Origin of the sequence: Desulfosporosinus sp. Sb-LF (assembly GCF_004766055.1) — a bacterium.
Classification (GTDB): Bacteria; Bacillota; Desulfitobacteriia; order Desulfitobacteriales; family Desulfitobacteriaceae; genus Desulfosporosinus.
The window spans coordinates 1-57,671 of sequence record NZ_SPQR01000016.1 but is presented as its reverse complement, the minus strand read 5'-3'; the positions used below and the strand labels follow the sequence as shown (position 1 = coordinate 57,671).

Here is a 57,671-nt window from a genome sequence, read left to right as displayed (position 1 = left end):
GCCTAAAGTTTGTCCTGTCTTTGTCGGCATTCGAAGACTTGCTTCAATTATGATTTCAATAATGATTAACATTAGAAAAGCTTCCCAAAATGGTGTAAAAGGCATTTTGCTTCTAGATTCTAATAACACAAATAACACCTGCAGAGGGAACATTTGGTAATGATGTGTGTTTATCGATACATAGAGCGGTATCATAGTAATCGAAAGAACAAAGCTTATATATCGAATCCAACGCAAAAAACTTCCAACAAGCCAACGATGGATGTAATCGTCGGGAGAGATAAAGAGATCGAAAAATGTGATTGGCGCAATTAAGACAAACGGGGTATTGCCAACTAAAATCGTAAGTTTTCCTGCCCCCAAAGCATAAACACATAAGTCTGGACGGTCTGTCTGTTGGAATTGAGGGAAGATGCTATGCACGTTATCTTCCATAAACGCGGCAACTTGGGATGAATCTAAAAATATATCATAATCAATCGTGTGAATTTTATCTTTCGCAATCGAAACCAATTCGGGATTCGTTAAGCCTTCAATATACATGAGGATAATGGGTGTTTTCGTTAGGGAACCAACTGTGAACATCTCCGTCTTAAGTGAAGTCAACGGTAGACGCCTTCGAATCAATGTAATATTTTGTTCTATTTGCTCGCTAAAGCTGTCTTTTGGTCCATATAAAATAGTTTCTATTTCAGAGGATTCAATGGAACGGCTTAATGGATTTTCAAGTTTAATGGCAAACCATTGATCCTCACTACAATCATGAAGAAGTATCGATCCCCCCATCAATTGCTTTTGTGCCTCATCTAAAACACTGACTTCGGATACTTTACAAACGCTAATCCATTCATTAATGGAGGCAGGAGAATGATGAATCAACGGTTCAATAATAGCCTCATTTAAACGTTCTTGGTTAATTAACGTTCTTATATACAGAAGTGTAACCCGTTTTTTGGGATTAATTTGATGCTCAATAATTTCTACATCATCCATGTTCGCCACTAATTTTTTGAGGGCATCTAGTGTTACAGCTTTATTTTGAACCTCATTGTAAGGTTTATGTTGTTCATGGTCGCTTCGACTCTTCACTTTTCTCCAAAACAAATGCAACCACCACCTTATATAGTAATTAAGGTAAATTCAGTAAGCCTTTGGCCAGTGGTATTTATAATAGTTTTACATTGATTCAATCAAACGAGTGGTTTTAATAAATCGTTCATCCTCGTTTTGATAAATAGCACATGTATTCCGTAAATTTAATCTCCTGAATTGTACCCTGACAACTGATTCCGTACACTTGTTACAATCTAACAAGGCCTCCTTTCCAATCTAATTTATAATAACCTAACAATACTTCATTTATCCGCAATGGAAGCAACAGGTCTTCCAGTAGTGAATCCCTGCTGTTTATCGTTTCAAGGAGTTTTACAATCGGACATGTGCATCCCTCTCTTAATCTACAATCCTATGTTGTGGTATGCCCAGGCTGGCACTATCCATCCCCCAAGGATTAGACGTGAGCCAAATAGGAAAAACCCGAAACAAACACCATAGTAAATCAACGTAAGCGAGAGGAAAACGGACTTTCGCACTTTGTATTAAAACACGCTAAATGAGCCAGAAAAGCAGAAAATGAAAACGGGTCAAATTGGCTGTCAGAGAGGAATTTGGACTAAAACGGAGAATGTTGTTTTGATAAACTTTACGAAATGTGAGTTATAGGACTCAAAGAGTAAAATAAAGGTAAATATTACATTGTTGGCGAATGGTTTCGATGTGCTTAAAATAGCCGCAAAGGCCACGCCGTCTTTGCGCGGATGTTTAACGCTATATAGAACGTAATATTTAGGAGAAATAATGATGAACGAATTATATAAATTGTTAAAGAACAAAGAAATTATATCTATTCTTGACGGGGATAAAACTTTTGGACAAATCAATGATGTTCAAATTTCAATGCCATACTTAAGCGGGCCTGATTTATGCGCTCTTTCAACTACTTTTGGATTGCCGGTAGAGTATGGTTGGAATGGTGGGGCGCTAAGTCGTTGGATGTATTTAGATAATTTGCTAGAATATTGCATTAATAATAACAAAATGCAGCAACTTCTAAGTTGCTTATTTGCGAAAAATAAATTCATTGATAAACTAAAAAATCTAACTACAGAAGAAATTGAGGAAACATACGCTGAAACAGTAAATACTCTTATTAAACAAATTAGTGGGATATTGTATTTTAGTGGGAATGAATTTACTCTAGTTAATAAACAGTTCATTGTGAAACCGATAAATGCCATTGTTGAAGTTGAAGCACCCACAATTAAAGTGATTGACAGCGCTTATATTAAAGGATTGTCAGAAAGAGCATTAGTGGACATTGATAATTCAAATTACGATAGTGCTATTACTAAATGTAGGACCTTATTAGAAGAAGTATTTTGCTATGTAATAGAATTAAAGAATGAGAAACCATCTGAAAATGGTGACATTGGATCGTTGTATAAACAAGTAAAGGATTTATACGATATGCATCAGTCGAAAGATATTGATAAAAGAATTAACATGCTACTATCAGGTCTTGAGAAAATATTAACAGCAATATCACAAATGAGAAATAATGATAGCGATGCACATGGTGTTGGAAGTAAAAGAATTAGGATTCAAGATCATCACGCAAGATTATTTCTTAATGCATCGATTATGATGTCAGATTTTATTTTGGCAGTAGCATATAGGAAGGATTAATGAAAAGTTTTAAAATTTCCAGCGATCTTGAAGAAGGATATTAGTAGATCGAGGTGCGGCCAAATTACTTAACACTTCATTCCCATATTTGAGAGGGTATGAATGAGTAACCAGACTTCGGGAACTACGCGGACGTTTGCAATTAAGAGGTGAACTTATGGCTATAGCTGATAAAGTAAGAAAAATGTTATGGGGTCGTTCGGGAAACCTTTGTGCTATCTGTAGACATGTATTGGTAATTGAGGCGCCCCCATTTGATGTAGATTCGGTTGTGGGTGAGGAATGTCATATTATTTCTAGACAAGAACATGGGCCAAGGAGTGATCCGACATTTGACAAGAACCTTATTGACTCATACGATAATTTGTTATTACTTTGTTCTGTTCACCATAAAATGATTGATGACCAGTGGGAAACTAATACGGTTGATGTTCTGCGCAAAATCAAAATTAATCATGAAAAGTGGGTCTCAGAAAAACTTGGTGACAAACCAATGAAAGCCAAAATTAAAAGAATGGATGAAAGTATTCCAGAATACCTCGTAAGGGTCGAATTAGGTAAAGAACTTTTTAAAATCTTATATGAAGCGCATTCATATGGGTTCGATAACGATGAGCTAAACACTGAGGATGAAGTAGAATTTGTAGGTAGTTTCTTTCAAACTTTACAGAACTATGGGGAGCTCAGTTCAGACTTTGAATCTTATGATAGAGTTAGAGTATGTTTTGAACTGACAAGTGAGATTAATAAGCTTGAACATATGGGCTTTTGGGTGTTTGGTGGTATAGAAATTCAAGAGTTGAGAGGCGGAACTTATGAACCGTCAAATTGGAAAGCAGCAATTGTCATAGTATTAAGGGCAACAAATAAGTCAATTTTAAAGAAACAAGTTTAAGCTTTCTTTTGCCAGCACGTCGTACAACTTCATATTCCCAAAAACTCAGAAGAATATTGTTGCAGTAGCAGACCTCGGGAATCCTCACGGGACGTCCTAGAAAAAACCACCTCTTTTGGGGTAACTTTCACTTCACTACCTCCTCTACCCTCATCCCACTCTTCAACTCAAAAACAAAATGCGTTGGCGTGAGAATTTCTATCTTCTCAACCAACGCATTAAATATTTCTTCGTCGAACTCTTCAAGTAGTGAATCCCTGCCGTTTATGGTCTCTAGGATTTCGTCAAACCTTTGTTTCAACCCATCCTTTGATTCTATTACCTTATCTTGCTCCAACCTTTTCTTTCGTACTTCCTCCAGTTCTTCAGATATGCTTTTGTACTCCTCGTTATAAACCTCAGCATCGACGCCATTATTCACCTGAAACCGAATGAGCCTCTTCAACTCATTTTTCAATTCCTCAATCCGATTATCCAAGGCTTCAGTCTCTCTACTATCTGGCCTTTGCAAAATAATTGTTTCAATATTCTCAGTCAACGTCTTTATAAAGCTCTGCTTGTTTTCATAGATTCCGTTGAACATCCTTACAAAGGCATTCTTTAAAACAATCTCGTCAACGGCCTTGGCTCCACAGGCATCCTTACCGTCCATTATGTAAGTTTTGCACTGCCAAACAACTTTCTTCGATGTATTTGTGCTGTTCCACTGTCGTCTTTTAAAAATGTTCCCGCAGTTCCCACAAAAAACTATAGCACTGAAAGGATATTTGCTACTATATTTATGCCTGTCACCAACCAAATTTCCCCTTAATAAGGCTCTTCGTTCCTTCTCATCCTGAACCTTATCAAATATCTCTTTAGGTATGATCGGCGGGTGGTTATCATCGACCATAAATTTCTGCGCCTGGCCCTTATTGGCCTTGCGTTTATGATTAAGGAAATTAACGGTTATAGTCTTTTGCAAAAGAGCTGCCCCATAATACTTCTCATTTTCCAACATCCCGCTTATGGTTGAATCCCACCATTTTTCGTTTCCAGTCACAGTTTTTATTTTATCCTTTGTTAACCCTTTGGCGATTGCATTGTAGCTTTTCCCTTCAAGGTATTCCCTGAATACCCTGCGTACCAGATCCGCTTGTTCCTCATTTATTACAAGTTCCCCATTGTCATTTTTATCATAGCCCAGAAACCTTGTGGTATTGACTAGCACTCTGCCACTTTCAAACTGTCTTAGAATCCCCCATTTCGTAACATCTGACTGATTTCTGCTACTATCTTGTGCCATTCCGCTAAGAATGGTAAGCAAGAGTTCACCACCAGAACCAAGGGTGTCGATATTTTCTGTTTCAAAATAAACGGCTATTCCTTTGTCCTTGAGCTTCCTTACAAAGTGTAGGCAGTCCTCGGTATTGCGAGCAAACCGACTGATTGATTTTGTAACAATCATATCTATTTTTCCAGCCATGCAATCATTAATCATTCTTAGAAACTCGGTTCTCTTGGTTGTTGTCGTTCCCGAGATCCCTTCATCTGCATAAATATCGATCAAATCCCAATCCATTCTATTACTAATGGTATCCGTATAGTGCTGAACCTGTGATTCGAAGCTCGTTTCCTGCTCTTTCAAATCTGTGCTTACCCTGCAATACGCGGCTACCCGTTTCTTTGCCCCTAGTGCGAACCCTTTAACCACCTCAACAGGTTTTACAGGAATGACCGTAACAACCTTCTTGACCGCTGAATTTGAAGCCATAATGTCCCCTCTCCCTTTTCCTTTATATTCCTTTTATGGTGACATGTTATAATTGCTGGGGACACTAATCAAGTCAAAAAGGACTTCTTATTTTCTTTATCTATGGCCTTAAATTCTTGATCGGTTATCAGATTCTTAGATTTAAGCAAGTGCAATATATGCAAACTCAACAGATAATTAATCACTTAATTTCTCCTCCCAAAAATGAAGGGCTCGCCTCTTCGGCAAGCCCATTAATTAGACACTCTTTAATAGAAGGAAACTTAGTTAAAAACTAAAAAAGGCCTCTTGGTCTATTATCCACACTTGGACCAATCTCCGGTTATACATTCCGTACAACCTCCAACCCGGATGAGTTTATTCTGGCAAACTGGGCATTTGTTGTTCTCAATTAACCACGCTTCACACGGTTCCATGCAATAAGACTCTCGATTGCATTCAACACATACATTTTTTATATCTTTCATCTTAGCTTGCAACCTCCGTTGAAGGAGCGGCAACATTCACAGAAATGCTCAACTTGCCTAACTCTTGCTGAATCAAACTTACAATAGTATCCACTGGGACGTTCGACGCAACCTTACCCAATTCGTCTTTAACCAAATTAACAATATCATCTTGAGTAATAGCTGCCTCCGTTAGAGGTTGTAATTCTGCCTTAACCTTCTTATAAGCACTCTCCAGTAAGGTCTCCCATTGGGAGTCGGTGAAATTAATCCCGGCCTCAGAAGCCAGTTCTTTGGCTTTCGTAAGTGCGGAGTTATATTTAGCCAAGTCTTCAGTTATGCCGAGCTTCTTGGCTGCTTGTACGGCGAAGTTTACCGCCTCTGTGGCAATTCCAGTCGCTGTTCTAATTTGGGTAACGGAGAAATGCTGTTTAATATAAGCCACCATAAAAGCAAAAAACACTCCGATTAGTGCCACTACAATGTCCTGTAGGCCGTTAAAAATAGCTGTTTGCATGTTAAATTACCTCTTTCTTTAATTGAAGTTTAATGAGTATAACGAGAATGTCATTGTTGCAGTTTAACGAGGCGAAAGTCCACACAGTGTGGACTTGTTTCAAGCTATAGTTTTCACGAACAAAGCCTAATCTCGACGGGTTCCACACGAATTGCCAAGGCATATGTCTATGCCCTGAAAAATCAAAAGCCGCACACAAGGCGTCGTGGGGCCACACGTGCGGTCCCCATTTAGCGATTTCAGGCAAAAAATAGCCCTTCAGTTAATTACCCTAAATACTTCGCCACAGCAGCAGCTGTCGCATATTTGTCATTACCACTCAACAACACTTCGTTTGGATGCTTGGTTGTGGGTCCCCCGACAACAATTAATTGCTTAGCGCTCATGGCCTCAGCAGGAACGGAATGATCTGACGACCTTACAAAAATGGCACAGTTACCATTCTTGCCAGCTACATCAGTTCCCGCCCAATAGTCGTCCTTCGTGAATAATAAAACTGCAACGTTTAACACGTCGTTTCCCCCTTGCAAATCATCAAATAATCGCTCCCAAGGGAACCCTGTTCCCGGGCAGTTAGCCTTATTAATAGAGTCAATTCTATAATGACCAATGATATTGTCGCGGGTCACAGGAATACTTAGTGTCTCAATTAACCACCGATGTAAGGCCAGGGTGGCTTGGTACTGCGCCTCCGGCATTACATCCCAACTATTTCCTTCATGCTCAATACTGGCCGTATAATAATTGGGGTTAACCCCCGGAATAAGCAGGGTCCAACTCGGGTTATTCACTCCTCCGTTGGCCCACGCAGGGTTTTCCAGATTGACATATTGATGGATTTCTCCGTTCTTACCTACACCAAAGTGAGAGCTTACTTTACTTGCTGGATTGGCAAACCAAGAATCTGTCCCCGCCAGTGTCCCACTCATAATGTGATCGACAATCGCTAGGATTTTATATCCCTTGGGACTGCTGAAATTCGGCGACCCTTTCCAAATAATCGTTGGTTTTTCCACATAAGCACTCCTTTCTACTTAAACATTGCTACTGCCAGTCCCACGACTGTTCCTGACATAACGGGTAAAACAATAAGCAGCCACCCTGGCACTTGGCCTATAGTCGCTGCTTAGTCATCTATGGTTTTATCAAGGAGTTCAAAGTCCCTCCTAACTAACGTGCAACCAAATAAATAACAAGCCCTGTGGCAATTGTCATAAGCCCTGAAATCGTAAGCGCAACCAGCCACGTTGGGCGGTTTCGGGTAGCCTCTAATACATAATCCAGCTTGGCCTCAAGGCGGTCGAACTTTTTTCCAACTTCTATCTCTAACGAATTTAGTCGATACTCTTGTGCTTCGTTTTTGGTCTCTAATTTGGTCTGTAAAACTGCCAATTGAGTCTTGAGTTCAGTTTCCTGTGATTCTGTCATACCTGTCCACCCCTCTCTAACAAGATATGCGGACAGGTTATTTGATGTCCCTCCTTAGTGGTACGTAACTAAATAAACCATAAGACCCGTGGTAATCGTCATTAATCCTGAAATCGTAAGTGCAACCACCCACGATGGACGACTACGTGCAGCCTGTAGTACCAGATCCAGCTTCGCCTCAAGGCGGTCAAACTTCTTTCCAACATCAATTTCTAATGAGTTAAGCCGACACTCTTGGGCTTCGTTTTTGGTCTCTAAAACGGCCACTCTCGTCTTGAGTTCTTCTTGTTCGCCCATATTACCCAACCCTTTCCTTCCTATTAATAGGCATTAAAATAACCGCTCTAGGCGGTTTCTTCTTTTGGGTTAGCAAGTTGTGTTTGGAGATCTTCGATTTGTATTTCACGGACCGCGACAGCAGCCGCTAGTTCCCCGATCTGTGCCTTTAATTTGTCGATCATCCTATTGGCATCAATTGTTGCGCTCAAATGAACACCTCCTACGGTACTAATGCAACGCTGGTACCGTTTGCTTTGTAAAAATATAAGCTGCTGCCCGAAATATACAAGTAAGCTCCCGCCCCATTAGCAAGCCGCAGAATACCATCGCTTGTGTTGTTGAAGTTGCAGCCATAATCTCCGACATAAATCCTTGTCCCTGTTCGGGGGGATAGGTTGTTGGTATTAACTGCCCCGTTGACCGTCACGTCGTAGGAGAACGTCGCGGCTGCATATACGTCAAACCAGCCACCGCGCACTTCAATTTGACAATCTCCAGACCCCTTCAATTCGAGGAACGTACTTCCGTCGCCAGCGAGTCCCTGGTAATACTTCATGGTCGCCGGGATAGCGTAGTTGTATATTGAGGAACCGAACTGAATACCGTAGGTCGAGGTGTTTCCGTTCCAGATATTCGAGGCCACCTTGAGGTAGTTCTTCGCCTCAACCGTAGCGCCCGTGAGGTAGAATCCGTCCAAGGTCCCTACGGCGATCCGGTTCGCAGCGACTAATCCTGTGACAACATAATTCTGCCCCAGCACAGTTGTTAATTGGGAGTTGGTGAGGTAGTTGACCAGGGATGATGTCTGTGCGTAGCTCGTTAATGTAGAGCTTAAAGAGCTGCTGGTAACATAGGCCGTTAAATCCGGGGACCATCCTACGGGCAGCGCCCCTACTTGGCCCGCTGTTGGAGGGTTCGCGCCTCCGGTTCCCCAGGTAATCGTGCCGCCGTTAATCTTAACACCCGTCAGCTCGACGTACCCGGTATCATTCACCTTGAATACGGGCGATCCATTCCGGTCAATTTCGAGCTTGTCACTGTTAAAGGTCGCCGTGGAAACCCCGTCTGACCTTGCAATTTTTAATCCGTTCGCCCTGCCGATCGTCACTCCGTAGTAAGGTATATCCGGCTGCAAGGTCTTACCTAATTGGCTATTGACGAACTGTTTCAAGCTGCCCTTGTAGTCTGTCTCGCTACGCTGCGGAGAGTAGGACGGGGCCGTGATCGTGGCCTTGAGGCCGCCCTTGTAGGAGGACTTGTTGGTAAGTATCACAGAATTAAACGTCGTCCCATCCCGCTGCGTCACGGTTATCGGGGCTCCTACGTTGAGCGTCGGATTGCCCTTCCAATTCATTGTAAATGGTATATACGAGTACCCGTTGAAGGAGGCGAACACAGTATTCAGCATGGCCTGGGTCATATAAGGGTTGTAAATATTCAGCGTATGGTCGTCATCCCCGGTCCCGGCCGTTAGCGTTTCTCCGTCCGTGTTGTAAGTCAGGCATATTGCCGTATAGGTTTTCAGAGGGTTTGTCTGCTGCTCCGTGAAATAATCCGAGGCCAGGATCGGGGTCCGAGTCCCTCCTGGTGTGAACTTGACAAACGTGATCTGCTCCGTGTCCTTGGTTAGTCTTACGCTGGCCCCATGGGCCGAGGCAATATAGCCCAGCATATCGTGCATGGAAATGTCCAGGTCCTCGTAAAGTATCATATACGCCGGGTTTATAACGACACTTGAATCTGAGGTCAGACCTAGTTGCCCACAAAGCTCCGCGAACACCGCTGTCATCGTAGCTGGGTAGCTGAGCGATGAAACGTAGGTCTGCTGTGATAGGATGGTCTTGTCGTAGCAAGTGAACGTCCAGACGTTGTTTTGGTATCCCCTAGAGTCGATATAATACTTCCCGAGCGCGACCCAATCCGAGACTCCTTCGGGGCCCTTCAGCCGCACTGATGGAGTAACTGTGGCGTTGGACAGTATCGTGTCGCTCGTTCGGAGTGAGAGCGTCAGCTTGGATGAAATCACGGAGCCCAAGACGAAATCTTCCGAAGGTATGAGGCTGTCCTCAATGTCGAACGATATAACCATTGTCTTGTCGTAGGTTGTGCCATTTATAACCGCCTGGACCTCAAATTCTCGGTCTGGTCTGGCTAGAAAAAAGGGTAGTAATTTTACGACAAGTTCCAGGTTGACCTTCGTGGCTGGGGCCACGGCGGGATGGACACTTATGGCCACTTGCGAGACATCCGACGGGCTAATCTGCACCCCGACGCTGGAGGGTATAACGTACCGTGGGGCCGCCGCTCCTAGTTGTACTGCTGTGACGGGTTCGATCGACATACCAAGGTTTGTCGGGACCAAGATCGGGTAAAACACATTTTCCGCTTTGGAATAGCCGACCAGCGTGAAGCTGATCGAGCTATTGTCTGCGGGCTTTACGTGCTTCGTTAGGTCGCTCTTTGGTAGGTGTACGACTATCCCTTTTTGGATCGACAGTGCCACATTCGATGTGGTATCCGCTATGCTGATCGGGGTGAAGCTGACATAGGAATTAACCGCCAGCCCGACGCTTGTGGGCACAGTGATGGGCCCTTGGATGCTGCCCAGCTCTACCGTGTAGACGTTGTTGAGCGTCAACCCAACCGAGGCCGGGAGGATCGTCATGGCGGCCTGGGTCCTTAGTTCTACGGGAACCGCTGGTTCCGCAACGACGGAGAGCCCGACGCTGGCCCCCTGGGCGAGTGAAGCGTGCACTTCGACCTCTATCAGATAATCTGTAAGGGCGAAGTTGATCGAGTTATGGTCTAACGGCGCGGCATGGAGTTCTAGTGGCGTGGGTTGTAAGTTGATTACATGAACCAGCGCCAGCTCCAGACCGACGTTTGACTTTGACTTAATATTGGGCAGCGCGTACCACTCGGGTTTAATATCTACGGTCATTTGGGATCGGCCTGCGGCGGACTCTCCGCCGATCTCCATCGGCAGCTTGCTCAATGACAACCCGTAATAATCAACGTAGCGATAGGCTTTATCCCCGCCCCCGGCTCCGTCATTAAGTTGTCCGAACGAACCCGTGGCTATTAACAGGCCAGGCGGCGGGTCCGGTGGTGTGTCGGGATCACGCACAATTATCTCAAGTCCGTATTTGTTACAAAATGCTACATAGTCGTCATATGAGGCCGTGAAAACACCCGACCCGCTATCGCCCTCGTCTGTGAAGTTCATTTTCAGATTCATTCCATTAATTTGCCGGGTTGACCAGTTGGAATATTGAAAAGGAACTTCTGGGTCATCGCTTACATATTGGTCGGTGAATACCATAGGGTAGGTCATAAACGTATCCATGACTGTGGATGAGAAGGGGCCTAGTTCATTGTCCGAGGCCGAGTAGTGAATATTCCAGTTGTAGGATGGCTGATTAACTATGCCGTAGGTAGTCCCCGTGGTTCTTCCGGTTTTCATCACGACCATGCCCTTGAATATAGGCCCGCGATAGATGTCCTGCATCCGATATTGTCTGTTCGGACAGTACCCGCCTAGCGCCTGGGGACTATTGGCATAATACGCAAGTTCGGCATCGTTCAGCGCGGGCTGCATTGTATACTCAGCCTTTATGGGGACAGATGGGTGAAAGGTGAATAGGGCCGAATCGTTGTACATCGTAGGCTCTATAGGAATGAATTCTTCCATATTACCGACTTGATGGATCAGCGTGTCTGCTCCGTCGATCACCCCTGGCGCGTGAACAGGTTCGCCCTCTACATTGATCTTGATTTGTACGTCGCCTGGCGGTAGATCGGGGACCCAAACCACGATGGTCGAGTAGTAGTCGGTTATCCCATCGAAGTCGTAGGTTACATCCCAGGACTTAACTTTGGCCTCGACGTCGTTGAATAAGACTTTGCTTAATCCTTTTCTGCTACCTACCACCTGGGCGTTGATTGTGATAAGGTCGCCCGCCTTGCCCGTTGTGGGAGCCACGGAGTTTATATGCGATTTGCCGTTCGGGCTCCCGTAGACGCTTACATAATTACCATTAGCGTCCTTTAGCCAATAGTAATAGTCGCTCTGTCGTTTCCAATCCGCCGTCCAATAGTCACTGAAATATGCACCCTTGTAGGGCGTTCCGCCCGCCTGGACGGTAAACGTCACGGAGTTGTTCGTATCCTGGCGCGTGAACACTTGGTTAAACGCTGCTAGAACGTGATGGTTTGAGTGCCCAACGTGCTGCTGGAGCCTTTCACTCCAGAATATCCCGGACATGGTGCCGCCGCCGGGTAAATAGGTACGGCCCACCGACCGCCCTGGTTGAACAGGACGGTTGTATTGGGTCGCAAAAAGAGCAGGATTATACTTCGGGGTACTAATCGGGTCCGGGTTATTCGGGTCTACCTGGGGCTGGGGCATATCCCGTATCCCTTGAGCTAGGTGTCTTGGGGGTTGGCTGCCCCGACATTCGACAATGCAATCGTCGAGGTGCGTTGGTATCTGTAGCAAGACATCCGGGGTTATGGTGTCCACACACACTATAATTTTTTGGTTGTTTACATCGACCCCTATGCCGTGGACCCCTTCGATGGCGAGTATTTGAGGTGAATATTTATCTTTAATCGCTACTATTTTGTCATATAGTTCTTGGTAGATAGCTCCCTCACCTCAATTCTAGGGAGATGTCCTGGTTTTTCTTCTTCAACTCTACGACTGTAGATTCAATGTGGTGATTCATAGCAAGTCCTCTAACCACATATTCACCCTTGCCTTTAATACTAAAGGTTGCTACACCGTCCACAGTCTCTAGTGCTTGATCTCCAACCTGGACAACCCCCTTGATGGGCCTACCGCTTTTGTCGATTAGCTTAACTGTTATCCTCATGACGCTGCCACGGTAATATACGGTTGAGCGACCGACGAGTATATATCTCCGTTGGTATCCTGCTTGTAGCAGAAAACGTGATATAACCCCTCCGCGTTCACATCAACATCGTAGTTTCCAGAAGCGTCGGTCGTCGTCGTGAAGATGTTCGCTCCGTTGTCAGCGATCACTCTAACGTAAGCGCCCGCGACAGGGAGCCCTCCGATCGTAACCTGCCCCCGGAGGGCGAAATACTCAGGGACGATGACCTTCGGTGCAGCGATGACTGTGGATGTTGAGGTAAGGGCGGCGCTGAAGTAAATAATAGGCGGTGTGGTTATTGTGACCGAGACTTGCGATGTGGATTGTATGCTGGGGCTGATATAAACTGAGGCAATCGTCCCGAATTGGGCATTGACCGTGGATAAAGATGAAAGGGCCATCGTCGGGAAAAGTAACCGTGCCGGGATCGCGTTAAAGGCAACAGTCACCGTTGATGTTGAGCTTAGGCTGGGGCTGACCGTTACGGCCCCAGCGCCGTAGTCAATAACTAATTTAGGTCTTTTTGTTGCGTCTGTTGTGTAGTCACCTGAGTAGAAACTTTGTTGTGATCCTGTCACCCCGTCATATACGATTGGGTCATCGTCGTCTAATACAACCCCATTATTCGCGAAGCCGAGATTAACCCACCGATTAACAAGTGCCGTAATGTCATAATTCTTCCAACCAACACCGCTCGTCATTGTTTGAGATGCGTATTTAGTTGTTTCATTGGGTGGCACGGTGGCTCCTGTTAGTGTTACTGCATTCCAAGTTGCTGTTAGGGCCTTTGCAGATGTTGTAAAGGTTGGGACGTTGTTATACCCGTAGATACTTAATATCGCCGAGTTGATACTACCCGTGATCCCCGTCAGATCAAATTGGATATACGTTCGGTAATGGGCCACATAATATGACACTTCTGAGGTTTCTGGATCAGTCGTTTGACCGGGGTAGTTTCCAATCTGAAACATCGTCCCGGTCGCAGATGAAGGACTACCTGGGTTATATAGGGTATCGACGAAAGTGTCCTTCGCCACGCCAGGACCGGGTTGAATCGTTATCACAGCCATACTTTCCGTTCACCTCCTTTTTGGTTAGGGCAAGACGTATAATACAGCCTTGCCCCTTTGATACCCCTTAGTCTAGTGATATGGTCAGACCCGCTGCTGGGATTCTCACGGGTTGTCCGGTTACGGGCTGCAACTCTGATCCGGAAGCAATGACAAACCAGGCCAGGACTTTTCCCGTAGTGCCGCTCGCAGCATCGACGATCGCGATCTGGCTGATCTTGTTTGTTCCTTGGTCCACTAACCAGTTTCCGAAGTCAACCTGGGCGCTATTGGAGATAGTTCCTGCTCCCGATACTACCGTCGGGGCAGCCCAGGAGATTGCCTTCCGTGTATACCCGGTGTTTGATGCGACTTCGTAGGTTGCTGCTGTAGCTAGGGATGTTGTGTCGTCAATAGTGAACGCCCCGGCTGCTGGAGCCAATAACATTACATAAGTTGGGGTGTCGATGAATACCTTTTGAAGCGCGTTCTTTTCACCGTCGTTAGAAATTTGTCCTGCCATTTTATATCATCCTCCTAAATTTTAATTAACCAAATACAATCTGACCGATGGAAATGTTCGCGTACTCTGTGATGTCACCGATGGGCATGGAGCCCGCCGTGACGGTGATCGGGAATATCCCCCAGACATTGTTGCTGGCGTCCGTGAATTTCACATGTGTAGGGCTGCCCCAGCTCGTAGTGGTATCCGCCCATCGTTGGGCTGTGGTATTTCTTCGCTGCCCGTTCGCATCGATGGTGCCGAGGGATATAGATCCTTGGGCGTATCCGATCCCTGTGATAACAGTTCCATTGATGTCGCAGAGGTCCACTTTCAAGGTACTTGGGATGGTGTTCACTTGTTGGGTTTTGGCATATAAAGTCCAGCCTTCTGCCATGCTCTAATCTCCTTTCATTTTTCTGTAAGAGTTGCCTTCAATCCGGCCCACATGATGGTCCCGTTTTTGTTGTAGGCGAACGGCGTAGGCCGATTACCAACATAAAATGTTCGGGTCGAGTAGGTCCCGTCCATCGGGTCCGGGTAATAGAGATCAAAGAATATATCGCTCATGGATTTAAGAAGTTTTGACGTTGTAGCCCAATCCAACATACTCCAGGTCATTTCGACCTGTCTCTTCACGGCGACCCTGTCCCGGTTAAGGGTTCCGTCTGCGGCCCGCGTTGTGGAGTCGCCGTTGTCCAGGTCCATGGGCGTGACCGAGAACTCCGTGGGGTAGGCCGCAATCTCAACGCCATTAATTTTGATGATCATTTTCTGGCCCCCTTAGATTGTCAGCAAAGTCATGCCTGTTTGCCTGTGAACGGAGTTGATCGACTTGATGGCTGCGCGTCCAAATTCAGATTCACCGATTTTCAAGATCACTGTTGCATCTCTCCCAACTTGCCCGCTGTTAGACCCGATGGCCTTGGCCACGGCAGAGGCTATGGTCCCTGCAAAGCTATCAATAAAGGCGGAGTTTTCAAGAGGTACGACCGCTTCTCTTTTGCCGCCTTCGCCCATCATCGCCAGCGTTGGCGCTGTGATTATTCCTCCATTGGCGAGCTTAGGGATGGTTGGGATGTTTATGCCGAAGCTGTCCCCTCCGAAGCCTGGGGCCCAATCGGGAGTAGTAAAGCTGATCTTATCCAGCCCGCGAATCATCCAGTTGATCCCGTCAATGACGAGGTTCATGGCCCCCTTGACGATCCCGCCAAGGCTGGTGAATATGCCGGAGAAAATCTCTTTCACCCCGGTCCACGCTTTAGTCCAATTCCCGGTGAACACGCCCGTAATGAAGTCAATAATCCCGCCCAGCGCTATGAGGACGCCTTTCGCGACGTCCGCGATGGCCCCGAGGAATGTGTCGATGATGCCCGTTACAAGTGTGAAGGCGTTAGCAAACCCTGGGCCAAAAATTTCTATAAGGTTTTTGGCGATGGGAGCTATAAAACTGGTGTAGATTTGCGTCGCGCCAGTGATGAGCTTGCCTATGAGGTCAAGCAGCGCTGCTACTACCCCTTTGACATGCTTGTCCCAAAGCAAGGTAAGTTCATCTGTCATTCCCTTGACGATCGGGGCCAGCGTGGTATTCCAAAGCATATTAAAGAGGTCTTTCATGGTGTTGAACGTCGCGACTAGCCCGGCTACGATATCGGCTCCGTACTTGTCCCAGAATCCTTTTATCAAGTTCAAACCATCCAGGATTACCTTAAAAATAAATTGCATTGCCGGGTAGACGACGCCCATCTCCAGGGTATCGAATCCGTTCTTGGCGTAGTCGAAAAAGGACTTTAGTATCGTTACGGCCCCCGAGGCAAAGGACGTAAGCAAGGGTAGGCCCTGGGCCACAAACCATTGTATGATCGGGAACGCCGCCGCTTGTAACGAGTAGAAAACCAGTAATAAAGAGCTCGCCATGCCCGCAGCTACGTTGCCGACCGTTACGATGACTTGCTGCATCAAAGGGACGAGATTCCCGGTGAGCCAGCCCATGAACGGGATTCCTAGCGTACCTAGCTGCTGGAAGGTTTCACCGAGGGACGCTTTCCAGGCTTGAGCGACCGGAACAATGGCATTAAAGGATTGCATTAATGGCGGCCCGAAGGCACGGGCGAGGAACTGAGCGACCTCCCCAGCCGATTGTTTCAGGCTATCTAGGGCGGCCTTCGTCTTGGCGGCTGCTTCGATTACTCCTGATGTCACGACCCCTGCGCCAGAGTCCTGCTTGGATGGAATTGGCATACTTCCGCTCGCGTCCAAGGCGTCCGCTGCATTGTTGGCACTTGCGGCTAGATTCTCCTGGAGCGTGTTAAGCTGGTCGAAGCCAGCCACACCTTTCTTTGCTTTAGCTCCGGCCTTAGTAGCTGCGTTGCCAAGGTTCGTTTGGGCGGCTGCCGCTGCGTCAGCGGATTGTGCGTTCTGCGCTTGCGCGGTGTTAGTACCGAATATTGCCGACATGAACTGGGAGAAGGTGTTTGTCACGACGACCAGTTGCTTTGCAAACGTAACCAGGATCGGAAGAACGATTTGAACGATTGGTAAGAACGCATTTCCAAAGTTAATGCTGGCTAGTTGTAGCTGGGTCTGCAATAAACGCAGTTGATTCGCCGGGCTGTTTATGGTCCGGGCCAGGTCCCCTTGTGCGTTCTGGGTCTGCGCCATAATCGCGCCGTAGCGCGCCATGATCTTCTGGGTTTCCGTTAGCTGCGACCCGACTTTTGCTATACCGTTGGCATAAGCATAGTTTTGGGTTGTAGTCTCATTGACGATGATGCCAAGTTGTTTTAATGGTTCAACTTCCCCGGATAGTCCCGACTGTAGTTTTTGGAACATCTCATCTGGGCTTTGGTTATAAAAGCTTGACATGTCATAGGCGAGTTTGGTCATCCCGGTACTTACTTGATAGGCTTGATCCCTGGCCAGTCCCATCGAGGTGGTCATGTTATAAAACAAGCCCACATTCTTGCGGACTTCATAAGCGTTCAATCCCAGGGAATCCTGCAAATCATGACTCCAGGCTCTTGCCGCGTCGGCCATGTTGCCCATAGAGACAGAAAATAGACTTTCAGATTCCACGACTTCCATGGCGGATTTGATGGAATTCTTACCGACCGCGAACATCGCGGCGGCTGCCGCAGCGCCGAGAGCAAGGAATTTAAGCCTTCCAAGGTTTAGGGCAGTTGCCATTGTGACCATGCTCGTTTGAGTGCTGCTTGTTGCCGATCTCATCTCGTTCTGGAAGGTGCCCATCGTCCGCTGGGCTTGGGCCATGTTCCGCTGCATGGGAGTAATGTCGGCCCCTACCCTGACAAGGATGTTTCTTATGATAGAAATAGAAATCACCCCCTGTCTTTGGCGAATTTTTTAACGGCGTTGAGCATTTCCTCGTCGGTCATGTCCTGTCCAGTGACGTTGTCGATTCCGTCAAGAACCTTCTCCAGATCGGGGCTTGAAAGAGTCTTGAGCCTCGTAAAATAGGCAGAATAAAAGGCGGCTATGATGCCGCTTTTTTGGGAGTCCTTCTTCTGTTCGACGTGAATCTCGATGATGATGTTTAGTTCTGCGGGCGTCAGGTCCCAGAACTGCTCGGGCATGAGCCCACATTGTACAGCGCTTCTTAGGGCGAGGTTCCAATCCCAATCAGCCGAGCCTAGTTCGTCGCCCCCGGAGCGTTTTTTGATCCGAACGCATCCTGCATTGCCTGGCCCATGGCCTCGACCGCTGTTTGAATATCTGAGTATTCGTCGATCAGTTCTGCGACCTTTTCGGGCGTCAGCGTTGGGTCCTCATGGGATAAACCGGCCCACAGAATGTTCGCGATTTCCTCGTATGTCATCTCGTTCTCGAAATCTAGTTTTGCAAAGGGTTTGCCAAGTTTCTTTTCAATCTTCATAAGCGCGACCATCCCGTAGGAAAGGTTGCGGGTCTTGTCCAAGGTGATAGGCAGATACTTCTTTGCCAAATCTTTTCACTCCTTAGTTAATTAGGTGATGGCGAGTACGGGCTTGCCCGATACTTTGAGCGTCAACTCAAAGCTGAGAGGATCGTCGAGGTTGACCTCTCCCACAGTGAACTTAGTAATAAAAGCGCTGAAGGTAAAAGTCGCCCCGAATGTTGCCGGGAAGGTGATAACGTAGGAGTCCGTGGTCCCTGCATCGACCGCTGTTTCCATGGCTAATTGCCCAGCGTCGTCTGGGTCGAAGAATCCGCTGACCGTAACCTCGCCACCGTCTTTCATCCCTGGTATGAATCGTTTGTATCCGTCTGTCACATCCAGAGTAGTGACGTCGTGGCTGTCCGCAGATTTCTCTGGAGGCTTGATTTTGGTCAAGGACCCGATGAGTACGGAGCCTTGTTTCAGCGTCGTCCCAATCGTTCTGTTTGCCATGTTTATTCCTCCTACTCTGTTGTATAAAGGTCTACCTCAAGGATTGCCCGGTACAGTTTGGCCTCAATTTCATAAGTCTCGTAGTCATTTGTTATCTCGGCCTGTTGGATTAATGGGCCCGTGTCGCCGATGCTTCTCAGGTTTAAGGATTTGAGTTTTTGGATTATGGGTTTTTTAAGGTTTTTAAGGCCCGCATAGGTCGATTCATAGACGTCGATTTGGTATTGCTGCTTGATGAGCGCGGTTCGACCCGTGAGATCGCTAGTTCTCTCGCTGCTCCCCAGGGCATAGGTGGCATACGGGGTTGGCGTGTCTTGTGCTGCCGTGATTGGGTATACTTTGCTCTCCAACCCTGGAATAGCGGACAGTTCCACGGTCAGCCCTTGCTCTAAGTCCATGTTCTCACCTCAATTTATCCAGCTCTAAGGCCATTTCCGTGAGCATTACGGTCTGGATCTGGCCTCGGTTCTTGTCCACGGAGTCCCTCAGAAACCGATTCCCTGGGACGTACCGACCATTTCTTGTGGTAAACCCGTAGTCAACAAAATGCGCGTACCATCCTTCGGGCCCTGGGCCGACGGTGTACACTGACTTGCCCATTTTACGTTTTTCCTTTTTGATCCTAAGGCTCTTTTTTAAGGTGCCGGGTTCGTGGGCATACCTACCGCTTGTCCACTCAACCCCTTCAGGACAGTGCGCTTTGGCATAGCTCAAGGCAATATTTGCACCTTTTCTTGTGGCCGCAGTTAAAACTTTCGTAGGGGCCTTTCCTACTTCCTCAAAGAGCTTTTTGACATCTTCAATCCCAACGATTGAGTTGTCCGACATTAAGCGATCACCTCAGTACACATCAGATGAATTTCCCGGTGTCTTTCTGTGATGTCAAGCACCGCTAAAATGTTAAAGTAACGATCGCCGTATTTAACTCTCATTTTTGGTTTTATTCCCCCTTTATACCTAATCTTTATACGGTGAGAAATTTCTGCGTTGACTTGCTGGGCCGCATAATACTCTCGCCCAGTCAGAGGTTCAATCGCGGCCCAAAGCCCATGTAAAAAAACAACCCACTCGTGAGTTGTTTGACCATAGGTGTCTCGAATATTAAGCTCCGTTTCGATGTCTAGTTTGTGTCTGAGTTGTCCGGCTTGCAACTAAAGTCCCCCCTAAATGGGCATTATACGATCCATCCGTAACAAGGCAGATACCGCAAAAGCAATCTCAACAGGTGCTTGTCTTGTCTCGCTTAAGAGTGTTCGATTCTCATACCAGTGACTTATGAGAAGCTTCATGGCTTGCTTAACCTTTTGCGGCACACTTTCAGCGGTATCACCATAACCGCAAGTATACTCAATCACGACCGCATCAAGCGTCCACGGTACGAACGGTGGCCAGAACTGTGCATAGGGAGGAAATAGCCTACCTATAACTCCACGTGTACTCACTACATAATTTTGAGTTTCCGTGAGCGTTGTTACGACCCCGGCTGAGTTCTTATAGGTTACCGAATCAATGGCTTGAAGATTGCCCTTTGGTAATTCGATCACTTGACTTGGCCAATAATCAAAGCTCAGTTCCCATGTTTGCGTGATATAGGCACGATTCTGAAACCCTTCACAATATTCACGGGCAGCAATAATTAAGGACCTGAGATAGTCATCTTCTGAGGTGTCTGTGACATCGTCCAGTCTGAGATAATCCTTTACTTCCTGAATCTCCAAGGGCTCATGGGCCGGTGGTGTCTTTAAGACTAAATTCATCGCGCCCTCCTTGTTAGTACACCGCCTAAATTGAAGGAACAGGTGTTACCCTGCTCCCCTGAATACTATTAAACTAAGACTGTATCGGGTATTTCACTTTCAAACCGACCATCGCTTAATACTGCAACCACCCCGCCAGCAATTGCTCCAACGACGACCTCTGTAGATTTAAGTCGCACATAACTATATCCAGTCGTCGCGAGAGATTCGTCTAGGACGTAAACCTTATAAACCTTATTACTCGCAGCTGCGGTAGTAAAACCTGTTGCGGGAGCCTGAGTAATCGGGCCATAGGTATCTCCTGTGACACACTCTTGATAAAAGAAAGGAATTGCTGTAGTGAGAGTGGGAGTGACATCGCTGCAAGCTTCAATGGTTATCGTTGCGGTACCCACCGCGCCAACGCCACATTGAACTACGAAACAAGCGCAGCCCCAGTGTTTCATATTAACTACTTTTGTGGACACGACTCCTGCAAAGGCATTTGCTGCGGGGGCTAATACATTAACGACATGATTTAAATCATCCAACATAATTTCAGTTTCCTCCTCTAACGATTATTAACGGGCAGCTAAGGTGACAAATGGGCTGAGTGTGTTACTTCCTTTGAATGGGGTGAGTGCCGACTTCCAGATCGGCTGGCCATCGACGCGGTAGATAAAACGGAAAACACTCTCGTCATAAAGGAACCGGACATGGATGGACGATGCAGCATTGATGCCACCTTTGTCGATGAGGAGGTATTGCGAAAGGTCAACTAAAGAAATATCTCCGAGGGACCCTATGGTGTTCGCTTGCTCGACTGGAATCACAGGACGACCAAAGAGGGTGCTGTACTGTGCACCGGACACTCCGCCCGCTGGCATATACACGGGTACGCCTCCGGTACCTACTATAATTGTCATTTGACTTAGTTGGGGTTCGACGTCTTGGTTAATTAACCATACGGCATCTTGCCGTGATCTACCCCAACAACGCGACCACATATTCAGGACGTTTTGTGTCACGATAGAACCATTAGCCTGCCCAGCCTCTTTTGAGACTGTAACTAGAGCGCCACTTTTCATAAAGCCAAGTGGCTGACCCGCGCCTAAACCGTTCATAATAGCATCATCCATTTTAAAACCGAACTCCTCCGCGAATGCCTGACCGATAATGGATTCAAGGGCCACCGCATCCTGGAGTAGTTCGTCTGTGGCATAGCAAAGTCCGGTAAGTTTCTTGAGTTTTAATTCAACCTTATTAAACTTAGGTTTTTTACCAGTCAAACCATCCGCTTCATTTTCCCAGAAGGATTGAATGCCGCCCCAGCGGCTGCCGTTCGCCCGGCTTGTTTCGTCGATCCCGTTAGCTTCAAGCGCATTTGACGTTGGGCTGATAGGAATTTTGCGACATTTAGAAGCCAGAATCCCTGTTTCATAGGTTTTTTGAAGTAATTCTTTGGCGAAATCTTCCCCGACGAGGAAACCACCGTCGGAAGGGACGGATTCACCCATTCCGGAAGCCGCGTTCTGCATTAACAATCTTGGATCAGGTGTTGCGCCTTGCTTGGAGGCTGAGTAAACAGCTGAGAGGAATTCACTGTTGTTTTTCCAGATAACTTTGGAATGGTCTTTGGGTTGTGCCCAAAGGGGCTCATTGACGGGAATCTTTGCTTCGGCAGCAGCCTTTAGTTCCTCTGCTTCCATCGCATCAACCTGTTTTTGGACTTCAATCTTGGCATTTAGAGCTTGAATTTCTGCCAGTACGGCATTAATTTCCTCGGTGGTAGAGGATTCCTTTGCCGTAATAGCTTGAGCTTTCGCCTTTAACGTTGCTTTCAGAGCCAACAATCGTTCCATTTCATTCATTCATGAGTGCCTCGCTTTCTATTATTGGGCATAAAAAATGGCCTCTAGAGTTCACACTCCAAGGCCAAAATTGCTTTTGCTTTTGTAACGTCTTCGGTTTTGTCTGGTTCGACTGGATTGATCGGCGGGATTGGTTCAGGAGGATCGTCCTTCTCAGCTTTTACCGTAATGATTCGAGGGGTGTTTTTATACTTGGCGAGGATTTCAAGGTCCCGAATGCTAGCGACAATGGTTTTTTCTTTTTCCACTACGTCACACAACCCAAGGTCTAAGCACTCTTGGGCAGTTAGCCAAGTTTCTGCGTCAAGTAAAGCAATCAGGTCCTCTCGACTCATGTCTGCTGCTTTAGAAAGGTAGGTTTCCTGGATACTCTCACAAACTTTATCTAAAGTGTCGGCCATGGCCCGCATCTCATGGGCGTTTCCCCAAACTCCACTCATGGGATGATGAATCATCATCATGGCATTTGCTGGCATATGGATTGTATCGCCCGCCATGGCTATTACTGAGGCAATGCTAGCAGCTAGGCCATCAATGTATATGTTTATCGTCGCCTTATGCCTTTTTAACTGTGAATAGATCGTTTGACCTGCAAAAACATCCCCGCCTGGGGAATTCATGTACACTTTCAGGGTAGTTATATCGCCAAGGGCATCTAGCTCCGCCTTGAACGACGTAGGGGTTACTTCGTTTCCAGTGCTATACCATCCACCTTGTGAATCCGCAATCTCCCCATAAATTGTTAGCTCGGCTTCGTTATTGGCCAGTGCCTTGAAAACCCAGAATTTCTTTTTAGCTGTCACCTTTTTTGCCACTCTCTCACCTCCTTTCAAAGGGCAAAATAAAAAACACCCAGTGGGTGCTTTTTAAGCCGTACTTGCGAAGTATTAAAAATATGCCACAAACCTGAAAATCCACGGCTCGAGTTATCAGGTTATGGTTAAAATGGTTTCTAAAACTTCCGAACAAACATCAACTACATATATGTTGTTTCTTCTTGATTTGGATTTACATCTGAGTAAACAGGATAAATATTATTTCCTTTCGACCCTTTTATTTGCTCAGTTGTTTGTTTCGTTGGTTTTGAGTAATCGTTTTGAGGTGGCGTGTCAAACAATGAATCATCACCTATCTTAGCAGCAGTAAATATTGATGCCAAACCAAATGCAAAATTAGATACTAGATATGAGAGATTACTCCAAGCATCTTTTGGTTTCACCTTGTTACTACTTAAACCACTAAGCACAGATGTGATGATCGAACCAAATGTAGCTCCAAAAAATAAACCCTTGGGAACTAATTTATCTCGTCCAAACGTAGTTAACAGTTTCACCACAGATACTCCACCAACCATGCTTAATCCAATATTCATCATTACTCCAAGGATTTGTCCTGGCCATTTTTCGGCTTGTCTACGGGAAGATACCCACACTCCTGCAGCTGTCGTTCGATAAGATCGTTGTGAAATCTTCATCCTTGATGAGATAACATCAATTAGGGTTAAAGCTACGAAGCCGACAGTACCAGATATCATGCCAAGATAGATTCGATCATTTATTTTTATCATAAATCACATCTCCTTTTAACTTATAGTTTCCTTTATAAAAATTAAGATACTGGAAAGTTATGTGATTTGAAGTTTACTTTGGGTGCTAAAACTTGATTTGCTTAATTGGTAATCATTTTATTAATTGTATCCGCGAGAGCCTTGGTTTGCTCAGCCTGCTCGACCAAACCAGCCTCGCCCATGTTGAGAGGCTGCATGTAGATATCACCATTTGGTATAGCCGACATATTTTCTAGTTTGCGGATGTCGTTAACACTGAGCCAGCCCCACTGCCTTCCTTGCGCATAAGCAGTTGACCTACTTACTGCGTCGCCTCGAAGTAGGGAATCAATCTTAAATTCCACATAGTACCCTGCCCGTCTTTCCTTCTCACTAAGCAACTGCATATTGATGTTCTCTTCCCAACGTTTGAAAATAGGGAGCATAGTGTACATGACGAATTCGAGACTTTGATGTTCGATATTATTATTGGTTGAGTGACTGAGGAGTTGTACTAGGTGTTGTGGGACCCGATAAATGCGGCAGATATCCTCGGCTTGAAACGATTTACTCTCTAGTAATTGCGCATCAACAGGGTTGATCGTGTGGGGGGTAAATTTCATCCCGCCCTCAAGTAGCATCGGGGTACCCGTGCGCTTTAGTCCTGTGTAATTAAGTTTTAGCTCTTTCTTTAGTCTGTTAAAAGCTTCCTCTCCGAGTTCGCCTGGAACATCAAAGGAACCGGATGGGTTGGCACCATTTCTGTAAAAGTTAACACCAAATTGCTCGTAGGACATACCTAGCCGGATGGCCGAGGCAGCATAAGCGATCGGCGAAAGGCCGACGATTCCATCAAGACTCAGGTTTGGAACATGAAATACTTGATCTCTTGTCAGTTCCTTTTTTGAAATCCCATCTTGTATTGTGTAAACGAGTTTTTTGTTACTGGGATTCCTCGAAATATCCACAAACGCATGCTGGTACGGATATAGGCCAACGAGCTGACCTTTTCCGTTGACGAGCTTTTCGCAGACAGAGTTTCCTCCCAAGTTCAGCGAGGTCATACATGCCTCTTTGAAATTAAAAGGTGACATTTCTTCGTTGGGTTTATTGTGCAAAATATCGTAAATGGCAAGGTCGTTAACAGCTTCGCGCTCACCCTTTTGGTCCTTTCGGTAAAGCATAGCGGGCATACAAGCGAAGGTTTCCGCAAGGACCTTGTTGCAAGCAAAAACAGCAGTATATTTCAAAGCAGTAGCAGGGTCCATCGAAGCATCTCCGTAGAATGGGTCGTCTAGGTCGGCCCCGCTCATGAATCCTTTGATATAATCGTCCATGTTGTTCTTGAATAAGAGTTTAACTCTTTCAGTAAACCTCACCTATGCCACCCTCTCCCTAGAGCAAACTTCTCATTCCACGTTTTTCATAAATTGATAGTTCTTCGATCACTGCTGCACGACAATGGGCGTTAATTAAGGCGGCTATCGGGTCAATTCGGTGTGTGGATTTTGACTTGTCCAGCATAAACGTTTCATTTGGAGCCATCTTAGTGATGGCGTTCCCCACCGCCCAGGTAAGCACCGGATTGTTATTGTGTATGACATTTCCTTTGTACACTTCTTCACGGAAACTCTTAGTTGGTTCCCCCAAGGTCGGCATACCTTGACGAATATCCACGCAGGTGTAGCCTTGGTTCGTCATTTCCGTACCAAACATGTTGGCGTTCCATTTGTCGTAGCAGAGTTCTTCAGGAATGAAGCCACGCTCTTTGGCAATCGAGTTGATGTACTCGATGATGAATGCATAGTCCACAACCTCGCCCGGCGTTAATGTAATCCAACCTTGCTCCACCCACAGATCATAGGGAACTTTATCCGTCGATATCTTTTCTCTGAGTTTTTCTTCCGGCATGAACGAATGGCAAAGGACGTAATATTTATCCTCGATTTTAAATTCATGGGCTACGCTGGTTAAATCGAGCGTGGCTGATAAGTCAACGCCAACAATACATTGTTTGCCTCGCAGTATTCCCAGGTCGAAGTCTTGCCCACACCTGGCCCACTTGCTAAGGTCCATGTACCCAAACTCCCGCATTTGTACCCATCGATTGACGGTCTTTGTCAGGAAGTCGCGCATCTTTTCGGGTGCTTCTAACGCGAGATCTAGTCTTCGTCGAATGGATTCAACGCCCTCGGGGTAACTGCAAACAATGGGGTTGGCTTTAGCCCATACCGATTCATCCTTTATATCGTCGTCAGCATCAATCTCGTTAACCATGACGAAATAATTGTCGTTTACATAAGGGTTGTCGGGGTCCAGTATGTGGGAAATAAGCTTATATTCAACGGTATAGCAAGGGTGTGACAAGTCAAATCCAGCCGTTGTTATGATCATGAGTAACGGTTGGGGTCTTGCAACCATACCGCTATCGATGATGTCATACATCTCACTGGTTTTATGAGCGTGATACTCGTCGATAATTCCACATTGAGGGTTCAATCCGTCCCCCGTTTTCTCATCCTCTTTGCTGAGTGCGTCCATAATGGACCCCGTCTTTAGATGCTTGATCTGACCATAGGCGATTTTATATTTTCCTTTTAATTCAGGACAACCCAAAAGCATTGCTTCGGTTTCATCCCAAACGATTTTGGCCTGTTTTCGTTTGGTCGCGGTGCAGTAAACTTCGGAGGTTCCTTCCCCAAGGGCCATCAGCTCGTAGCTTCCTACGCAGGCCAGCGATTGAGATTTTGCATTTTTACGTCCAACTTGCCAATAGGCTTTACTGAATCTTCGATACCCGGTATTTTGATTAATCCACCCGTAAATGTTTCCAAATACAAACTTTTGAATGATGTGCGGCTCGATAGGTTGGCCTTTAAGGACCCCTTTTCGGTGCTTAAATAGCCTCATCCAATCAAGGAAGCGTTCGGCTTTTTCCTCGACAAAAACAAAAGGGAACCCTTCGGTTCCTTGGTTCTCTATATCCTTAAGGAATCTTTGACAAGCCCATTGATGCTTTTGGCAAGAGATTATTTCGCCGGAAAGAACGGCCTCAGAATACTCGATTAGTTCTTCCGTTAGATCCATTTAGATTCCACCAAATTTCCGTTCAAACTCTGTAAGTGGCTTAACCGGCTCTTTGGGAGCTGCCAGTTTCAGTCTTGCTGCTGGGGTCAATCCGAACTCCGTGCAAAACCGTTTATAGACGTCACTATATTTATTCGATAACGCAACATATGGGTTGGGTACGATGTTTTTATTTCCGCCCTTGTTTGTATAAGTCACCAACATTCCATGCTTCTCGATCTCGGCATTCGCTTTTATGAGTTTAGAGTAAGCATCGCAGCAAATAGCCAGAGCTCCTACATCTACGTTTGTAATAAGATCAAGCTCTTGCAGTTCGGCGCTCAATAGTTCCCAGTGTTTTTTTGCCTCTGCGTCAAGCCAATCCGGACAAATGACTTTGTCACTGTTAGGTCGGTATTTATCTTCAAGTTTTTTCCGAGCTTCTATTTCGGTTTTGGTTAGGTGTTTTTTTCCTTCCAATACGATCACATCGATCGGCTTTGGTGGCCTTCCAGCCATGGTGTCCCCTCCTTTCCTTACCCCTTTGAGTTAATAAAGGGAAGTTTTTACAAGCTGGACGGGGGCGCGGTGTCGTTTTTGAATGCTGTAGAGAAATAGATCCCCCTACCCCTTCGTGCTTACTCGCCCCTGCCCGTTCTAACGGAGTGACAGGCTTTGCATAATCCCATGAGATTGCTCTTAACCAGCCTCAACTCTGGGTGCTCACGTACCTTCTTGATGTGGTGGACTTCCTTAGCGGGAGTTAACCTTTCCACGAGCAAGCAGTCATGGCACAATGGATTCTCATGGAGAAATATCTTCCGTAGTCTTTTCCAATGCCTGTCATATCCGCGCTGCTTCGCCGAGCCTCGCCGCCTGTCGTACTCATGGGCTGAACCCATATGATTGACACAGAACCCGCTGATGTCCCTTGTCAGTTGGAGGCAGCCTAATTGCTTACAGGGTCGAAACGCTCTTAAAGGCATATCTACTCCACCGTTCCTGTTAGCACATCTTTGTGGGCTACCTTTTCTCCTCCGCGCAATAAAAAAACACCAGCATCACTGCCAGCGCTTTCAATGTATCGTTTAACTATAACGTCTACATATTTCTCGTCGAGTTCCATCGAGTGGCACTCTCTTTCTGTCTGCTCTGCCGCGAGGATCGTTGTCCCAGAGCCACCAAACAAGTCAAGCACCAAGTCTCCTTTATAGCTTGAGTTAAGGATAGACTTTGCCACCAGCGCGATTGGTTTCATGGTTGGGTGCTCCTCCGATCGCTTCGGCCTTGGTATGTCCCAAACATCGGTCTGCTTTCTATCCACTAGAGGACAAAGCCTAGCGCTGCCTTCCAGCCATCCATACCATATGGGCTCGTATTGGGTGTGGTAATCTTTCCGGGATAATACCAGGGAATCCTTTCTCCAAATGACGGTACTCGACCAATGGTAGCCCGCGTCGGTCAGTACATTCATAAGGCTGCCCCACTCCTGAGCACTCATGACCACATACGTCATGCAGCCCGGCTCGCACACAGCTTTCATGGCACTGAATGTCTTCTCCATGAATTCCTTGAATTGATCGGTCGGCATACTGTCATTGAGAATTGAGCGAGACTTCCAGCTTGGGTGGTTGGTACTTGATCCATAATCAACATTCCAAGGCGGGTCTGTGAAAACGTGCCGAGCCTTTTTGCCGTTCATAAGAACTCCGACATCTTCGTGAGAAGTGCTGTCTCCGCACATCAATCGGTGCTTCCCAAGGAGCCAAACGTCGCCACGCTTACTCATTGGTATTTTAATATCTTCAAGTGCCTTGTTCGCGTCGAAATCGTCCTCTTTTACATCTTCGCTTGTGGGGTCGGTTTCAACAAGTAACTCGCTTAGGTCAAAACCCGTTAGAGAAACGTCGAAACCACTGTCGCTCAGATCTTTCAGCAAATCCTCTAATAGTGGAGTATCCCACTCGCCGGATACCTTGTTGAGTGCGATATTCAGAGCCTTCTCTTTTTGTAGATCCATATCCACCACGACACATTCGATTTCCTTCGCGCCCTGCTCGGTCAATACTTTATAGCGTTGGTGGCCCCCTACGATGTTTCCGGTTTTCTTGTTCCAAATAACTGGTTCGACGTACCCAAATTCATCGAAGCTCCTACGCAGTTTCTCATACTCTGCGTCGCCGGGCTTTAGGTCTTTGCGGGGATTATATTTTGACGCCTTTAATTGTTGGGCTGGTACTTTCTGTATGTCCATGTTTTCCTCCTTCTACAACCGAAAAAGGAACCCCTTTCGAAGTTCCTAAATAATTGGCTTGTTTGTTCAATATGGCAAAGAAGTCAAGACTGACTTTGCTTTTTGGGTCTTTAGCGAAGGTTATTTGTTACGCATTTGGGACTTTAAGTTCGTGTTACCTTATTTTCGGCAAGTTAAAAGCCTGAAGAATTATTCTCTAGCCTGAAATTTTAAAAAAATGTATTAATGAGTTTCACTGTCTAATTATTCATTCTCGGTTTGAAACAAATCCTCTGGTTTTATTCGTGTAACTTTATCGGATTCAATACTGGCCTCTGACCTAAATTCATTTGCTATTAGCCTTAATATTACTAGCAAACATGTACCTATTCGAGATACACCGACCGTGAAGATAAGCCCCAGAGCAATTAATACTGCCACACTATTCTGGCTTAACAATGAGCTTGCACCGGTTATTATTCCCAAATAAAAGCAATAGAATATTAGAATCCCTCCAGCCAAAATAGGTACTAAAAAATATTGAGTTAGTAATTCATGACCTCTGTGCTCCATAAGAAACTTCATTACTTTCCTTTCGAATAGTGTAATGAATATGGTAATGATTGTGAAAAAAAAGCCTATAGTCATAATGCAGACGGAAATTATTGAGCTTATTACGGTATCAAATCTCTCAATTTTAAGTTGCTCCGGAATTACATTAAAATGACTAAGCACCCACGCAACCAAAATACCTAAATACACAGGGTAAAGGTTAACTAGCCAGTAAAACAGATTCGGCCAAGTATCACCTTTTTTTGCCAATTCGACCACCCCTTGAACATAATCCTAATATATCGTATTATCTTTCTTACGTTTTAAGTAGACTTTTTTGAGGTCTTCATAAACCCTATCGTGAGAAATAGGATTTTCCTTATCTACTAATAATTCGGTAAAATCATGGCGACGATCATCAAGTAGGTCTACTTTTTCGGTTTTAATGTCCTCGGAATCTTTAAGCCATGTCCTGAGTTCAGTTACACTACTATCTCCATACAGCTCCTTAATTGTATCAACTGTTAGACCAGGTGATAAAGTTCTGTCACGTTTGGCTCGTCCGACCGCAATCCTAACCTTAAAGCTTGTACCTTCATACTTCTCGAAATGTGAAAGCATTCCCGTAAGAAAAGGACTATTAGATACCGTGTTGTTCCCACTTGCAATACCAATTTCTAAGGTTCTGAATATCTTATCTTTTGATATGAAGCCAATTTTAGAATCCGCAATAATAGGTTTAAGAATTATTCGTTTTATATCACTTTCAGGGGATATAATGCTGCAAAGATAGTCTTCAACACCTGATGGAGTGAATCCGTTATAGTTCCTCTGCATTACTAAGATACATCCCTGATCGTCATACAATATCGAATTTGATTCCCCAATATATTCGCCGTCTTCTAATTTGATAATTTGGAAATCACCATCATCCTTTGCCAGGCCTGGTAATGACTTTTCACGAAGTTTCAAAATTTGAATTTCCCAGACGCTCTTTTGGGTCTTGACATTTTTCCGAGGCTTGACGATTTGTATCCTAGCTTTCTCTCCTCTATGCTTCCTCATTGTTTCTTTAGGAGTCAAAGCACGAGCAGTATTCCAAACGGTTGTTAAGTCGAATTTTTTCTCAGTAATTTTACTCCCATCCACATCAAGTTCGTGGCACCAAACCTCAAAATAATCGAAATACACACGTTTCGTTTCCACAAAACACCCTCCTTCTCCATTATTATTTTCTACAAATGGAGGGCATTTCCTTTCGGTGGATTAAATTTCGTGAATATACCCTGACTTCATTCCATAGTAGGGCCAAGTGGTTCATTCGAAATGTGCTTGTTCTTTAGCCTCTCTTCCAGTTATTCCAACATTTTTTGCAGTTAGGAAGTTTACTGAAATACCTGATTTATTTATTGATCCATCAGGGTTAACAACTAGGTTCGCTAAACTCCCATTTATAGCGGCCCTCGAACGCCTTTGTTTTCCCTCATCATACGGTCATAAATTTTAAACTCTTCAGTATCCTCATATAGCTCAATCAGTTGTTTTTCATCCTTGCACCGGGTTCCACTCCATCGTTTGCAGTTGCGACAATTCACAATGCATCCGTCTACTCGGGGTTTAAAATATAGGCATTTACTCATATTTGCCTCCTAAATAAGAAAGGCCGTAGCCATCATTTCAAAAAAGTACGCGACCCGAAGGCCGCGCTTTATAGAAAAAAGAGAGGAGGTGGATCAATTAGAAAAGGCCCTCGGACGTGTTGTCCAAGAGCCTCAATTAATCTTTTCCACATCTTAATTATAGCACATCTGAATTCTCCATGTCAGTACGATTCGGTACGAAAGGGTACACTTACCCTGTCTGTTGAGTACTACTGTTGGGTATATGATTCTGGTACATCTTACCTAACTCTAATATGGCCTTTTTATAGCGTCTTCTTACAGATGTCTTGGACATATAGTATTTGGCTCCAGTCTCGACAAAATTCATCCCGTTGATAGCCAAGTCCGTTACTATATTAGATTGTTCCTTTTCTAATAAGGATATGCAGAGGTCTAGTGTATCAATCTCATATTTTTGGGTCTTATACTGCCACTTCAGTTCCTCTAAATGTTCATCATTATTAGCATCAGTAACACCTTGGTATTTAAGAGCGATCCTCGCAGTTTTGTCCGTTATCCCGCTGTTTGACACGCGCTCCCCTTGAGGACTTGAGAAGGTCATTTCCTCAATAGTTCTTTCTGTGCTAATCCTGTACATCTCATAGTTTTTGATTTTAAACTCCAAGAGGCCGAGACTGCGCTTCGTTTCATGGTAATTTACAAGCAGCTTACTTACATCAATCATTTACCTCTTCCTCCTCGTCTACACTTCGGCCCAGTTACACGATTCTTGGCAGTTATCACATGGATCGTATCCATCTAGAACAAAGAGATCCGCCTGAGTTAAGACCACATATCTACACACTCGACATTTGTTCTGGTTTATGCTAACTCCTTTGTTTTTCCTGAAGCATAGCTCTAATGTGCAATACCCGATGATGTCTTTTATGGTATCCTCCACGGCTTCTGCCTTGACCTTTGCAGGATGTTTTACAAGTGTCTTTAATCTGTTGACTTTATCGCCTAGTCGGATCAAGAAGGAAACTTCCCCATACTCCTCACGGAGCACATCATAGGATCGACCATAATCGTGGTTCTTTTGTTCGAGAAGGTCGGCCACAGGAAGGAGAACGCCGGAGAACTCCTTGGTTTTCTTTAGCTCGATATCTTTATTATTCATTCTCAGACGCTCCTCTTTGTTCTGCTTTTTATGTCAACTCTCGCTTTAACGGCTTCCAAAAGTGCAGCTTGTCCTGTGTCCTTCCGATCCAGGGCTTTTATGACGTCCTCATCGATCGTTCCCGATGTGACAATGTGGTGAATAATTACTGCTTCGTTCTGGCCTTGGCGGTATAAACGCCCATTGGCCTGTTGGTATAACTCCAAACTCCAGGGGATTCCAAACCAGATAATGATGTGTCCCCCGGCCTGTAGATTAAGACCATGCCCGGCAGAGGCAGGATGGGCCAGAGCCACTGGGATTGTCCCTGCGTTCCAGTCGGTAATATCTTGTGACGTGTTCAACTCTCTTGAGGTCTTGAAGAATTCCTGAAGCCTTTCCTTGTCGTGCTTATAGGCATAGAACACCAGGATTGGCTTTCCGTTTGCCCCTTCCCACAAATCCTCGATCGCATCGATCTTGCGTCGGTGGATCTGCCGTACAACGCCGTTCTCGTCATAGACCGCGCCGTTCGCCATTTGCAGTAGCTTGTTCGATAATACCGCTGCGTTCGCTGCATCGATGTCGCCTCCGGTGAAGGGGAGTAGCATATCCTTTTCTAACTTTCGGTAGAGTGTTTTTTCGTTTGGGGCCATCTCGACCCTCACAAAGTTGTTAATTCTTGCAGGCATTTGCAGATAGTCCTGGGCCTTCATGCTCACGCAGATGTCTGATATTTTTTCATAAATCGCTTTTTCAGCTTCCGGCTTAAGCTTGTAGCTGAATACCATCTCTTGGTTCCGTTTATCTGGGTCGAAGTACCTTTCTCGATAACCACCCAGGGTTTTTCCTAACCTCTCGCCTCTATCCAGCAAATATATTTGTGGCCAAAGGTCAAGGAGCCCGTTAGGCGCTGGGGTCCCGGTTAGACCCACTATCCGTTTTATGAGTGGTCGAACCTTGCGGAGCGCCTTAAACCGTTTAGCTTTGGGTGACTTAAAGCTCGAGAACTCGTCGATCACTACCATATCGAAGGGCCAAGCTTTACCATAGTGGTTGACCAGCCATACTACATTTTCCCGATTGACAATGTAAATATCTACATTCGATTTAAGGGCTGCTATTCGGTTTTTCTCAGGCCCTAAGACTTTAGCAATTTGAAGATGCTTAAGATGATCCCACTTCTCGCACTCTTTGCTCCAGGTGTCTTCGGCCACCCGGAGTGGCGCTACCACCAAAACTTTCTTCACTTCGAAACGATCAAAGAGGAGTTCATCTATGGCTGTTAAGGTTACGACCGTTTTCCCCATGCCAAGGTCAAGAAGTATCCCACAGGCGGGCTTGTCTAATATTTGATTTGCCGCATAGTCTTGATAATCATGCGGAGTATATATCATCCATAAACTCCTTTACCTGCTCAATGCTGTCAATCACACGCACCTTATGACCGAGCCTCTCAAGGACTGCCGCCATTTTCACTTGCTTTGGTGAGAGGTGTTTGCCCGGTGCTTTAAGTTCTACGAAATACACCCGACCGTCGGAGGTGAGAACAATCCTGTCGGGAACGCCAACCGTACCAGGCGAGGTGAACTTTAGCGCAAGACCACCTTTGGATTTGACTGCGGTTCTGAGCTTTTGTTCGATTACTTTTTCTCTCATGAAACACCCCATTTGATCCAATGCTCCATATAATCCACCATTTCCCTCGCAGGTTATACGTATAGGCGTATTAGGCAGTACGTATACCCTATATATCCTTAATACCTTGTTATATTATGTTATAGGTATATAAGTGGATCATTGGTAACAGACCCCTCAACCCTATGGTACATGCATCTTTGGGTTGATCCAATTTTTAATCCTACTCATTTTTTTCTTGGAGCACTGGATCAGTTAATCCCTGATATGACCTCGTTGTGATCCGTAAATTTTAAATCGTGGCCTCAATTTGTTCCGTCTCCAGCCCTTGGCATGGTCTAATATCCCTTTAAGCTCCCGCGACTGAGTGCTGGTGAGCTGTTTAATGTCGCCACCCAAACACTCGCACCATATCTCCAATGCGCAGGTTTGGGTGCGCCTCACGGTTCCTTTACCTTTGGTAAAGTCCCCATACAGAAACATCCGTCTCTCGCTTAAGTCCATAGAATCCCAATCTTCCGGAAGGAGTGTATCAAGATATTCGTAGACCATGCCTGCTTTGTCGCTTTCGACTGTGTGTTCGGATTGCACCATAGCCGCAAATTCCTCTAGCTCCGGGCTAAGATATAATGTCTCCCCAACAGCAAATCCCTGGACTGCCTCAGCCCAAACTTGGCCAACATTTAATTCCTGCCACATGCTGTGCTCGCCATTCCCTACGTTGATGGGCCAGAAGCGTCGGCCCCCGGTTGTATCCCTCAAACACTCGTAGTCGTTGGTCGTGCCGAGGAAAATGCACTGCCTGGGATAGGCAGCTGTTCGTCGGCCATACGCGGCCCGAAAAATATCCTCTTGCTTCGTTATAAAGTGTTTCAGTGCGTCAACGTCCGCTTTCTTGGCAGCTGATAGCTCTCCCATCTCAATAATCCACACACCTTGCAACTGTTCGTAGGCTTCCTTTCCAGTAACGGACATCAAACTGTCTGAATACCATTTGCCCCCTAGCTTTTTCATAAAATAGCTCTTTCCAAGACCCTGTTTACCAATCATGACCAGCATATAGTCGAATTTGCACCCCGGTGTAAAGATTCTCGCGACCGCTGCACACATCATCTTTCGTGTCACGGCCCTCGTGTACTCATTATCCTCTGAACCAAAATAGTCAATAAACAAGGTATCAAGCCGAGGTACCCCGTCCCACTCAAGACTTAAAAGGTAGTCCTTTACAGGGTTAAACTTGTTATGCTCGACGATCACAGACAGCGCATCCATAGTTTTGCTTGTATGGCTGATACCGTAGAACTTCTCCAAATAATGTCTAAGAGCAGAATCGTCCGAATCTGTCCAGTACGAATTTCCAGCCATACTTCGCCAAGGTAAATCCCTTAGAAGCTCATTACGACTAGCAAATTGGTTATACCCCACGGCCTTACTTAGCTTGGGGTCATGTTCCATGATTAACCGGATGTTGTCGATGGTCGCCTTCAGCGCGCCATCTTTTTGGTACTCCAAGCCCCTAGCCCAGTCCTCATCTTTAAAATCTTCCTGTGCCGCCGCGATACTTTCGGACATAAGTTGCTGTTTAACTACCCCGTCGTTTATGGCAAGTTCCTGCATCGCTTTAAACGATGGCAGCTTGTTTACCGGGGTTCCTTCTTTGACCTCATCGTCCTGTGCTCCAAACTTGTGTATCCGCACCATGTCAAAGGCGTTTACAAGCTTACCGCTGATGGGGTCCGTGCCATGATGGGAGAACGCGAAAGTACCATTGTCGTAAAGTACCAAACCTCCCGATGTGGACCCGCCCAAAAAGGTATATCGATCCTCCGCTTCGCAAGGCGCGTATACATCGCTAAGAAACATTTCGATTGCTTCGGTGATACTATACGCTCGGCAGAAAGCTCCAACAACGCCCTTCTTTTCCAATGGATCGCCTTGCTTGTCGGCCATTTTTTTATGCAGTTGGTCCACTCGGGACGATACTGGCCAACTGGAGGCATCCTTCCAATCCACGTACTGTGAAAGGATTTCATCCGGGTTAAGCCAAGGTCCGTCTTGTGACTCAAATATGTGTACTCCATCACTGGACGTACTTCCCCAGTACATCAAACGCGAGGGTTCAAAGCTGGTATCGTCGAACTGCTCGATGTCGATACCCGCTGCAAACTTGTGTGCCAGCGCCGTGTACTCCTCTTCGCTTACTGTTCTCAACAAGGGAGCAACAAGCCTGAGTCTAGGCGCTCCCGGCGTGTGCTTGTGCGTTGAGTAAATGCAGAACGCGCAGCTGTTGAACATGGTGATAGTGGACCAAGTATCCGGTTGAGCATAGTCAATGTCCAGTGTTAAAACGCTTCTATACTCCACGCTACCGTTTTTTCTTATTCCGTCTTTAAGCTTTCCACCCACAAAGCCACCGATGTCTTTTATGTCGTCCTGCTTTGCCTTGGTCATTTCCCGGTATTCTTCAACCGTTTCTCCTGTGAACGTCGGCTGCTTAAGCCTGGTCATAAGCTCTGGCCAAGACATTTCTCGATGGGTCCATTTTGTTTCCTTTCGTGAACTACCTGTGGCAATTACAACAGTTCCGCTATGCCTTAAACTCACCCTTTACCGCCCTCCATATTAAACCTAACCTTTTTTATAAAATTTTGATTCGAATCCGTCGGCCTTTAAGGGCAAACCTTCAGCCCATGGTATCGGCTGCCCCATAATGCTACACACATCCTCCAGCGAGCCAACGCCCACCGGAGCAGATATTACCGCCTCGTCATGAACGTGCATCACAATCTTATACCCGGCTTTGTCTATCCGCAGCATGGCATCCGCGAGACAATCGCGTGCCACAGCCTGGGTAATATTCTCCACCAGTTTCGGCCCGTAAGTGTCAATGCTACACCACTGCTTGTTTTCCCCAACACCCTCATAGGTAAGGCCCTCGCGCCCAAACTTATTAAGCTGTAATTTAGGCTTGATGTAGGATAACCTTCGACCTGATGGCAAAGTAATAAACAACATTCCGCTTTGGTATTGGAATTTTATAGTGCCTACCGTTTGAATCGTTCTTTCCTTAACAGCTTTGAGTGCCGCTCGGTCAACGTCCCACCAAAACTTTGTGATTCTGGGGTTCGCGGCTCTCCACGCATCAACGAGTGGTTTCAACTCGTTCTCAGAAACGCCCATGTTCAGCGCACCCATCGCGGTTAAGGCCCCTACGCTACCACCATACCCAAGCGCGAGTTCTGCGATCTTTCCCTTTTGCCGGAGCTCGTACTCTGCGTTTCCTTTGACGATGCGCTCTAGCGGCACTCTAAACATCTGTGACGCAGAGGCCTCGTAAATCTTGCCGTGAGTTTGAAAAACTTCCATACGCCAGGCTTCGCCCGCGAGCCACGCAATGGCCCGCGCCTCAATCGCGGAGAAATCCGCGACAATAAATCTATGTCCGTTTGAAGGAATAAAGGCGGTTCGGATGAGTTCCGACAGTACGCCTGGCACGCTTTCATAGACCATTTCGAGAACATCGAAGTCTCCGGCCTTCACGATTGAACGCGCTAGTTCCAAGTCCTTTAAATGGTTTTGTGGGAGGTTTTGTACCTGTACGAGCCTTCCGGCCCACCGACCGGTTCGGTTTGCACCGTAAAACTGGAGCAGCCCGCGAGCACAATGATCCGGGCAGAGTGCCCTTTGCATAGCTAAATACTTTTTGATTGAGGTTTTGGCCATTTCTTGCCGAAGCTGTAGTAGCCTTTGAATCTCACCATCCGTAGTGGTCGCCATTTCAGCTACTACTTTTTTTGATAAACTCTCAATATCAAGTCCGTTACTTAAGAACCAGTCCTTAAGTTGGGCCACACTGTTTGGATTATCTAAGCCGGTTAACTTCTTAGCTTCCTCAAAAATGCCCACTCTGTACCGTCTGTCACAGTCGATGGCGTTTTCCACCAGCCGGGTATCGATTAAAACCCCTCGATCGTTGATCCGCTGGTCAAGCATCCAAAGTCTCTGCTCATAATCGGAGATAGGATAGTTTGCGATCCTTCCCCGGACGGCTCTTTCAACCTCAACGTCCTTTTTACAATAATCCTTGAAGATAGCCCACTTCTCTAGCGCGTGCTCCGGTAGGTTTCTGGTCCTGCCGCCGTTCACCTTGGTTTGTTTACATGGGCTGCAGAAATACCGAATAAGCGCCTTACCCTCGTTCATTTTCTGCTGGTCTAAATCAAGTACTTTAGCAACCCCTGCAAGATAAAGAGGAAGTCCCAACATCGCCGCCTGGACTGCTGTACAGCGCCAGGAAGCGGAGGATAATGCCTGTGTGAGATACACGGACAAACACGTGCGCTCAAAATTTGCGTTAAAGGCGGTCTTTATAACGCTCTCATCGGTTAATGCCTTTAATAGTTCTGGTGGCAGTTTTTCACCACTTGCCAGATCAACAACTTCGACGGGATCATCCTCAAAGGCATAGGCGAACAGTAAGATTTCAAAGTCGGGAGCAGAGGTGTACGAGTACACCCCCGCCTTTTTTAGATCCACACTGGAGTACGTTTCAAGATCGATACCAAGTGTTCTCACGACAAAAAGTCGTCATCGTCATAGGCTTCAAAATCGTCTTCTGCTCTACTGCGTCCTCCGAGCGGCTCACCATCCGCTAGTTTTTGCAAGTTTTGTAGACCACAAGCGATACCCCGGTTGCCATTGGTGTTGAAGGGGTAAAACGTAATACTCGCCCGGCCATAGCAGCCACTATAAACTTCCGAGCTATCCAAGATGGGCAGGACGTTTTTATCAACGATACTTGGCTTTGTTGCACTGTTAGCATTTATGAAATAACAGTTCGCGTAGTTTTCATCATCTGATCGGTCAATATCTCCGTCTCGAAGAGGTCGTTTGAAACCAGCACCACTGGTAAACTTTGCGCCATGCTTGGCGATTCCAACTTTTTCAGCTTCTTTTATCCCACCGTTGATTTTTTCGAGTGTTTCTTTGTCTTTTTTAGAGATCACGAGGCTAACAGAGTATTTTTCGTCTCCCCCATTGATGCTTTTTGCTACCCATACGTTACAAAATGAGAATCTTACTTTTCCTGTGATAACCTTTGTTTCGTTCGCCATTATTAATTACCCCTTTTTTCTTTTAATGGGCCAAGGTCTTTAAATTCCTTACAACCTCTGACATGATTCCTTTTTGTTACGTAATCGATCACCACTTTTCCATCTATAGCACGAATACTGAGGATCTCCACTTCCGGTTAAGCACGATTCCTTGGTAATCATATTTATTGACGTGAATGATTTCCCCGTCGCCTTTAATTTGCAAATACTCCATATTAAATGGCATCTGCAAAATCACTCCTTGCTGCATCGAGTGGATTCCATTCCTGGTGCTTGTCCGACTCTACCACCAGCGAGGGTTTGCCTGGAGGCGCGATACACAAACCCCCCAGTAATTCCTTAAACTGTTTCTTGCCAAGAAGCTGCGTCATAGCCGTTATGCCGAGAAGATTCTTGGTGTAAATTTGGGCCTCATTAAAGTCGCCAGTCGCAAGTACCTGTTCTGCGACCTTGGCTTCATCCGTATATTTTCGTCGACCGACACCTTCGATCAGTTTGTAACCCGGCCATTTTTTTCGACCAGCCAATGCTTCCTTTTCGGCGAACTCCCAGACATCCTTCGCCCAAGATTTCAGCTCATTTGCTTGGGCTAGCACCTTGGCTGTCTCATCATCCGTCAGTAATTCAGGTAGCCTGAAGTCCAGTTTAGCGAGTTCTAAATTGGAATTGGCCCGCTCTCGGCATTGACTCTTTGCCCGGCAGAAGCGGCAATGTTCACCGGATATAAAGTCGCCTTCACCTCTAAAGGCAAGTGCGGCCCTGGGTTTCAACTCTGTTTCTGCCCATTTCATAAGCTCGTCCACTGATAGTTCAAAGGTTGAAATACTGTCGAGTCTGGGCTGGCAGATTGTCATTCGTACAGTCTCGATGTCATACAAGAGATTAAATAGTTCCAGTGCCCCCAGTGCGTAAAGCATCATTTGGGTATTGTGCTCCGCCGATACTCGAACCCCTTTACCATATTTAAGATCAATCACATCGAGAATGCCATCCGATACAATGACTAGGTCGCCAGTTCCAAATCCGTCCTCTGCGTATTGGGAATAGTCTAATCGTTGTTCAACTAGGGCCAATGAATCACTTGACCTTGTTTTGGACTCGGATATCAATTCAGAGACGTAATCTACGTAGGCATCGGTGTAGAATTCTAATTCCTGAGAGTCATACTTACTGATTGGTTTTTTTGTTTTGATTTTAAGAAACTTGCGTAGCTTATGCTCTGATAAGGCATGTGCCGCAGTCCCTTCTTCCGCAAAGGTACTGGTTTTGTTTTCAAACGATTCCTCAAGCCTGACCGAGGGTGTACAGTTCAGCCATTTGTGAGAGCTTGATGCTGACAGTTTTGCATGGTCAGCCATTAAAGTGCCTCTGCTTCTTTTAACAAGTCAGAATACCTTGTTGGATCGACAGCGGTCAGCTTATCTGCATCGAACTTCTTGAATAGACCCTGAATTGCTGCTTTTTTTCCAGCTTGTGATTTGGCCGTGAGTACCGCTCTCACTTGTTCAAGGGTTACTGTCTTCTCATCTTTGGGAGGTGGCTCGACCTCTACTAGTTGTTCTGCTTCACTGGGTGGATCAACCACCTCGGCTAGCTTATCTGCCGCAACTTGAACTAGTGCTTGCTTGGTTTCCAGAGCCTCTGTCAGCCTTGTCATGGCCGAAATAAGCTCATCGTATTTCAGTGTGATTTCCAGTTTACTCATGAGATTGCCCTCGTTTTGACAAACAAATTGATAAAATATTTCTGACCCTTTACGGTTACCATCGGTGTTTTTGAAATTCGTAGGTCTCCGTTCGGAAAGGTAAAGACACGTTCTTTAATGTCCAGTAGACCCATTTCCATATATCGTTGAGTTGGTGTATTTTTGCTGAAACTCTTCATTAGATAACCGTTAAACCTAAGCCATTCATACAATCGTGTTTGACCAATGTCTGCACCGTTTTTCTTGAGAATTTTAGCGAGATCCCCAATATAGATCGTGTCTTTTGTGGCTTCAAGAGCATTGGCGAAGGCGACCTTGGGCTTGTCCTCCTCAATTTTGTGCTCAAGAATTGAAATCTTCTCTCGTTCTGATTTTATTTCGGAGAGAAGCCTGATACCAAAGTCTGGACTGCTGAGCATATTTTCCAAAACACTATCTGTTACATATATGCCGCGTCTACGAATTTCCCTTAGAATCCGTTTGACTTGCTTCTTGAACTCTTTGGCTATTGGTTTTCGACTTTGAAATAAGACTTCATAAAGGCCATCTTCTGTAAGCATTGTGACTTCTCGTCTTTGACCTGCACTAAGGATTGTTGAGTTCAGCTTTTCGTTTTCGTCGACACCTCTTAGCATTTCAGTTGAATTACTGTGTTCAATCCATTCTCCAATATCTTTAGCTAGAAATAATGGGTTTTCTAGGTCTCCGTATATTTTGAAATCTTTACCTAGGATTTTTCTCTGATCGATAATTTCCAGATCATCACTCATAACACATACCTCCCTTTTTCTAACAGATCTTTTCCGGTTCCCGTTCTCGTGGTATACTCTTAATAGTCATATTTTGTATCCGGCCTGTTTGGTGTTGGCGCACCAGCGGGCCTTTTTGTTCTGCATCTTCCTTCGTTTTGCCGCCATCATTCTTTGGAGAGAGATACATTTCTTATTCACCTCGTTTTTTGCAACGGTTACTGTAGAATAAAATCGGGATTTCTAACCGCTCTGCTGACTCTATTTCGTTCCGCATCCCTTCAGATATTCTGTTTCCAAAAACCCATAATTCAGAACAATGCTTCAAAATATCCTGTCCCATTATAAGTCCCAATGTGCGTTCATTCGGTTCGTTATCATCCAAAAACTGAGTAAAGTAGATATGAGGCGCCATAGGTATTACACCCTGACTAGTTGCAAATTGGCAGTAGAATTGTGCTGTAGCTATGTTGTAGTCCACATCACCACGATATGGACTGCAAATATAGACATACTTCAACTTGTCACCTCCATTGAATACATTTTTTGAATATGGTTATCTAGGTAAATTTACTCTCGCTCACCTCCTTCCATAAATTTACTTGGCTTAACCACCAATTGATGTTGTATAATATATGAAACGCGACATCTGTATTCAACAGTCACTATGTTCATACATTAACTTATTCAACTGATTGGTTGAATATAATATTACAGGAATTCCTTATGTTTTCTACATGTAAATATTGCTAATAATAGATCGGTGGGATTGTTTATGTCAGATTTAGACAAGCTAACAAGCGAGGAATTAATTAGATTAAAGCATATCCGCGCAGGTGAATACCTGATGTCACTTAGAACAGATCGCAACTTAACTCAAAAAAAAGTGGCAAGCCAACTCGGAGTATCCTTCCAGTATTTATCTGAGATTGAAAAAGGTAACAAGTCTCCAAGCGACCAATTACTTCATGATCTTGCAGAAGTTTATGAACTTGGGTTAGAAGGTGAAGTCGATTTATTTCGACGGTATAGCCGCATGCCAATTTTTACTTCGGAAGAATTAGAGGATCAAGAAGCCACACAGCTAGCATTCGCAGAATTACGACGACTCGTTAAGGCGGGCAAGATTACCGACGAGCAACGACAAGAATTATATATTGAACTATCGAGAGTGTATCGAGATTTCATTACTCGTGTATTACCAACGAAAGAAGATCGTTCTTAAATGGTATTTTGGGCACTCACACGAATCATGTCTGGAAAGGATTTGAGTTGTAGTGTTTCAATTCTGGGATTTTTTTGTAAATATATTCGGTTATGTAACTACTATGGTAATAAAAAATATAAGCCAGGACTTAACTATGCTTATAAGTGGTATTATCATTGGAGGCTTTTTAGTAGCACGATTCCACCACAATCTAGTGCAGAGTCCTGAAATTAATCAATTAGGCACAATTAAACTACACGGAAGAATTGTTAGCAGACCAACAACCGTTTGGGAAACAATAGATACTTTAACAGCGATCATTGTCATAACAATATTTCCTAAGCGGGGTCTCGTAAGAAGAGATATGAGGAGAGCAAGGATCGTTGGTCGTGTCCTTTGGGTCATCACTGCGATACTTATTATTTTTTCGTTTGTAATGAGTAGTTTTATCATGCTCGATCCAACCAAACACTAATTGCTTTGGTCGTGCGTTGTAAAGATAAGGGAAAATGAATTTAATCTATCAATGTAAAAAACCGCTAATTAGCGGTTTAACTTCGTTTTATTTTACTTTAGTTTGTAACATCTAGATTCATTCTAATAACTATAATAAACTCGACATCATCGGATATTCCTCATTATCCTTGTACCTCCACTGCTGAAGCGAACTCCGCTATTTAAAAAGGATGATCTAAACACCGAACCATTTCAATTCCTCTGACGTAGCCCAAAGAGGAGGATAATCTCCAGTAACAGCAACTTTTTCTTTTCGCTAAGTCGAAATAATTCTAGTTGTCATTCTCCAACCTAACTTCTCCAGAGCTTCTTTACCAAGCCGGTACACCCTTCTCCAACCTGGGATGGGCGGGCGGCTGGATTGGTAATGTTGTACTTTGGTTTTAAGATTTCAATTCTTCAGAAGTGATTTGTAATTTAGACAAGTATAGTATAAAGAACACAAAGCTTATAATTGTTAGAGTGGTCGGGATAAGCAGCATATCATAACTACCTTGTATGTTACCAGAAAATCGGCCATACCATTCACCAAATCCCCAGGACAGACAAACTGTAAATACTTTCATTAAAACAACTCCTGATAGAATATTCCCGAAAGGCTTGCTCCTGATTAGCATCGTAGCAGTTATTGCAATAGCAGGAAAGACGATACCTAGATCTAGGACAAATACTCCATAAATGTCCTGCGGTATGTGTCTTGCAATATCAGGTATGATTCTAATCAGCCATACTAGTCCGAGCATTACCACAATGCTATATAGGAAAATACTTGTACAAATGCGCAATGTTCTTGGAAGAGAGGCTATAACTGCAAACTCCGGCGTAAAACTCAGAAGGCCGAAAATAATACTGTATATTGATAGACCAAAAATTGCTAAATAAATAAGGTAGAGGGTAGTATACTGACCCTGCATTGAATAAAGCCCGTATCCGTAAAAAAAATTGCCAGTTAGCCCAAGGATGGTAATAAAAGTCTTAATACCATTACGTTTCAGGTACAATACGGATAAGAGCGCAAGCAGCAAAGCAAGAGGAATAAAAATCATATCCTGACTGACGGAACCAGCTAGTAAAAACTTAGTTATTGTGCCAGTTGATAGGACATCTTCATAAATGCTCTTTTCTAGTATACCGGCCAGACATGCATACAAGACCAAGACTGAGAGGACGAGAGTCATGCCCGCAGTCATCCTGCTTCTGTTGATATTGAATAATTCTTTGATTCCCATATATATTTCCCCTCTTAATCACTAGACTAATTCACCGCTCCTACTATGTTCTTCATGAGTTGCCAGATTCCTCCGTAGAATTATATGAGAATAAAAATGACGCTTATTCAGCGTCAGAACGTAGGATAGACCGACAAAAGTTTTTCTACTCAACTATATTCTAGAGACTATCCCACCCAAGAAATCCCTTAACCGCCACAGTACCTCTTTCCTAAGCAAGGGACACCCATCCCTTATCTGGGGATGATGTGGCGATTTACTTACCTCTGTGAAAAATCACACTTCTGGAAAAATACGCAGTTCCGAGCTAAGAGGTCACAGTTACTCGCGAATAAGTAACTTGACCATCGATATATCTTAGAAAAATATCATACTAAAATAGGTTATGGCATTGGCGCCGTTGTTGTATTTGATATTGCAGAGAGGAGCTTGCTGAATAACCATAATCCCAAAACTTTCAGTTGCAGGAAACATTCGGTTCGGAAATCTACATGGTTTTTCTGGATAAGTACATTTTTCGCATAGGTTACATCCTTCAGTAGATAGTATGAGGCTTTCTTTGAATTGATCTCTGAAAATTCGAGCTACTTTCTCTGTGATTGATTCATGTACTAGACGGGTTTCACCCCATTCAGCGATATCATACTTTTTTTTGAGTTTTGCTAATGAAGTAAACATAAAAGCATTTTCAAAATCATTACATCTATTTTTACACTCTTCAACACTTCCAACAGCAGGAGGACAAGCCCAAGAAGTGCCATACATACCACAGACGTTTTTTTGGCATAACCTTCTTACCTCATCCGAAAAGATTACTGTATTGGATTTCATAAAAGCATATTCGTGAATGTTTAGATTATCTTTTTCTTGAGAAATTATCTCTTCAATTCTGGACATTCGCACCACCCTCCATTCATTGGTCGTATCGGTGTTCCCTTCGTTAGATGACCTAAGTTACTTTGCATTTCTGTCTACTGGTTGCTAGTCACTTCTATTTGCTTTGATACATGTTTATTTAACAGGATCTTCAATTTTCCTGACTATCAATTCATATTTCGATTTGTAAATATTTAAAGTTCCGGTGACTTTATATTTGCTATCGACTTTGATTATAGGAATATCCTCGATTTCTTTAAAGATCACCGCATCAATTGAATGACTACCATCCGATACTACTAAAAATTTGGTCTGTGTCTTGGGGTCGATATTAAACTTTGTGACTGTCAATACAGCTTCATATAGCTTGCCAACATTTACATCCTGTTCAATTTCTTGAATACTCTGGATCTGTTGGCTTTGGGTTGATGACGATTTTGATACAATATTAGTACCGTTCTTAATAAGAGAAAGAGTTTTCAGGAAAATAACCGTGACAACTAATAGTATAATAATGACTACTTTGAACCTACTCATCGAATGCGAAGACAACCGTTTCTTCAGTATGATATCCCCCCTTGAATGAATAGTTCACTAAGAAGCGTTTGCCTAATTACAGACCCATCCCACCCAGAACATCCCTTAACTGCCCCAGAGCTTCTTTACCAAGCCGGTACACCCTTGCCCTTATCGTTAGATAATCCCACAGCTGGATTTCGAAATGTTGTATTTTGGGTCACGTGCCCCCATGTAGGGAGCGACAATTAACACATATTTTACCATCACATTTAAGCGTTACCTGTTTTACGCTTCCATGCAAGAATCGAAAGGAACTCCTGTACCACACTTCCGGCAAGGTAAGCAGTAATCTGTGTGGGGTCAAAGGCCGGTAGCACTTCCACTACGTCAAAGCTTACAAAGTTAAGCTGACGGATGCTCCGGGTTAGCTTGATTCCCTCATAGCTCGTAAAACCTCCTACCTCGATCGTACCGGTTCCCGGAGCGTAAGCAGGATCGAAAAAGTCAATGTCAAAGGTAAAATGCGTTTTATGATCTCCAATGGTGTCCAAGATTTTCTGGGCGGTCCATTCGATCCCTTGTTCATGGAGTTCCTTAGCCGTGATGACTGTAAAACCCAGTGCTTCTGACTCTCGAATTGTCTCCATGTTGAATACGCCTCGGATTCCAACCTGAATGGAACGCTTTGAGTCGATAATACCCTCTTCAACTGCTCGGCGGAACATTGTACCATGTGTTAATGAACTACCGTTTTCGCTATCATACGTGTCTAAATGAGCGTCAAACTGCACCAGTGCAACAGGGCCATGTTTTTTGGCTATTGCACGCAACTGTGGGAGAGTTACTGAGTGATCGCCGCCAAGTCCGATTGGAAGCACGTTTTGTCTGACTACCTCGTCAAATGTTCTTTAAATCTCTTCATGGCTGACCTGCAAGTTACAAGGATTTATGTTTGCATCGCCATAATCAATTCCAGAAAGATATTGGAAGATATCAACATCTAAGTTTGGATTTCCTGAGCGGAGCATAATTGACATTTCTCTGATAGCGGAAGGCCCAAAAGCAGCTCCGGAACGAAAAGTTGTCCCTCCATCACATGGGATACCTATGATGGCAAAATCAGCACCAGTAAGATCTCCCTTTATAAAGGGCAACTTCATGAATGTACGAATGCCCGTAAAACGCGTAACCACGCAGGGATCTTCTGGGGAGTATTTTATTAAATCTGCCATAACTTTTTCTCCTTTTTATAAAAAATATTTTTACTTATTCAAATCAATTTCTATATAAATCTAAGCCTAATCAAGCAGTAACTTTACGGTCAGGGGTTCTATCATTTCAACCACCTCAGGATACAGTTATACAAAAATTCTTCAATTCCTGCTAATATTTTAAAAAAACGCTCATTCAAGCGTCTGAGCCACAAAACTTAATAACTCAACTACAAATCTACAGACTCAACCCACCCAGAAAATCACTTAACTGCCTCTGTTCCTCTTTACCAAGCAAGTACACCCTTCCCCGATCTGGGAATGGGCGGGCGACCTAATTTTACTTATTCAAATAAGCCAACTTAGACCAGCTTAAAGAAATGTAGAGAACAATAAAACTTAGATTTTCACCAAATGCTACACTTATTATGGATTGAATAAACAATAAGACATCTTTCGAATTACCCATTTTATTCATATTATGTAATAGAATGGAAAGGTGGAAATTGTAATGGCATTAGGTAACGTTGATGGAGCTGCTTGCTGTTGTGAAGAAAGACGTGACTTTGGTGCAGGAATCGCTGCAGTTGTCGTAATTATTCTTTTGCTTCTCGCATTGGGAATCGTATGCTAAATTTAGAAAGGTGGAACTTCTTATGTATGGAATGGGTTATGGTGGAATGGGCGGAGCATGTTGTCCTCCCCCTGTAAGATGCTGTCCTCCCCCGGTTAGTTGCTGTCCTCCTCCTGTTGCCCCCGTTGTCGGCACTGGGATAGGAGTAGGAATTATCGCTATTGCAATTCTAATTCTAATCGCTTTAGGCCTGATCTTCTAAAAAATTCTTATAAAAGGCTATCATCATTATTGGTGATAGCCAGTTCTCTTATAGAAGGAGTTGATCTTATGTTCGGTTTTGGATTTCTTCCATTTGCTCTAGGTTTTGGTTTAGGAGCTACAATATCGAGACCCCGCTATTACCCATCCGCATACCCCTCTGCCTATGCCCCATATCCTTATGGATGGTATTAGTATTAGTTACCTTCTAAATCTTATTGGAATAAACGAGGTAAGGAGGGCTTAACGCTCTCCTTTTTATATAATAACAGTTTGTTATACCTATGTCTTTATCGCGTCTTTTCCCCCACTTTACTTTCAGATTCATCCCACCCAGAAAATCACTCAACGTCCACAGCTCTTCTTTACCAAGCCGAGGGGACAACCCTTCCTCTTATCTGGGAATGGGCGGGGCGAGTTGATAGGAAATGTAGTGCTTTGGTTGCAATTAACGGACCTTACCGGTATGCCGCTAGTTTAACTCTTGCGTCAGATAGCTTATTCAAAGCACGCTCAATGCGGTAGACATTCTTCAGATATCTCACAAATTTACAAAGTAGTTTTTTCGCATTTCATCATCTCCCCTCCTGATTTTAGCAGAATGAAAGGTCTAACAAAAGGGTTAAAAAACTCCGAATTTGATACACTTTTAAAATTGGTAAAGATACCTGTGAAATCAATAGTTTGACTGTGGTAGAGGCTAAAGTGCTGTCAAAAGACGGCTTCGTGAGTTCGGATACATTTTCTATATTACCGTTTTGAACAAAACAATGACTTTTTTCACAAAAACAATTTGTGCTCGACTGAGGAATGGTCATTGATGAATTCGGAAAACGCCTCAACTACGGAAGTATCTTTATATTCACGATGTTAATCCTCAATTGTGCCCAGTTCCGCCGAGGAAAGATCATAAGACTCCTTCCTTTTATCAAAAAAGGAGTCTTCCTAATATTAAGGATCGATAACTTATCGTCGATACCGCTCATAGCGTGAAATAAACCCTTGAATTGCTTCCATTAATTGTAGTTCAAGTGATTCATTGTTATCTCCCGGGGCCAGTTTTAAAAATCGTAAATGATGGTCTTTCTTATAATGATTGGGATCAATGGAACTTGAACTTCTTGGGTAAAAGGCCCAAACTTCTGAAACAGGGTTAACATCATGAAATCCATCTGTGGAGCCAAATGTGTAGCGTGATCGACATTGAGAGCCGTAAGAAATTAACTGGTTTAATTCATGTGGACGATAAGATTGATTAAGGTAGCTCTCTCGGAAGAAGTTCGAGAGATTCCGGTATTTCATATCAATAATCAAACTTCCAAGATACAAACCATCCAAATAAACATCCATTCGACCATCAGGGGTATTGTTTCCTGCAGAGGTGTAAAGTGGATTTTTTTCATTTGTACTACTGCTATTAAATGGCAGGCGTCCATCATACGTTACATGTAGATCTAATCTTTCTTTAGTAAAGATAAGCTTCGTACCTGAATGCAAATTGGGTATGAGTACAAGTTCTGGATAGTAATCCTCATCATAAATCCAACCTGATATCGGCTCAAAACCAAGAAGTTCCCCTTTAAGTGCTTCACAAATTTGGAGAAATCCCCAAAGCTCGTAAAGCTTATCGGTTCGTTTATGCTTATATGAATACGAGGGATCTAGGGAAACTTCGAAATCGTCAGCTCGAAGTGCTTTATACAGCTTGTAGAGTGCAAAATATCGTGAGTCAGTCATCAGTACTGAAGAAATTGACGTGGGGCTAACATCCAAAACCTCAGAATACCAAGGCGCGAGTTTAATCATCTCAAGCCCCTTACACATTTTTTCCGCAATCTCTTTAAAGGATTTCAGATTAAGTAGAACCTTCTTCTTCTGTTCAATCACAAGCTGCGTATGCTCTTGGTATAAAGCAAAGGGGGTCAACCGTAGAATTTCTTGAGAAACATCGCCTTCAAATACCACAAGTGCATCGATGAAATCTGTGATATTTGTTAATAGGATCCTCACAATTTTCTTGATCCAGCGATTCTCCGGAAGGTCGTAATCAATAGCTCGTTTGGGAACCTTTACTTGTTCCGTGTTTTCAGGATGAGTTGATTGATGCCGAATAGTTACCGCATCAATCACTCGAGCACGTTCAAAAGGAATCATCTGATATTCTTTACGAATTCTGTGGTTCACTTTGTTGAGTAAATCACTTAGAGCCGCCATGACATTCGGAAATGACTTTTGAATAATCATAAAACGATAAAGGAGAATTGTGGGTATCGCTTGACTGAAATGCTGCCCAATGCCAAGATTTTTGCGAATTAGATCCATAGGGAGACCTCGGAGCGTTTGCTCAAGGCCTTCCACCATGGTTTGCCATTGAAATGTAGTTATCTGAGTAGGGATGATCTCAACCAGAGAGTAATACGATGTGTCCTCAATCATAATGGTAATTAAATTATGCCCGGGAATGAGAGGGTAGTATTCGGATTTAAAGAGAGCAAAATGAGGGTGAGGGCTAATATAAGCAATACCATACATATCAATTTCAACTTCACGTTCGGGGAGCGCATCTAGCCCATCCATATAAAATCGAGCCGATTCTGGTGCATCAAAATGTAATGTTAAAGGAACATTTTCCTTTAAACGCACAAAATCTCGTTCATTATAGGCATCCATTTCACTCGTATAGAAATGGTCAAGTGGAAAATCATAATCACCCTGGGTAAAAATTACTTTAAACGGAACAATTTTATACGGTGTAGCCATATAACTTCAACTCTCTTGCTTTTGACATTAGAATCTTATAACTTTGCTCAAACGTAGAGATATCTGTAAAGTCTTCAAGCACTTTATAAATTGTTCCATTTTCCACATTGCCTGTTCGAGGATTTAAACTCCCGATTAGGGGTTTAAGTTGTTCCTCGGGGCCACGTAGTTTTGTAAAGACCCGCTGGAGGATTTGTAAATCAAAAGCCAGTTCACGCGAAAGGATTGTTGTTTCAGGAAGATTCGAAAGGTATTTAAAAATCTGACGTACTACACGGGGACCAAATCCGAGATTTCGGCTTACATTTTTAAAACAGCGGTTTAACTCCGTAAGGAATTGTACTTCTCGGGGGAAAAAGCTAGTTAAACCTTCTTCTTGGCAAAAGCTTAAATATTCACCAAAAGTCATTTCAGAACGTTTAACCACTCTTTTTTTATCGTAGCTCGACTTCATTACATCTGAAAAGTCTAATACATTGAGCGATATCACATTGGCCCGGTCAAGAACCTTATCGGAGAAGTGATACGTGGATTCATCCAGGTTGACCGTTCCCACAAAAATGATATTATCCCCAATTGGAATTGTGTGAGGGAATTCTGCACCATTATAAAGGCGCTGCTGGACCTCTTCGTTGTATACTTTAATCTTCCTACGAGATGGTTCCATTTCTAAAACAGAAAGAAACTGAGAGAAATAATGTTCGACCCGAGCCAAGTTCATTTCGTCGAAAGAAACAATAAATAATCGTTCTTGCTCTTTGGATGCTCTTATTAGGGTATTTACTAACCCCGAATCCCCTGGCCGATAAACCATATGAATGGAGTCAACGTATCCGATGAGGTCTGCATCATCTGTCCATGAGGGACGAACGGGGATAATAGAAAGTTGTTGGTCATCCATTCCCAATGCCCGTCCGTAAAGTTGAACGAGTTGAGATTTTCCGGTTCCGCTCATTCCAGCGAGAATCACAAGACTTGAGGATTTCATTGCGGTGTGAAAATTAATTAAATCGACGGGGTCGTAAGCATATCCTAATTCACGGGTAAGTTGGATGAAACTTTGAAGGAAGTCTGCTTCAGTACCTTTTTCTTCAACTGAGGTTGTTTGCGACTCAATGATCACTGGAGAGAGAATTTTGGGTGGATCTTCAGTAGATTGGAGTTCATCGGCCGATTCAACAACTTCAAGCATCTCTCCATATATATCGTTGCCAACGAAAAGAAGGTTTTCATTGTCTTCGAGCGATATAGTATCACCAAACCATTCTTCTTTAAAAGAAACACTCTTTAGATTTTTGAAGTTAAAGAGAAAACCACCGTGAGCATAACGATGCTTCTCGAACTCCCCAAGAACCCGAAATTCCTCTGAAGACTCTTTCCAAATCACCAAACTATGGACATCAGAAGTATCTGTTGAAATCCCCCTTATTTTACCTACAAACTTGTTTAACTGAAGTCTCGAAATGAGTTCGTCATAGGTCATTTTGTGTTCGTTTTGATTAAAGACTGGGACGGGGACATAAGTAGTCGTATCGGTAAAGCCTAATGGTTTAGGAACTAAGCGAACATTCGAAATGTAGAAATGCTCACCTTTTTGAACCGGACGAAAAACAACTAAGTAATCATGGAAGAAATCATTGACTTCATTACATCGTTCGATGTTATTTAATTCTTGATTGTCTTCGAATCCGTAAGATTCATTGATATCTTGTGGGTATCCGGTAAACAAACTAACGTTAGGAAAATTTGAAGGGGTTTCGGAAATTGGTCTTATGATATATTGAAAAAAGTTCTGAGTGTTAATGAAGACAGGAAATTTATCAAATCGACTTCGTGCATATTCAATGCTAGGTAAAACTCCAACAATATCAAAATCCCAATTGTATCTTATCAATTAGAGTGCCTCCTGATCAATAAAATTTTTGAGTGAGGGGAAGTCTTTAAATTGAATGGTTTTATCTCCCGCAATTTTCGCAATTCGCCTTTGTGTAAGAATAGAACTCGCAAAAAGGGGTAATAAAATTTGTTCAATGGAATCGAAAAAGGATTCGGGGACTGAACTCAGTTCGACTTCTTCAATGGGTAGGAGATTTGAAGCATAATTTAGACGTTTATGTAGGTTCTTATTTCCTAATAGAACAATTTTCTTTTCAACTGACTGTATTTGTGTTTCTAGAGTTACCGAAGCGGTTTGTGCCGTTTCAAGTTGGCCTTTAAATACAAGATTTTCAAGTAGTAACTCTTCATTAGATTTCTTTAATGTTTGATATTGCATTTCTAAGTCAACGAAATCGCTTTTCATTTCTTGAATTAAGTTTTCCAGGTCCATTTTAGTGTAATTTATTACTGTTTCCTTCTCCTCGAGTGAATCTTCAAGTGACTTCTTAAGTTTTGTGATTTCTAAGTCTTGCTTCTCCATTTTCAAAATTAGTATCTCAACTTCATATTGGCTCTCTTTGAGTTGTTGTTTAAATTCGTCAATAAGCTTTTGCGATTTCTTGAGTTTTTCTTCAAGGGCATTCGACCTCTTTTCCTCATTCTCCGCTTTTTGAGTCTGTTGCTGAAGCTGTCGAATAAGTATCATCTTCTGTTCGTCCTGGTGCTTGTGCTCAGTAATAATCTCTCGATACCGTTTCAAGAGTTCTTCTTGTTCAAGTTCTAAGAAAAATGTCTCCATTTGTTCCAACGGGGAATTTTTTCTAAGTAGTTCGCTCAAAATGGCAGGGATCAAACGTGCATCATTACGTATCATCTCTTTTAGACCCTCAAAGGAGCTATTATTTATGTTAAGGTCGTCATCAAAAAATTTCTCGTGAAGTGCGACTACGAGTTCCGATACTTTTTTGGTTTTCGAAAGATGCTGCATCAAATTCATCCGCGGAACGTTTTGTATCCTAAATCCAGGAATGGTAGTTTTTGTTATCTTGGCTAGTTGAAGCAACTCTGGATCTTCAAGCAAGTCCAGTAACCACAGAAGAATTTCTTTCATCTTTTTCTCCTCTTATCTTTTCTCTCGGTCTCTGTGTTTGATTTATGAAGAATCCAAAATTAATCCTCCTAAAAATTAGAACGAGGCTTCATCGCATATTCGCAGTTTGAATTTCAATTATCCAGACTTGATTATACCATTTCTTCTAGACAAGTTGTTGATTAGCTGCGTAATACTCTTCCAAATTACTCACGTTAAGTAGATGCTTATTTGCAGCAATTCCCTAGAAGTTTATTCCTTTATCAATTAGGTCATTAGTAAAATAACAAATGCCAAACCGTACAATATCGATCTCGTAAATTCAATATCCGCGCTTACCTATATACTCTAAAGAAAACGTTAACCAAGACAGCCACCCCGACGGGTTGTTACGAGGGTATAAATGCATTACCTGACTGAGGAACAGGATTCGGCTCCTTATTTAGTATCAAGCTTACGTTCAATAGCCCTAACTGATTCGATTAATTCACGGTTTGCTTCGATAACGCCTTGTTTCACAGCCGATGTAATTATTGTGTGTAAAATAACTAAGCTAATCACCCAAAGGATTAATGCTAAAAGTAGTTCGAAATTAAAGCACCTCCATATATTATCCAAACAAACATTTATAATCACGCACACGTTTCGTAAGACAGCTAACCCGACAGGTTGCCCGGAAAAGAGAGCCATTTGCATCGAACATACTTAGGAGGCGAGGCACAAGACCCTTAGGCATCGAACACAGTTCGGGCGATGGAGTGCAAGGGGCTCGGATTATTGAATTACCTTATTTATTATGAAATTTACAAAATCAGGATCCGGCTTTACCTTGTCTAACCCAAATTGAAGGGCACCAAGCGTTTTACCCTCTGGAACATGAACTTTCCCTACTTACGAAAATACCACCTACCCCACACCTAATCCCACCAATTCTCATGCTGTTAACCGAGTGAGGTTAGAATGATGTTTAGATTGGCTAATGATATACTGATTGACTACGAATTGTCCCATGAGCACGCAGGTGGTCATACTTTTACCAATTAGTTCTACATTTCAAAATCGAGACGGTTTTTCAGCAGATATGTCACCTTTCCACCTTCCACATCTTCAATTTACTCTCAGAATTATAGAAATAATTTCAATGAATCACAAAAAAGCCAGACCGTACGATCTGGCAAAACAAATTCAATATATTCCCCCGAACATACTGTCACCCTAAAAAGACAATCACTCTCTCAAACCCGCCTATACCAAGGCTTTCAGTCAATCTCGATATAGCACTATTATCGTCTCCACGTGCCTAGTCTGCGGGAACATTTAGCCCTAAATGAAGTAACGCCAACGTGCCCCTGTACTGATGAAAGAGCTATATACTTTTATAGCCTAATGCCGTTACTGATCCTCGCCTAGTATAGATTCAAATGTAGCTGACAAGATTTCCTTAATTAATTGGAAAATCAATGTAGAACGTGGTACCCTCTTCATTACTAACAAACCTTAGGTTTGCTTTATGACGTTCAAGAATACTTAAGGACATAGAAAGGCCTAATCCTGTCCCATCTTTTTTTGTAGTGAAGAATGGCATTCCGATGTTTTCCTGCAACTCAATAGGTATGCCTTTGCCATGGTCACATACAATAAGTTTTACTGATCTATGATCGTCTTCTGTTATTAATTTAACTCTTCCCTTCGGTAGTGTTGCCTCTAATCCATTTTTCACCAGGTTCAAGATGACTTGTTTTATTTCATCTACATCAAGCATTGTTTTAGTGCCACTCTTTAGCTCAACCTCAATTAGTTTATCTTCTTCTATCGCTTGAGCTTGAATAAGAGGTAAGACACTTTTCAGTATGTCATTAATGTCGCATAATTGTAAATCTGTGGGTTTTGTCCTCGACAAAGAAAGAAACTCCGTAATTATTTGATTTGCTCTATTTAGCTCATCAATCATTAATTTGAAATAATCCTGATAAGGCAGAACTCCTTCTTTCGATTGCAGAAACTGCAGAAAGCCCTTAACCGTTTGTAAAGGATTTCGTATTTCATGTGCAATGCTCGCTGACATCTGACCCAAAATATTAAGATGCTCTAGCTTTATCAGTTCTTTTTGATATCTCAGTTTGTCAGTCATATCAATTCCTATTTCTAATTGACAAGGCTTACCATTAATATTAATGGGCTCAGAGGATACTATGATACTTTTATACTCATTTGATCTGGTTTTAACCGTTATTACCCCACTCAATGTATTCTTTCCACTCTGATGTTGTATCTGAGTTTCTGCAGGCATGCTATCAGCCGTCAAAAATACATCTTCTTTTGTCTTTCCTATAATTTCATTGGAAGTATACCCAAAAAAATTAGCATAACTATTGTTAACACTAATGTGTTGTTTATTTTCGAGCGAAATAATAGACATGAGGGCATGACTATTTCTAAAGACTGCCGAAAATCTTTCCTCTGCCCTTAACAACTCATTTTGAGTATGTTTAATGTGAGTGATATCATTAAAAAATAGAACAAGACAATTACCCATCATACAAAGAGTAGCTCCGAACCATCTATTAGAGGTACCGCCGCAAAATTCAAACTTCATTTCTTTCCCGTCGTTCCTAACCTTGGCCATGGCATGAAACAATTTTGTATTTATATATTGAGGGGTAATTTCCCAAATAACCTTGCTCATCATATATTCCCTTGGATAAAGAAAAATTTGTTCTGCCTTGGAATTCATTTTTACAATAAAATACCTCTCATCTAAAACAACACAGGCATCAGGAATACTGTCAAATAAATGAGATAATAAGAGTCCATCCAAATCTTGTTCCACGGTACCCGAGTTGACTATTGTCATTAAATCACCCTTTTCAAGTCAGTTTAATTGTATTCTATACCCCGCCACTCTAGAAAACTGTCGATTCATGCGGAAAGCTTTACTAACAACAACTATCTTGACTGTTATCCGACCTCTTGGTCGAGTTTAAGTGCATAAACGCAACCTACAACGGGCTTAACTATCTATTTTCTTAGTTATGAATCTTAATAGCCTGTCATCATAATTACATCCGCATCATGGTCTAACGCCCGAATTTCCCTTAATGTTTCTATTTTACGATTCTTTAAACCTTTTAACGATGCCTATACAATTTAACGAAAGGTACTTTTCACCCTTCAGGGGGGTGCATCCCTCAACGATAAAGGTGCCGAAAACACAAAAAGCACCGCTTAAAACGATGCTCAATCTACCCTAAAACGCTGAAAAGCCCGCCAATAGCGGACTTTTTATGTTCTATAATTGTATCAATTATTGAGTGCTTATTTGGTGGAGGCGAGGGGATTTGCACCCCTGTATCGAAGAGCTGCCACATAAGCGTCTACGCGTGTATCCTTTATTTTAAGTTTCGCCAGTCGTGACTCCTAAAGGCAAGGACTCATTTTAGGCTAGCTCGATCATCTTTTCTAACAACTCCGAGCATTGCAGTTAGAGCGACCTACTGTTTTGACACCCTGGCCCTTCACCGTAGGTTCAGAAGACAGGATGCTAGCGGCACTTAAGCAGCTAGAGCGTAATTATCGTTTGAAATTAAAAAGGTCCACCGATTAACCAGCAATTTAGCCTATGAATGAATTAGCAACCACTTATTGTATATTTCAAGGATTTTTATAATTTGTCCTCCACATTTA

Annotated in this window: 59 protein-coding genes, 1 other RNA gene and 1 pseudogene (1 of these 61 running past the window's edge); 6 read left to right on the top strand and 55 right to left on the bottom strand. The window is 43.9% G+C overall.

Annotation, left to right across the window (positions count from 1 at the left end):
- Window positions 1-1,104, bottom strand: partial view of a spore germination protein gene (locus tag E4K68_RS18015; protein WP_135380303.1) — the 5' portion only. It extends 384 nt beyond the left edge of the window; the window shows 1,104 of its 1,488 coding nt (coding positions 1-1,104); its start codon is at window positions 1,102-1,104; the stop codon falls past the left edge of the window.
- 753 nt (window positions 1,105-1,857) lie between these two features.
- Here E4K68_RS18015 and E4K68_RS18010 point away from each other — a divergent pair.
- A complete protein-coding gene (locus tag E4K68_RS18010; RefSeq protein ID WP_135380302.1) occupies window positions 1,858-2,745 on the top strand; it encodes an abortive infection family protein in 888 nt (295 codons plus the stop codon).
- Between the two features lie 157 nt (window positions 2,746-2,902).
- A complete protein-coding gene (locus tag E4K68_RS18005) occupies window positions 2,903-3,640 on the top strand; it encodes an HNH endonuclease signature motif containing protein (RefSeq protein ID WP_135380301.1) in 738 nt (245 codons plus the stop codon).
- A gap of 127 nt (window positions 3,641-3,767) precedes the next feature.
- Here the strand turns inward: E4K68_RS18005 and E4K68_RS18000 are convergent, their stop codons facing one another.
- The 45 genes from E4K68_RS18000 to E4K68_RS17795 form a co-directional block, all read right to left on the bottom strand.
- A complete protein-coding gene (locus tag E4K68_RS18000) occupies window positions 3,768-5,393 on the bottom strand; it encodes a recombinase family protein (RefSeq protein ID WP_135380300.1) in 1,626 nt (541 codons plus the stop codon).
- A 68-nt stretch (window positions 5,394-5,461) separates the two neighbouring features.
- A complete protein-coding gene (locus E4K68_RS21700; RefSeq protein ID WP_348982875.1) occupies window positions 5,462-5,578 on the bottom strand; it encodes an SHOCT domain-containing protein in 117 nt (38 codons plus the stop codon).
- A 283-nt stretch (window positions 5,579-5,861) separates the two neighbouring features.
- On the bottom strand, window positions 5,862-6,356 hold the full coding sequence (locus E4K68_RS17995) for a phage holin, LLH family (RefSeq protein ID WP_135380299.1): 495 nt from the start codon (window positions 6,354-6,356) through the stop codon (window positions 5,862-5,864).
- A 266-nt stretch (window positions 6,357-6,622) separates the two neighbouring features.
- Window positions 6,623-7,372 carry an N-acetylmuramoyl-L-alanine amidase gene (locus E4K68_RS17990; protein ID WP_135380298.1) on the bottom strand — a complete coding sequence of 250 codons (750 nt, stop codon included), beginning with the start codon at window positions 7,370-7,372 and terminating at the stop codon, window positions 6,623-6,625.
- Window positions 7,373-7,526: 154 nt separating this feature from the next.
- Entirely contained in the window at window positions 7,527-7,784 is a 258-nt protein-coding gene (locus E4K68_RS17985; RefSeq protein WP_135380297.1) for a hypothetical protein, read from the bottom strand.
- A 54-nt stretch (window positions 7,785-7,838) separates the two neighbouring features.
- On the bottom strand, window positions 7,839-8,090 hold the full coding sequence (locus E4K68_RS17980) for a hypothetical protein (protein ID WP_135380296.1): 252 nt from the start codon (window positions 8,088-8,090) through the stop codon (window positions 7,839-7,841).
- A 38-nt stretch (window positions 8,091-8,128) separates the two neighbouring features.
- Entirely contained in the window at window positions 8,129-8,272 is a 144-nt protein-coding gene (locus tag E4K68_RS20495) for a hypothetical protein (RefSeq protein WP_158291467.1), read from the bottom strand.
- An 11-nt stretch (window positions 8,273-8,283) separates the two neighbouring features.
- On the bottom strand, window positions 8,284-12,327 hold the full coding sequence (locus E4K68_RS17975) for a hypothetical protein (protein ID WP_135380295.1): 4,044 nt from the start codon (window positions 12,325-12,327) through the stop codon (window positions 8,284-8,286).
- Window positions 12,328-12,715: 388 nt separating this feature from the next.
- The gene (locus E4K68_RS17970) at window positions 12,716-12,937 is read right to left on the bottom strand and encodes a hypothetical protein (RefSeq protein WP_135380294.1); all 222 of its coding nucleotides are present in this window, start codon (window positions 12,935-12,937) and stop codon (window positions 12,716-12,718) included.
- Window positions 12,934-14,028 carry a DNRLRE domain-containing protein gene (locus E4K68_RS17965; protein WP_135380293.1) on the bottom strand — a complete coding sequence of 365 codons (1,095 nt, stop codon included), beginning with the start codon at window positions 14,026-14,028 and terminating at the stop codon, window positions 12,934-12,936. Before E4K68_RS17965 ends, E4K68_RS17970 begins: the two co-directional genes overlap by 4 nt.
- 67 nt (window positions 14,029-14,095) lie before the next feature.
- Complete coding sequence (locus E4K68_RS17960) at window positions 14,096-14,455, bottom strand: hypothetical protein (RefSeq protein WP_135380292.1); 360 nt, start codon at window positions 14,453-14,455, stop codon at window positions 14,096-14,098.
- A 100-nt stretch (window positions 14,456-14,555) separates the two neighbouring features.
- Entirely contained in the window at window positions 14,556-14,906 is a 351-nt protein-coding gene (locus tag E4K68_RS17955) for a hypothetical protein (RefSeq protein ID WP_135380291.1), read from the bottom strand.
- Between the two features lie 14 nt (window positions 14,907-14,920).
- Window positions 14,921-15,280: a DUF6711 family protein gene (locus tag E4K68_RS17950; protein ID WP_135380290.1), complete on the bottom strand. Its 360-nt coding sequence runs from the start codon at window positions 15,278-15,280 to the stop codon at window positions 14,921-14,923.
- A gap of 12 nt (window positions 15,281-15,292) precedes the next feature.
- On the bottom strand, window positions 15,293-17,779 hold the full coding sequence (locus tag E4K68_RS17945) for a hypothetical protein (RefSeq protein ID WP_135380289.1): 2,487 nt from the start codon (window positions 17,777-17,779) through the stop codon (window positions 15,293-15,295).
- A gap of 68 nt (window positions 17,780-17,847) precedes the next feature.
- Entirely contained in the window at window positions 17,848-18,189 is a 342-nt protein-coding gene (locus tag E4K68_RS21215) for a phage tail assembly chaperone (protein WP_282433008.1), read from the bottom strand.
- Window positions 18,159-18,470, bottom strand: coding sequence for a hypothetical protein (locus E4K68_RS17935; protein WP_135380287.1), 312 nt, complete (start codon window positions 18,468-18,470; stop codon window positions 18,159-18,161). The genes E4K68_RS21215 and E4K68_RS17935 overlap by 31 nt, the downstream gene beginning before the upstream one ends.
- A gap of 21 nt (window positions 18,471-18,491) precedes the next feature.
- Window positions 18,492-18,896 (bottom strand): phage tail tube protein, encoded by a 405-nt coding sequence (locus E4K68_RS17930; protein ID WP_135380286.1) that lies wholly within the window; start codon window positions 18,894-18,896, stop codon window positions 18,492-18,494.
- Window positions 18,897-18,907: 11 nt separating this feature from the next.
- Entirely contained in the window at window positions 18,908-19,294 is a 387-nt protein-coding gene (locus E4K68_RS17925) for a DUF3168 domain-containing protein (RefSeq protein ID WP_135380285.1), read from the bottom strand.
- Between the two features lie 4 nt (window positions 19,295-19,298).
- Window positions 19,299-19,724, bottom strand: a complete 426-nt coding sequence (locus tag E4K68_RS17920; protein WP_135380284.1) for an HK97-gp10 family putative phage morphogenesis protein — start codon at window positions 19,722-19,724, stop codon at window positions 19,299-19,301.
- Window positions 19,724-20,047: a phage head closure protein gene (locus tag E4K68_RS17915; RefSeq protein WP_135380283.1), complete on the bottom strand. Its 324-nt coding sequence runs from the start codon at window positions 20,045-20,047 to the stop codon at window positions 19,724-19,726. The genes E4K68_RS17920 and E4K68_RS17915 overlap by 1 nt, the downstream gene beginning before the upstream one ends.
- A gap of 12 nt (window positions 20,048-20,059) precedes the next feature.
- Window positions 20,060-20,653: a head-tail connector protein gene (locus E4K68_RS17910; protein ID WP_135380282.1), complete on the bottom strand. Its 594-nt coding sequence runs from the start codon at window positions 20,651-20,653 to the stop codon at window positions 20,060-20,062.
- A gap of 68 nt (window positions 20,654-20,721) precedes the next feature.
- Window positions 20,722-21,186 carry a hypothetical protein gene (locus E4K68_RS17905; RefSeq protein ID WP_135380281.1) on the bottom strand — a complete coding sequence of 155 codons (465 nt, stop codon included), beginning with the start codon at window positions 21,184-21,186 and terminating at the stop codon, window positions 20,722-20,724.
- Window positions 21,187-21,213: 27 nt separating this feature from the next.
- Complete coding sequence (locus tag E4K68_RS17900) at window positions 21,214-22,503, bottom strand: phage major capsid protein (protein ID WP_135380280.1); 1,290 nt, start codon at window positions 22,501-22,503, stop codon at window positions 21,214-21,216.
- A 44-nt stretch (window positions 22,504-22,547) separates the two neighbouring features.
- A complete protein-coding gene (locus E4K68_RS17895; protein WP_243450434.1) occupies window positions 22,548-23,318 on the bottom strand; it encodes a head maturation protease, ClpP-related in 771 nt (256 codons plus the stop codon).
- 161 nt (window positions 23,319-23,479) lie between these two features.
- Window positions 23,480-24,070, bottom strand: a complete 591-nt coding sequence (locus tag E4K68_RS17890) for a hypothetical protein (protein WP_135380279.1) — start codon at window positions 24,068-24,070, stop codon at window positions 23,480-23,482.
- A 101-nt stretch (window positions 24,071-24,171) separates the two neighbouring features.
- On the bottom strand, window positions 24,172-25,428 hold the full coding sequence (locus tag E4K68_RS17885; RefSeq protein WP_243450433.1) for a phage portal protein: 1,257 nt from the start codon (window positions 25,426-25,428) through the stop codon (window positions 24,172-24,174).
- A 16-nt stretch (window positions 25,429-25,444) separates the two neighbouring features.
- The gene (locus E4K68_RS17880; RefSeq protein ID WP_135380278.1) at window positions 25,445-27,136 is read right to left on the bottom strand and encodes a terminase TerL endonuclease subunit; all 1,692 of its coding nucleotides are present in this window, start codon (window positions 27,134-27,136) and stop codon (window positions 25,445-25,447) included.
- Window positions 27,137-27,634, bottom strand: coding sequence for a phage terminase small subunit P27 family (locus E4K68_RS17875; protein ID WP_135380277.1), 498 nt, complete (start codon window positions 27,632-27,634; stop codon window positions 27,137-27,139).
- A gap of 119 nt (window positions 27,635-27,753) precedes the next feature.
- A complete protein-coding gene (locus tag E4K68_RS17870; RefSeq protein ID WP_135380276.1) occupies window positions 27,754-28,101 on the bottom strand; it encodes an HNH endonuclease in 348 nt (115 codons plus the stop codon).
- Between the two features lie 2 nt (window positions 28,102-28,103).
- Window positions 28,104-29,369: a site-specific DNA-methyltransferase gene (locus tag E4K68_RS17865; RefSeq protein ID WP_135380275.1), complete on the bottom strand. Its 1,266-nt coding sequence runs from the start codon at window positions 29,367-29,369 to the stop codon at window positions 28,104-28,106.
- 243 nt (window positions 29,370-29,612) lie between these two features.
- Window positions 29,613-30,170 carry a hypothetical protein gene (locus tag E4K68_RS17860; RefSeq protein WP_135380274.1) on the bottom strand — a complete coding sequence of 186 codons (558 nt, stop codon included), beginning with the start codon at window positions 30,168-30,170 and terminating at the stop codon, window positions 29,613-29,615.
- A gap of 24 nt (window positions 30,171-30,194) precedes the next feature.
- On the bottom strand, window positions 30,195-31,106 hold the full coding sequence (locus tag E4K68_RS17855; RefSeq protein WP_135380273.1) for a DUF6731 family protein: 912 nt from the start codon (window positions 31,104-31,106) through the stop codon (window positions 30,195-30,197).
- A 245-nt stretch (window positions 31,107-31,351) separates the two neighbouring features.
- Window positions 31,352-31,540: a hypothetical protein gene (locus E4K68_RS17850; RefSeq protein ID WP_135380272.1), complete on the bottom strand. Its 189-nt coding sequence runs from the start codon at window positions 31,538-31,540 to the stop codon at window positions 31,352-31,354.
- Window positions 31,541-31,751: 211 nt separating this feature from the next.
- On the bottom strand, window positions 31,752-32,246 hold the full coding sequence (locus E4K68_RS17845) for a hypothetical protein (protein ID WP_135380271.1): 495 nt from the start codon (window positions 32,244-32,246) through the stop codon (window positions 31,752-31,754).
- A gap of 18 nt (window positions 32,247-32,264) precedes the next feature.
- Complete coding sequence (locus E4K68_RS17840; RefSeq protein ID WP_135380270.1) at window positions 32,265-32,681, bottom strand: nucleotide modification associated domain-containing protein; 417 nt, start codon at window positions 32,679-32,681, stop codon at window positions 32,265-32,267.
- 2 nt (window positions 32,682-32,683) lie between these two features.
- Entirely contained in the window at window positions 32,684-34,057 is a 1,374-nt protein-coding gene (locus E4K68_RS17835; RefSeq protein WP_135380269.1) for a DEAD/DEAH box helicase, read from the bottom strand.
- Window positions 34,038-34,331 (bottom strand): VRR-NUC domain-containing protein, encoded by a 294-nt coding sequence (locus E4K68_RS17830; RefSeq protein ID WP_348982874.1) that lies wholly within the window; start codon window positions 34,329-34,331, stop codon window positions 34,038-34,040. Before E4K68_RS17830 ends, E4K68_RS17835 begins: the two co-directional genes overlap by 20 nt.
- Before the next feature lie 222 nt (window positions 34,332-34,553).
- Complete coding sequence (locus E4K68_RS17825; RefSeq protein ID WP_243450432.1) at window positions 34,554-36,902, bottom strand: virulence-associated E family protein; 2,349 nt, start codon at window positions 36,900-36,902, stop codon at window positions 34,554-34,556.
- Window positions 36,903-36,926: 24 nt separating this feature from the next.
- Complete coding sequence (locus E4K68_RS17820) at window positions 36,927-38,873, bottom strand: DNA polymerase (RefSeq protein WP_135380267.1); 1,947 nt, start codon at window positions 38,871-38,873, stop codon at window positions 36,927-36,929.
- A complete protein-coding gene (locus E4K68_RS17815; protein ID WP_135380266.1) occupies window positions 38,870-39,412 on the bottom strand; it encodes a DUF2815 family protein in 543 nt (180 codons plus the stop codon). The genes E4K68_RS17820 and E4K68_RS17815 overlap by 4 nt, the downstream gene beginning before the upstream one ends.
- A 215-nt stretch (window positions 39,413-39,627) precedes the next feature.
- Window positions 39,628-40,770 carry a DUF2800 domain-containing protein gene (locus tag E4K68_RS17810; RefSeq protein ID WP_135380265.1) on the bottom strand — a complete coding sequence of 381 codons (1,143 nt, stop codon included), beginning with the start codon at window positions 40,768-40,770 and terminating at the stop codon, window positions 39,628-39,630.
- On the bottom strand, window positions 40,770-41,117 hold the full coding sequence (locus tag E4K68_RS17805) for an rRNA biogenesis protein rrp5 (protein ID WP_135380264.1): 348 nt from the start codon (window positions 41,115-41,117) through the stop codon (window positions 40,770-40,772). Before E4K68_RS17805 ends, E4K68_RS17810 begins: the two co-directional genes overlap by 1 nt.
- Window positions 41,114-41,887 carry a phage antirepressor KilAC domain-containing protein gene (locus E4K68_RS17800; protein ID WP_135380263.1) on the bottom strand — a complete coding sequence of 258 codons (774 nt, stop codon included), beginning with the start codon at window positions 41,885-41,887 and terminating at the stop codon, window positions 41,114-41,116. The genes E4K68_RS17805 and E4K68_RS17800 overlap by 4 nt, the downstream gene beginning before the upstream one ends.
- Window positions 41,888-41,906: 19 nt before the next feature.
- Window positions 41,907-42,056 (bottom strand): hypothetical protein, encoded by a 150-nt coding sequence (locus E4K68_RS20490; protein WP_158291465.1) that lies wholly within the window; start codon window positions 42,054-42,056, stop codon window positions 41,907-41,909.
- Window positions 42,057-42,059: 3 nt separating this feature from the next.
- Window positions 42,060-42,386, bottom strand: a complete 327-nt coding sequence (locus E4K68_RS17795) for a DUF4406 domain-containing protein (protein ID WP_135380262.1) — start codon at window positions 42,384-42,386, stop codon at window positions 42,060-42,062.
- Between the two features lie 327 nt (window positions 42,387-42,713).
- On the opposite strand from E4K68_RS17795, the gene E4K68_RS17790 reads away from it, so the two are divergent.
- Complete coding sequence (locus E4K68_RS17790; protein WP_158291464.1) at window positions 42,714-43,091, top strand: helix-turn-helix transcriptional regulator; 378 nt, start codon at window positions 42,714-42,716, stop codon at window positions 43,089-43,091.
- Window positions 43,092-43,227: 136 nt separating this feature from the next.
- Window positions 43,228-43,548, top strand: coding sequence for a hypothetical protein (locus E4K68_RS20485; protein ID WP_206751215.1), 321 nt, complete (start codon window positions 43,228-43,230; stop codon window positions 43,546-43,548).
- A 424-nt stretch (window positions 43,549-43,972) separates the two neighbouring features.
- On the opposite strand, the gene E4K68_RS17780 is transcribed toward E4K68_RS20485, so the two are convergent.
- The 4 genes and pseudogenes from E4K68_RS17780 to speB form a co-directional block, all read right to left on the bottom strand.
- On the bottom strand, window positions 43,973-44,818 hold the full coding sequence (locus E4K68_RS17780; protein WP_135380259.1) for a hypothetical protein: 846 nt from the start codon (window positions 44,816-44,818) through the stop codon (window positions 43,973-43,975).
- 357 nt (window positions 44,819-45,175) lie between these two features.
- Entirely contained in the window at window positions 45,176-45,715 is a 540-nt protein-coding gene (locus E4K68_RS17775) for a DUF2284 domain-containing protein (RefSeq protein WP_135380258.1), read from the bottom strand.
- Between the two features lie 114 nt (window positions 45,716-45,829).
- Window positions 45,830-46,231, bottom strand: a complete 402-nt coding sequence (locus tag E4K68_RS17770; RefSeq protein WP_135380257.1) for an OB-fold nucleic acid binding domain-containing protein — start codon at window positions 46,229-46,231, stop codon at window positions 45,830-45,832.
- Between the two features lie 251 nt (window positions 46,232-46,482).
- Window positions 46,483-47,373, bottom strand: a pseudogene (speB, locus tag E4K68_RS20740) (agmatinase).
- Window positions 47,374-47,935: 562 nt separating this feature from the next.
- Between speB and E4K68_RS21520 the strand changes: the two are divergent.
- The gene (locus tag E4K68_RS21520) at window positions 47,936-48,058 is read left to right on the top strand and encodes a hypothetical protein (protein ID WP_282433007.1); all 123 of its coding nucleotides are present in this window, start codon (window positions 47,936-47,938) and stop codon (window positions 48,056-48,058) included.
- A gap of 22 nt (window positions 48,059-48,080) precedes the next feature.
- Complete coding sequence (locus E4K68_RS17760; protein ID WP_135380256.1) at window positions 48,081-48,260, top strand: hypothetical protein; 180 nt, start codon at window positions 48,081-48,083, stop codon at window positions 48,258-48,260.
- Window positions 48,261-49,225: 965 nt separating this feature from the next.
- Here E4K68_RS17760 and E4K68_RS17755 read toward each other — a convergent pair.
- From E4K68_RS17755 to ssrA, 5 genes are all read right to left on the bottom strand, one after another.
- Window positions 49,226-51,019 (bottom strand): DUF2357 domain-containing protein, encoded by a 1,794-nt coding sequence (locus E4K68_RS17755; RefSeq protein WP_135380255.1) that lies wholly within the window; start codon window positions 51,017-51,019, stop codon window positions 49,226-49,228.
- Window positions 51,003-52,913: an AAA family ATPase gene (locus E4K68_RS17750; protein ID WP_135380254.1), complete on the bottom strand. Its 1,911-nt coding sequence runs from the start codon at window positions 52,911-52,913 to the stop codon at window positions 51,003-51,005. Before E4K68_RS17750 ends, E4K68_RS17755 begins: the two co-directional genes overlap by 17 nt.
- Complete coding sequence (locus tag E4K68_RS17745; RefSeq protein ID WP_135380253.1) at window positions 52,914-54,008, bottom strand: hypothetical protein; 1,095 nt, start codon at window positions 54,006-54,008, stop codon at window positions 52,914-52,916.
- A gap of 1,420 nt (window positions 54,009-55,428) precedes the next feature.
- The gene (locus E4K68_RS17740) at window positions 55,429-56,817 is read right to left on the bottom strand and encodes a PAS domain-containing sensor histidine kinase (protein ID WP_158291462.1); all 1,389 of its coding nucleotides are present in this window, start codon (window positions 56,815-56,817) and stop codon (window positions 55,429-55,431) included.
- Window positions 56,818-57,307: 490 nt separating this feature from the next.
- Window positions 57,308-57,671, bottom strand: a transfer-messenger RNA (tmRNA) gene (ssrA, locus tag E4K68_RS17735); the annotation flags it as partial.

What these genes read in the sequence shown, in the direction of transcription:
- E4K68_RS21520 (WP_282433007.1), top strand. Translation starts at nt 47,936, where the DNA reads ATGGCATTAGGTAACGTTGATGGAGCTGCTTGCTGTTGTGAAGAAAGA.
- E4K68_RS17985 (WP_135380297.1), bottom strand. Translation starts at nt 7,784, where the DNA reads ATGACAGAATCACAGGAAACTGAACTCAAGACTCAATTGGCAGTTTTA.
- E4K68_RS17930 (WP_135380286.1), bottom strand. Translation starts at nt 18,896, where the DNA reads ATGGCAAACAGAACGATTGGGACGACGCTGAAACAAGGCTCCGTACTC.
- E4K68_RS18005 (WP_135380301.1), top strand. Translation starts at nt 2,903, where the DNA reads ATGGCTATAGCTGATAAAGTAAGAAAAATGTTATGGGGTCGTTCGGGA.
- E4K68_RS17995 (WP_135380299.1), bottom strand. Translation starts at nt 6,356, where the DNA reads ATGCAAACAGCTATTTTTAACGGCCTACAGGACATTGTAGTGGCACTA.
- E4K68_RS17865 (WP_135380275.1), bottom strand. Translation starts at nt 29,369, where the DNA reads ATGGACATACAGAAAGTACCAGCCCAACAATTAAAGGCGTCAAAATAT.
- E4K68_RS17945 (WP_135380289.1), bottom strand. Translation starts at nt 17,779, where the DNA reads ATGGCCCAAGCCCAGCGGACGATGGGCACCTTCCAGAACGAGATGAGA.
- E4K68_RS17870 (WP_135380276.1), bottom strand. Translation starts at nt 28,101, where the DNA reads ATGCCTTTAAGAGCGTTTCGACCCTGTAAGCAATTAGGCTGCCTCCAA.
- E4K68_RS17900 (WP_135380280.1), bottom strand. Translation starts at nt 22,503, where the DNA reads ATGAATGAAATGGAACGATTGTTGGCTCTGAAAGCAACGTTAAAGGCG.
- E4K68_RS17950 (WP_135380290.1), bottom strand. Translation starts at nt 15,280, where the DNA reads ATGATCATCAAAATTAATGGCGTTGAGATTGCGGCCTACCCCACGGAG.
- E4K68_RS17955 (WP_135380291.1), bottom strand. Translation starts at nt 14,906, where the DNA reads ATGGCAGAAGGCTGGACTTTATATGCCAAAACCCAACAAGTGAACACC.
- E4K68_RS17840 (WP_135380270.1), bottom strand. Translation starts at nt 32,681, where the DNA reads ATGAATAATAAAGATATCGAGCTAAAGAAAACCAAGGAGTTCTCCGGC.
- E4K68_RS17835 (WP_135380269.1), bottom strand. Translation starts at nt 34,057, where the DNA reads ATGATATATACTCCGCATGATTATCAAGACTATGCGGCAAATCAAATA.
- E4K68_RS20490 (WP_158291465.1), bottom strand. Translation starts at nt 42,056, where the DNA reads ATGTATCTCTCTCCAAAGAATGATGGCGGCAAAACGAAGGAAGATGCA.
- E4K68_RS17850 (WP_135380272.1), bottom strand. Translation starts at nt 31,540, where the DNA reads ATGAGTAAATGCCTATATTTTAAACCCCGAGTAGACGGATGCATTGTG.
- E4K68_RS17970 (WP_135380294.1), bottom strand. Translation starts at nt 12,937, where the DNA reads ATGAGGATAACAGTTAAGCTAATCGACAAAAGCGGTAGGCCCATCAAG.
- E4K68_RS17755 (WP_135380255.1), bottom strand. Translation starts at nt 51,019, where the DNA reads ATGGCTACACCGTATAAAATTGTTCCGTTTAAAGTAATTTTTACCCAG.
- E4K68_RS17890 (WP_135380279.1), bottom strand. Translation starts at nt 24,070, where the DNA reads ATGATAAAAATAAATGATCGAATCTATCTTGGCATGATATCTGGTACT.
- E4K68_RS17805 (WP_135380264.1), bottom strand. Translation starts at nt 41,117, where the DNA reads ATGAGTAAACTGGAAATCACACTGAAATACGATGAGCTTATTTCGGCC.
- E4K68_RS17815 (WP_135380266.1), bottom strand. Translation starts at nt 39,412, where the DNA reads ATGGCGAACGAAACAAAGGTTATCACAGGAAAAGTAAGATTCTCATTT.
- E4K68_RS17960 (WP_135380292.1), bottom strand. Translation starts at nt 14,455, where the DNA reads ATGTTATTGGCTCCAGCAGCCGGGGCGTTCACTATTGACGACACAACA.
- E4K68_RS17810 (WP_135380265.1), bottom strand. Translation starts at nt 40,770, where the DNA reads ATGGCTGACCATGCAAAACTGTCAGCATCAAGCTCTCACAAATGGCTG.
- E4K68_RS17925 (WP_135380285.1), bottom strand. Translation starts at nt 19,294, where the DNA reads ATGGACTTAGAGCAAGGGCTGACCGTGGAACTGTCCGCTATTCCAGGG.
- E4K68_RS20485 (WP_206751215.1), top strand. Translation starts at nt 43,228, where the DNA reads ATGCTTATAAGTGGTATTATCATTGGAGGCTTTTTAGTAGCACGATTC.
- E4K68_RS17910 (WP_135380282.1), bottom strand. Translation starts at nt 20,653, where the DNA reads ATGAATTTAGTCTTAAAGACACCACCGGCCCATGAGCCCTTGGAGATT.
- E4K68_RS17780 (WP_135380259.1), bottom strand. Translation starts at nt 44,818, where the DNA reads ATGGGAATCAAAGAATTATTCAATATCAACAGAAGCAGGATGACTGCG.
- E4K68_RS17760 (WP_135380256.1), top strand. Translation starts at nt 48,081, where the DNA reads ATGTATGGAATGGGTTATGGTGGAATGGGCGGAGCATGTTGTCCTCCC.
- E4K68_RS17770 (WP_135380257.1), bottom strand. Translation starts at nt 46,231, where the DNA reads ATGAGTAGGTTCAAAGTAGTCATTATTATACTATTAGTTGTCACGGTT.
- E4K68_RS17830 (WP_348982874.1), bottom strand. Translation starts at nt 34,331, where the DNA reads ATGGGGTGTTTCATGAGAGAAAAAGTAATCGAACAAAAGCTCAGAACC.
- E4K68_RS17975 (WP_135380295.1), bottom strand. Translation starts at nt 12,327, where the DNA reads ATGTCCGGGATATTCTGGAGTGAAAGGCTCCAGCAGCACGTTGGGCAC.
- E4K68_RS18010 (WP_135380302.1), top strand. Translation starts at nt 1,858, where the DNA reads ATGATGAACGAATTATATAAATTGTTAAAGAACAAAGAAATTATATCT.
- E4K68_RS17800 (WP_135380263.1), bottom strand. Translation starts at nt 41,887, where the DNA reads ATGAGTGATGATCTGGAAATTATCGATCAGAGAAAAATCCTAGGTAAA.
- E4K68_RS17775 (WP_135380258.1), bottom strand. Translation starts at nt 45,715, where the DNA reads ATGTCCAGAATTGAAGAGATAATTTCTCAAGAAAAAGATAATCTAAAC.
- E4K68_RS18000 (WP_135380300.1), bottom strand. Translation starts at nt 5,393, where the DNA reads ATGGCTTCAAATTCAGCGGTCAAGAAGGTTGTTACGGTCATTCCTGTA.
- E4K68_RS17920 (WP_135380284.1), bottom strand. Translation starts at nt 19,724, where the DNA reads ATGTCGGACAACTCAATCGTTGGGATTGAAGATGTCAAAAAGCTCTTT.
- E4K68_RS17880 (WP_135380278.1), bottom strand. Translation starts at nt 27,136, where the DNA reads ATGGATCTAACGGAAGAACTAATCGAGTATTCTGAGGCCGTTCTTTCC.
- E4K68_RS17790 (WP_158291464.1), top strand. Translation starts at nt 42,714, where the DNA reads ATGTCACTTAGAACAGATCGCAACTTAACTCAAAAAAAAGTGGCAAGC.
- E4K68_RS17745 (WP_135380253.1), bottom strand. Translation starts at nt 54,008, where the DNA reads ATGAAAGAAATTCTTCTGTGGTTACTGGACTTGCTTGAAGATCCAGAG.
- E4K68_RS17845 (WP_135380271.1), bottom strand. Translation starts at nt 32,246, where the DNA reads ATGATTGATGTAAGTAAGCTGCTTGTAAATTACCATGAAACGAAGCGC.
- E4K68_RS17905 (WP_135380281.1), bottom strand. Translation starts at nt 21,186, where the DNA reads ATGTTGGATGATTTAAATCATGTCGTTAATGTATTAGCCCCCGCAGCA.
- E4K68_RS17965 (WP_135380293.1), bottom strand. Translation starts at nt 14,028, where the DNA reads ATGGCTGTGATAACGATTCAACCCGGTCCTGGCGTGGCGAAGGACACT.
- E4K68_RS17875 (WP_135380277.1), bottom strand. Translation starts at nt 27,634, where the DNA reads ATGGCTGGAAGGCCACCAAAGCCGATCGATGTGATCGTATTGGAAGGA.